Source organism: Shinella sp. NM-101 (assembly GCF_021401195.1).
GTDB lineage: Bacteria > Pseudomonadota > Alphaproteobacteria > Rhizobiales > Rhizobiaceae > Shinella.
Genome location: NZ_JACBFT010000022.1, coordinates 1 through 55,888, shown reverse-complemented (window position 1 = coordinate 55,888; position 55,888 = coordinate 1). Strand labels below are relative to the sequence as shown.

General features: G+C 66.5%; 52 protein-coding genes and 2 pseudogenes (1 of these 54 cut by a window edge). 23 read left to right on the top strand and 31 right to left on the bottom strand.

Annotated features, from left to right (window positions below; genetic code table 11):
- Positions 1-241, bottom strand: the 5' portion of a protein-coding gene (locus L0976_RS25810; protein WP_234189789.1) for an AAA family ATPase. It extends 293 nt beyond the left edge of the window; 241 of the gene's 534 nt are visible here — the first part of the coding sequence; the start codon lies at positions 239-241; the stop codon falls past the left edge of the window.
- 105 nt (positions 242-346) lie between these two features.
- Here L0976_RS25810 and galE point away from each other — a divergent pair, with 105 nt between their 5' ends.
- Positions 347-1,339: a UDP-glucose 4-epimerase GalE gene (gene galE / locus L0976_RS25805; RefSeq protein WP_234189788.1), complete on the top strand. Its 993-nt coding sequence runs from the start codon at positions 347-349 to the stop codon at positions 1,337-1,339.
- A 3-nt stretch (positions 1,340-1,342) separates the two neighbouring features.
- On the opposite strand, the gene L0976_RS25800 is transcribed toward galE, so the two are convergent.
- From L0976_RS25800 to L0976_RS25740, 13 genes are all read right to left on the bottom strand, one after another.
- The gene (locus tag L0976_RS25800; protein ID WP_234189787.1) at positions 1,343-1,642 is read right to left on the bottom strand and encodes a chorismate mutase family protein; all 300 of its coding nucleotides are present in this window, start codon (positions 1,640-1,642) and stop codon (positions 1,343-1,345) included.
- Positions 1,643-1,945: 303 nt separating this feature from the next.
- Positions 1,946-2,950, bottom strand: a complete 1,005-nt coding sequence (gene cydB / locus L0976_RS25795) for a cytochrome d ubiquinol oxidase subunit II (RefSeq protein WP_234189786.1) — start codon at positions 2,948-2,950, stop codon at positions 1,946-1,948.
- Positions 2,940-4,355, bottom strand: a complete 1,416-nt coding sequence (locus L0976_RS25790) for a cytochrome ubiquinol oxidase subunit I (protein ID WP_234189785.1) — start codon at positions 4,353-4,355, stop codon at positions 2,940-2,942. The genes cydB and L0976_RS25790 overlap by 11 nt, the downstream gene beginning before the upstream one ends.
- A 219-nt stretch (positions 4,356-4,574) precedes the next feature.
- Complete coding sequence (locus L0976_RS25785) at positions 4,575-4,826, bottom strand: hypothetical protein (protein ID WP_203317458.1); 252 nt, start codon at positions 4,824-4,826, stop codon at positions 4,575-4,577.
- 50 nt (positions 4,827-4,876) lie between these two features.
- Positions 4,877-5,128, bottom strand: a complete 252-nt coding sequence (locus L0976_RS25780) for a hypothetical protein (protein ID WP_234189784.1) — start codon at positions 5,126-5,128, stop codon at positions 4,877-4,879.
- Between the two features lie 52 nt (positions 5,129-5,180).
- Positions 5,181-5,429: a hypothetical protein gene (locus L0976_RS25775; protein WP_234189783.1), complete on the bottom strand. Its 249-nt coding sequence runs from the start codon at positions 5,427-5,429 to the stop codon at positions 5,181-5,183.
- A 60-nt stretch (positions 5,430-5,489) separates the two neighbouring features.
- On the bottom strand, positions 5,490-5,744 hold the full coding sequence (locus L0976_RS25770) for a hypothetical protein (RefSeq protein ID WP_203317455.1): 255 nt from the start codon (positions 5,742-5,744) through the stop codon (positions 5,490-5,492).
- Positions 5,745-5,803: 59 nt separating this feature from the next.
- The gene (locus L0976_RS25765; protein ID WP_234189782.1) at positions 5,804-6,061 is read right to left on the bottom strand and encodes a hypothetical protein; all 258 of its coding nucleotides are present in this window, start codon (positions 6,059-6,061) and stop codon (positions 5,804-5,806) included.
- Positions 6,062-6,698: 637 nt separating this feature from the next.
- Complete coding sequence (locus tag L0976_RS25760; RefSeq protein WP_234189781.1) at positions 6,699-7,868, bottom strand: M20 aminoacylase family protein; 1,170 nt, start codon at positions 7,866-7,868, stop codon at positions 6,699-6,701.
- A 16-nt stretch (positions 7,869-7,884) separates the two neighbouring features.
- The gene (locus L0976_RS25755; RefSeq protein WP_203319909.1) at positions 7,885-8,703 is read right to left on the bottom strand and encodes an ABC transporter permease; all 819 of its coding nucleotides are present in this window, start codon (positions 8,701-8,703) and stop codon (positions 7,885-7,887) included.
- Positions 8,703-9,431 carry an ABC transporter permease gene (locus L0976_RS25750; protein ID WP_203317452.1) on the bottom strand — a complete coding sequence of 243 codons (729 nt, stop codon included), beginning with the start codon at positions 9,429-9,431 and terminating at the stop codon, positions 8,703-8,705. Before L0976_RS25750 ends, L0976_RS25755 begins: the two co-directional genes overlap by 1 nt.
- A gap of 213 nt (positions 9,432-9,644) precedes the next feature.
- Positions 9,645-10,427: a transporter substrate-binding domain-containing protein gene (locus tag L0976_RS25745; protein WP_234189780.1), complete on the bottom strand. Its 783-nt coding sequence runs from the start codon at positions 10,425-10,427 to the stop codon at positions 9,645-9,647.
- A gap of 29 nt (positions 10,428-10,456) precedes the next feature.
- The gene (locus L0976_RS25740) at positions 10,457-11,230 is read right to left on the bottom strand and encodes an ABC transporter ATP-binding protein (protein WP_203317450.1); all 774 of its coding nucleotides are present in this window, start codon (positions 11,228-11,230) and stop codon (positions 10,457-10,459) included.
- A 212-nt stretch (positions 11,231-11,442) separates the two neighbouring features.
- Between L0976_RS25740 and L0976_RS25735 the strand changes: the two genes are divergently transcribed.
- From L0976_RS25735 to L0976_RS25720, 4 genes are all read left to right on the top strand, one after another.
- The gene (locus L0976_RS25735) at positions 11,443-12,321 is read left to right on the top strand and encodes a dimethylarginine dimethylaminohydrolase family protein (RefSeq protein ID WP_234189779.1); all 879 of its coding nucleotides are present in this window, start codon (positions 11,443-11,445) and stop codon (positions 12,319-12,321) included.
- Positions 12,322-12,332: 11 nt separating this feature from the next.
- Positions 12,333-12,956 carry a TetR family transcriptional regulator C-terminal domain-containing protein gene (locus L0976_RS25730; RefSeq protein ID WP_203317448.1) on the top strand — a complete coding sequence of 208 codons (624 nt, stop codon included), beginning with the start codon at positions 12,333-12,335 and terminating at the stop codon, positions 12,954-12,956.
- Between the two features lie 128 nt (positions 12,957-13,084).
- Positions 13,085-14,275: a pyridoxal phosphate-dependent aminotransferase gene (locus L0976_RS25725; protein ID WP_234189778.1), complete on the top strand. Its 1,191-nt coding sequence runs from the start codon at positions 13,085-13,087 to the stop codon at positions 14,273-14,275.
- Positions 14,272-15,879 (top strand): 5-guanidino-2-oxopentanoate decarboxylase, encoded by a 1,608-nt coding sequence (locus tag L0976_RS25720; RefSeq protein ID WP_370643851.1) that lies wholly within the window; start codon positions 14,272-14,274, stop codon positions 15,877-15,879. The genes L0976_RS25725 and L0976_RS25720 overlap by 4 nt, the downstream gene beginning before the upstream one ends.
- Positions 15,880-16,129: 250 nt before the next feature.
- Here L0976_RS25720 and mscL read toward each other — a convergent pair whose 3' ends face one another.
- Entirely contained in the window at positions 16,130-16,570 is a 441-nt protein-coding gene (gene mscL, locus L0976_RS25715; RefSeq protein ID WP_234189777.1) for a large conductance mechanosensitive channel protein MscL, read from the bottom strand.
- 187 nt (positions 16,571-16,757) lie between these two features.
- Here mscL and L0976_RS25710 point away from each other — a divergent pair, with 187 nt between their 5' ends.
- The gene (locus L0976_RS25710) at positions 16,758-20,261 is read left to right on the top strand and encodes a PAS domain-containing hybrid sensor histidine kinase/response regulator (RefSeq protein WP_234189776.1); all 3,504 of its coding nucleotides are present in this window, start codon (positions 16,758-16,760) and stop codon (positions 20,259-20,261) included.
- A gap of 3 nt (positions 20,262-20,264) precedes the next feature.
- Here the strand turns inward: L0976_RS25710 and L0976_RS25705 are convergent, their stop codons facing one another.
- Entirely contained in the window at positions 20,265-20,918 is a 654-nt protein-coding gene (locus L0976_RS25705) for a response regulator transcription factor (protein ID WP_203317444.1), read from the bottom strand.
- Between the two features lie 66 nt (positions 20,919-20,984).
- Positions 20,985-21,413 (bottom strand): hypothetical protein, encoded by a 429-nt coding sequence (locus L0976_RS25700; protein ID WP_203317443.1) that lies wholly within the window; start codon positions 21,411-21,413, stop codon positions 20,985-20,987.
- Positions 21,414-21,521: 108 nt separating this feature from the next.
- Between L0976_RS25700 and L0976_RS25695 the strand changes: the two genes are divergently transcribed.
- The 3 genes from L0976_RS25695 to L0976_RS25685 all read left to right on the top strand — a co-directional run bounded on the left by L0976_RS25695 (position 21,522) and on the right by L0976_RS25685 (position 23,296).
- Entirely contained in the window at positions 21,522-21,869 is a 348-nt protein-coding gene (locus L0976_RS25695) for a DUF952 domain-containing protein (protein ID WP_234189775.1), read from the top strand.
- Positions 21,869-22,954, top strand: coding sequence for a quinone-dependent dihydroorotate dehydrogenase (locus tag L0976_RS25690; protein WP_234189774.1), 1,086 nt, complete (start codon positions 21,869-21,871; stop codon positions 22,952-22,954). Before L0976_RS25695 ends, L0976_RS25690 begins: the two co-directional genes overlap by 1 nt.
- Before the next feature lie 138 nt (positions 22,955-23,092).
- Complete coding sequence (locus L0976_RS25685; protein ID WP_234189773.1) at positions 23,093-23,296, top strand: DUF2934 domain-containing protein; 204 nt, start codon at positions 23,093-23,095, stop codon at positions 23,294-23,296.
- Between the two features lie 30 nt (positions 23,297-23,326).
- On the opposite strand, the gene L0976_RS25680 is transcribed toward L0976_RS25685, so the two are convergent.
- From L0976_RS25680 to L0976_RS25670, 3 genes are all read right to left on the bottom strand, one after another.
- Positions 23,327-24,688 carry an MATE family efflux transporter gene (locus L0976_RS25680; RefSeq protein ID WP_234189772.1) on the bottom strand — a complete coding sequence of 454 codons (1,362 nt, stop codon included), beginning with the start codon at positions 24,686-24,688 and terminating at the stop codon, positions 23,327-23,329.
- Between the two features lie 122 nt (positions 24,689-24,810).
- Entirely contained in the window at positions 24,811-25,293 is a 483-nt protein-coding gene (locus L0976_RS25675) for a CAP domain-containing protein (protein WP_234189771.1), read from the bottom strand.
- Between the two features lie 2 nt (positions 25,294-25,295).
- Positions 25,296-25,562, bottom strand: a complete 267-nt coding sequence (locus L0976_RS25670) for a DUF6460 domain-containing protein (protein WP_234189770.1) — start codon at positions 25,560-25,562, stop codon at positions 25,296-25,298.
- Between the two features lie 143 nt (positions 25,563-25,705).
- On the opposite strand from L0976_RS25670, the gene L0976_RS25665 reads away from it, so the two are divergent.
- From L0976_RS25665 to pdeM, 3 genes are all read left to right on the top strand, one after another.
- Complete coding sequence (locus tag L0976_RS25665; protein WP_234189769.1) at positions 25,706-26,647, top strand: methyltransferase domain-containing protein; 942 nt, start codon at positions 25,706-25,708, stop codon at positions 26,645-26,647.
- A 91-nt stretch (positions 26,648-26,738) separates the two neighbouring features.
- Complete coding sequence (locus L0976_RS25660; protein ID WP_234189768.1) at positions 26,739-29,264, top strand: ligase-associated DNA damage response DEXH box helicase; 2,526 nt, start codon at positions 26,739-26,741, stop codon at positions 29,262-29,264.
- A gap of 16 nt (positions 29,265-29,280) precedes the next feature.
- Complete coding sequence (gene pdeM, locus L0976_RS25655) at positions 29,281-30,006, top strand: ligase-associated DNA damage response endonuclease PdeM (RefSeq protein WP_203317434.1); 726 nt, start codon at positions 29,281-29,283, stop codon at positions 30,004-30,006.
- Positions 30,007-30,195: 189 nt separating this feature from the next.
- On the opposite strand, the gene L0976_RS25650 is transcribed toward pdeM, so the two are convergent.
- Positions 30,196-31,422: a PQQ-dependent sugar dehydrogenase gene (locus L0976_RS25650; RefSeq protein WP_234189767.1), complete on the bottom strand. Its 1,227-nt coding sequence runs from the start codon at positions 31,420-31,422 to the stop codon at positions 30,196-30,198.
- Here L0976_RS25650 and L0976_RS25645 point away from each other — a divergent pair.
- From L0976_RS25645 to L0976_RS25635, 3 genes are all read left to right on the top strand, one after another.
- On the top strand, positions 31,415-31,591 hold the full coding sequence (locus L0976_RS25645) for a hypothetical protein (protein ID WP_234189766.1): 177 nt from the start codon (positions 31,415-31,417) through the stop codon (positions 31,589-31,591). The two genes, L0976_RS25650 and L0976_RS25645, sit on opposite strands and share 8 nt — an antisense overlap.
- 26 nt (positions 31,592-31,617) lie before the next feature.
- The gene (locus L0976_RS25640) at positions 31,618-32,121 is read left to right on the top strand and encodes a helix-turn-helix domain-containing protein (protein WP_234189765.1); all 504 of its coding nucleotides are present in this window, start codon (positions 31,618-31,620) and stop codon (positions 32,119-32,121) included.
- A 77-nt stretch (positions 32,122-32,198) separates the two neighbouring features.
- The gene (locus L0976_RS25635; protein ID WP_203317430.1) at positions 32,199-32,639 is read left to right on the top strand and encodes a universal stress protein; all 441 of its coding nucleotides are present in this window, start codon (positions 32,199-32,201) and stop codon (positions 32,637-32,639) included.
- Positions 32,640-32,643: 4 nt separating this feature from the next.
- Here the strand turns inward: L0976_RS25635 and L0976_RS25630 are convergent, their stop codons facing one another.
- The 3 genes from L0976_RS25630 to L0976_RS25620 form a co-directional block, all read right to left on the bottom strand.
- Positions 32,644-33,438: a TIGR02186 family protein gene (locus L0976_RS25630; protein WP_203317429.1), complete on the bottom strand. Its 795-nt coding sequence runs from the start codon at positions 33,436-33,438 to the stop codon at positions 32,644-32,646.
- Positions 33,435-34,361, bottom strand: coding sequence for a sulfite exporter TauE/SafE family protein (locus tag L0976_RS25625; RefSeq protein WP_234189764.1), 927 nt, complete (start codon positions 34,359-34,361; stop codon positions 33,435-33,437). Before L0976_RS25625 ends, L0976_RS25630 begins: the two co-directional genes overlap by 4 nt.
- Positions 34,362-34,804: 443 nt before the next feature.
- Positions 34,805-38,578: a peptidoglycan-binding protein gene (locus tag L0976_RS25620; protein WP_234189763.1), complete on the bottom strand. Its 3,774-nt coding sequence runs from the start codon at positions 38,576-38,578 to the stop codon at positions 34,805-34,807.
- 599 nt (positions 38,579-39,177) lie between these two features.
- Between L0976_RS25620 and L0976_RS25615 the strand changes: the two genes are divergently transcribed.
- From L0976_RS25615 to L0976_RS25600, 4 genes are all read left to right on the top strand, one after another.
- Positions 39,178-40,974: an acyl-CoA dehydrogenase C-terminal domain-containing protein gene (locus tag L0976_RS25615; RefSeq protein WP_234189762.1), complete on the top strand. Its 1,797-nt coding sequence runs from the start codon at positions 39,178-39,180 to the stop codon at positions 40,972-40,974.
- Between the two features lie 171 nt (positions 40,975-41,145).
- Positions 41,146-42,354, top strand: coding sequence for an acetyl-CoA C-acetyltransferase (locus L0976_RS25610; protein WP_234189761.1), 1,209 nt, complete (start codon positions 41,146-41,148; stop codon positions 42,352-42,354).
- 2 nt (positions 42,355-42,356) lie between these two features.
- Positions 42,357-42,755 carry a YbaY family lipoprotein gene (locus L0976_RS25605; RefSeq protein ID WP_234189760.1) on the top strand — a complete coding sequence of 133 codons (399 nt, stop codon included), beginning with the start codon at positions 42,357-42,359 and terminating at the stop codon, positions 42,753-42,755.
- A gap of 12 nt (positions 42,756-42,767) precedes the next feature.
- The gene (locus L0976_RS25600; RefSeq protein ID WP_234189759.1) at positions 42,768-44,978 is read left to right on the top strand and encodes an FAD-dependent oxidoreductase; all 2,211 of its coding nucleotides are present in this window, start codon (positions 42,768-42,770) and stop codon (positions 44,976-44,978) included.
- A 109-nt stretch (positions 44,979-45,087) separates the two neighbouring features.
- On the opposite strand, the gene L0976_RS25595 is transcribed toward L0976_RS25600, so the two are convergent.
- The 4 genes from L0976_RS25595 to L0976_RS25580 all read right to left on the bottom strand — a co-directional run bounded on the left by L0976_RS25595 (position 45,088) and on the right by L0976_RS25580 (position 49,103).
- Positions 45,088-46,143, bottom strand: a complete 1,056-nt coding sequence (locus L0976_RS25595) for a sensor histidine kinase (protein WP_203317422.1) — start codon at positions 46,141-46,143, stop codon at positions 45,088-45,090.
- Positions 46,144-46,590, bottom strand: a complete 447-nt coding sequence (locus L0976_RS25590) for a response regulator (protein WP_203317421.1) — start codon at positions 46,588-46,590, stop codon at positions 46,144-46,146.
- Positions 46,587-48,083: a CHASE3 domain-containing protein gene (locus L0976_RS25585; RefSeq protein ID WP_234189758.1), complete on the bottom strand. Its 1,497-nt coding sequence runs from the start codon at positions 48,081-48,083 to the stop codon at positions 46,587-46,589. Before L0976_RS25585 ends, L0976_RS25590 begins: the two co-directional genes overlap by 4 nt.
- Before the next feature lie 138 nt (positions 48,084-48,221).
- The gene (locus tag L0976_RS25580; RefSeq protein ID WP_234189757.1) at positions 48,222-49,103 is read right to left on the bottom strand and encodes a DMT family transporter; all 882 of its coding nucleotides are present in this window, start codon (positions 49,101-49,103) and stop codon (positions 48,222-48,224) included.
- A 193-nt stretch (positions 49,104-49,296) separates the two neighbouring features.
- Between L0976_RS25580 and L0976_RS25575 the strand changes: the two are divergent.
- A pseudogene (locus tag L0976_RS25575) lies at positions 49,297-50,198 on the top strand (DMT family transporter).
- 94 nt (positions 50,199-50,292) lie between these two features.
- Complete coding sequence (locus L0976_RS25570; RefSeq protein ID WP_203317417.1) at positions 50,293-50,955, top strand: helix-turn-helix transcriptional regulator; 663 nt, start codon at positions 50,293-50,295, stop codon at positions 50,953-50,955.
- A gap of 3 nt (positions 50,956-50,958) precedes the next feature.
- On the opposite strand, the gene L0976_RS25565 is transcribed toward L0976_RS25570, so the two are convergent.
- Entirely contained in the window at positions 50,959-51,840 is an 882-nt protein-coding gene (locus L0976_RS25565; RefSeq protein WP_234189756.1) for a transporter substrate-binding domain-containing protein, read from the bottom strand.
- Positions 51,841-51,897: 57 nt separating this feature from the next.
- Between L0976_RS25565 and L0976_RS25560 the strand changes: the two genes are divergently transcribed.
- Positions 51,898-53,865: a glycosyltransferase family 2 protein gene (locus tag L0976_RS25560; protein ID WP_234189755.1), complete on the top strand. Its 1,968-nt coding sequence runs from the start codon at positions 51,898-51,900 to the stop codon at positions 53,863-53,865.
- A 261-nt stretch (positions 53,866-54,126) separates the two neighbouring features.
- On the opposite strand, the gene L0976_RS25555 is transcribed toward L0976_RS25560, so the two are convergent.
- A complete protein-coding gene (locus L0976_RS25555; protein ID WP_234189754.1) occupies positions 54,127-54,672 on the bottom strand; it encodes a hypothetical protein in 546 nt (181 codons plus the stop codon).
- Positions 54,669-55,250 carry a hypothetical protein gene (locus L0976_RS25550; protein WP_234189753.1) on the bottom strand — a complete coding sequence of 194 codons (582 nt, stop codon included), beginning with the start codon at positions 55,248-55,250 and terminating at the stop codon, positions 54,669-54,671. Before L0976_RS25550 ends, L0976_RS25555 begins: the two co-directional genes overlap by 4 nt.
- A gap of 361 nt (positions 55,251-55,611) precedes the next feature.
- On the opposite strand from L0976_RS25550, the pseudogene L0976_RS25545 reads away from it, so the two are divergent.
- A pseudogene (locus L0976_RS25545) lies at positions 55,612-55,872 on the top strand (transposase); the annotation flags it as partial.
- Between the last annotated feature and the right edge of the window lie 16 nt (positions 55,873-55,888).

The window sequence follows — 55,888 nt, the reverse complement described above, 5'->3', positions numbered from 1 at the left end:
AGACGAGGCCGGGATGATCGGCCATGCGCTGCCGGTCGGCGAGCGCGACGGCGACGGCGCAGCGGGCGAAGGCGGCGAGGTCCAGCCAGGGCAGCGCGCTGCCGCCGGCGGCCAGTTCCTCCTGCACGATGCGTCGGCCGGGCTCCTCGACGACGGCATGGCCGCGCCGGGCGAGTTCTTCCAGCAGGGTGGACTTTCCGCCGCCGGAGCAGCCGGACAGCACGACGAAGCGATCGGACATAGTGTTACCTTTCTCGGACGGGAAAAGGGCCCGGCGCAATTGCGGTTGCGTCCCACGGGCAGGCAGGCTGATATGCCTCCCAATTCTTACGATTCGGAGGTTGGCATGGCGGTTCTGGTGACGGGCGGGGCGGGCTATATCGGCAGCCACATGGTGTGGGCACTAGTCGATGCCGGCGAGGAGGTCGTGGTGCTCGACCGGCTTTCCACCGGCTTCCGCTGGGCCGTGGCGCCAGAGGCCCGCTTCTACGAGGGCGACATCGCCGATGCCGCGCTGCTGGGACAAATCTTCGCCGAGAACCGCATCGAGGCGATCATCCACTTCGCCGGCTCGATCATCGTGCCGGAATCGGTCGCCGACCCCCTCGCCTATTACGAGAACAACACAGTCAAGTCACGCGCGCTCATCGCCGCCGCCGTCGCGGCGAAGGTGCCGCATTTCGTCTTCTCCTCCACCGCCGCCGTCTACGGCACGCCCGACGGTACGGAACCGGTGCTGGAGTCCGCCGCGCTCCGGCCCGAATCGCCCTACGGCTCCTCCAAGCTGATGACCGAGATCATGCTGCGCGACACCGCCGCCGCGCATGACTTCACCTATACGGCGCTGCGCTATTTCAACGTGGCCGGCGCCGATCCGCGCGGGCGCACCGGCCAGTCGACCAGGGGGGCCACCCATCTCATCAAGGTGGCGAGCGAGGCCGCGCTCGGCAAGCGGGCCGGCATGGACGTCTACGGCACGGACTACCCGACACCGGACGGCACCTGCATCCGCGACTATATCCACGTCTCCGACCTTGCCAATGCGCACCTGAAGGCCCTGCAGCGGATGCGGGCGGGCGGCGGCTCGATCGTCGCCAATTGCGGTTATGGCCGCGGCTTCTCGGTGCTGGAGGTGCTGGACGAGGTCAAGGCCGCCTCGGGCGTGGATTTCCCGGTGCGCTTTGCCGGTCGGCGGCCGGGCGACGCGGTGCTCATCGTCGCCAATCCCTCCGTCGCGATGAAGGAACTCGGCTGGACGCCCGAACACGACGACCTTGCCTTCATCGTACGCACCGCGCTCGACTGGGAGGACCATCTCGGCCGGCGCAACCAGCTCTGAGGATCAGGTCTCGCCGAGCTGCGCCTTCTCGTAGGCGATGGCGTGCCGGACGAGCTCGGCCCAGATTTTCTCATAGAAATCGCCGTCGAGGCCGTGCGCCTCGGCATTGCGGTGGGCGTTGTCGCGCACTTCCTTCACACGCTCCGGCACGTCGGCGGGAATGCCGATGCCGGCCTTGATCTCGGCGGCACGGCGGATGAAGGTCCAGCGTTCGGCGAAGAGCGCCATCAGCCCGTTGTCGACCCGGTCGATGTTTTCCCGGATTTCCGCCATCGTCGTGCAGTCTGCCGCAGTCTTCGCCATTCCGGTCTCCTGTTTTGCGGACCCGGATAGCAGAGGAATGGTGCGGGGAAAAGGCGGCTGCGTGTCGCAAGGCCACATGCAGGCCCGGGGGTTAGGCGGAAGGAGGGTGCGGTCCTGTCTTCTGCCTGCGGGCCTGCATGCTGGCCGAGGCGGAACCTAGGCAAGCAAGCTGGCGCGAGGCTGGATGCAATCACGCTACGTGAAGTCAGGCTCCGAGCGCCAGCTTGATGGCAAGGCCGACGAGGGCGACCGCCAGAACGCCGCCCGCCCAAAGGGCCGCGAACCACAGCAGTTTGCGCGCCATTAGTGATACCCTTCCTCCGGGTCCACCTTGCCGCGGAAGACCCAGTAGGCGTAGGCGGTGTAGCCGAGGATCATCGGCACGAGCACGACCGCGCCGACGATGAGGAAGGCAAGGCTCTCCTCAGGCGCGGCGGCCTCCCAGATCGTCAGCGAGGCCGGCACGATATAGGGATAGAAGCTGATGCCGATGCCGGCAAAGCCGAGCACGAAGAGGCCGAGCGCGGCGATGAACGGCCGCGAATCGTGCTCCGTCCTCAAGCCCTGGATCAGCATGGCGAAGCAGCCGAGCACCAGCAGCGGCACCAGCAGGCTGAAGACGATCGTCGGCCAGCCGAACCAGCGGTCGAAATAGAGCGGCTCCAGGAAGGGCGTCCACAGGCTGAAGACGCCCATGGCGGCCAGCGTGCCGATGCCGGCACGCAAGGCATGGCGGCGCGCGCGGGCGGCAAGCTCGCCGGTGGTCTTCATCACCAGCCAGGTGGCGCCAAGCAGCCCGTAGCCTATCAGCAGCGCGATGCCGGTCGCGACGGAGAAGGGCGTCAGCCAGTCCCACCAGCCGCCGGCATAGGCGCGGCCCGTGACGGGAATGCCCTGCACCAGCGCGCCGAGCGCCACGCCCTGCATGAAGGCCGCCACCATGGAGCCGCCGGCGAAGGCGATGTCCCAGAGGAACTCGCCACGCCGGGTGCGCCAGCGGTATTCGAAGGCGACGCCGCGGAAGATGAGGCCGAGCAACATGAGGATTAGCGGCATGTAGAGCGCCGGCAGGATGGTCGCATAGGCGAGCGGGAAGACGGCCATCAGCCCGCCGCCGCCCAGCACCAGCCAGGTCTCGTTGCCGTCCCAGACGGGCGCGACGGAATTCATCATCACGTCGCGGTCGTGCTTTTCCTTGAAGAAGGGAAAGAGGATGCCGACGCCGAGGTCGAAACCGTCGAGGATGACATAGGCGAGCACCGCGAAGGCGATGATGGCCGCCCAGAGGAAGGGAAGGTCAAACGCCATGATGCGGGCTCCCGGCTTTGCTGGCGACGGCGGCGGCGGGCGTGATGCCGGCCGTGCGGATCGGGCCTTCCAGCGCGGGCATGGGATCGCGCGGCAGGCGGCCCATCAGGCGCAGGATATAGAAGGTGCCCGCGCCGAAGACGAGGAAATACACGACGATGAAGGCGATCAGCGAGGTCGCGACGGCAGGCGCGTCGACGGGCGCGACGGAATCGGCCGTCAGCAGGTGGCCGTAGACCGTATAGGGCTGGCGGCCGACCTCCGTCGTCACCCAGCCGGCGAGCACGGCGAGGAAGCCGGCGGGGCCCATCAGCACGGCGGCGCGGTGCAGCCAGCGGTTCTCGCCGAGCGTGCCGCGCCAGCGACACCAGAGCGACCACAGGCCGAGGCCGAGCATGGCAAAGCCGATGGCGACCATGACGCGGAAGGACCAGAACACGACCGCGACCGGCGGCTGCAGTTCGCGCGGCACCGTATCGAGGCCCGCCAGCGGCGCATTCAGGTCGTGCTTGAGGATGAGGCTCGACAGCTTGGGGATCTCGACGGCGTAGTCGACGCGCTGCTCGGCGGCGTTCGGCAGGCCGAAGAGGATGAGCGGCGCGCCGTCCGGGTGGCTCCGGAAGTGGCCCTCCATCGCCATGACCTTGGCCGGCTGGTGCTCCAGCGTGTTGAGGCCGTGCATGTCGCCGGCGAATATCTGGATGGGCGCGACGAGCGCCGCCATCCACATCGCCATGGAGAACATCTTCCTCGCCCGCTTCGGCGCATCGCCGCGCAGGAGGTGGAAGGCCCCGACGCCGCCGACGACGAAGGCGGTGGTGAGATAGGCGGCGAGCACCATGTGCACGAGCCTGTAGGGGAAGGACGGGTTGAAGATCACCGCCCACCAGTCGGTGGGCACGAACTGGCCCGCCGCGTTGACGGAAAAGCCGGCCGGCGTCTGCATCCAGGAATTGGCGGCGAGGATCCAGGTGGCCGAGATCAGCGTTCCGACGGCCACCATCAGCGTGGCGAAGAAATGCAGCCGCGGGCCGACGCGATTGAGGCCGAACAGCATGACGCCGAGGAAGCCCGCCTCCAGGAAGAAGGCCGTCAGCACCTCGTAGCCCATCAGCGGGCCGATGACCGGCCCGGCCTTGTCGGAAAAGACGCTCCAGTTCGTGCCGAACTGGTAGGACATGACGATGCCTGACACGACGCCCATGCCGAAGGCGAGCGCGAAGATCGTCTTCCAGAAATTGAAGAGCGCGAAATAGACCTCGTCCTTCGTCCACAGCCACAGGCCCTCCAGCACGGCGAGATAGCTCGCAAGGCCGATGGAGAAGGCGGGAAAGACGATGTGGAAGGAGACGGTGAAGGCGAACTGGAACCGTGCGAGCAGCGTTGCATCCAGCGTTTCGAACATCGGCCACGTCCTTTCTGAGCCGCCGCGATTGACCCGGCTGCGTCAGGAAAGATTTGGGCCGAAACAGGCAAAGGTCAATTCCCGCCGCCTGCCCCACGTTGCCGCAGCGCGACAATCGCCCGCGTGCGGCATTTTGCTTGCAGGAGGCGGAAACGAACAAAGCTCCCGGCGTTGCCGCCGGGAGCTTCGAAAGACGCCGGGAGAGGCGGCGTCCGGGGATCAGTTGGCGTTGACCGGAGCAACCGAACGGTAGTCGCCGCGCGCCGCGCCCTGGCTGTCGGCAGCGTTGTCGCGGACGAGGACGCGCTTGTCGCCAATGCTGTGCGTGCGGACGCTGTCCACGCGCTCGGCCTGGACCGGCTGGCGGGTGCCACCCGGGAAATAGTCGCCGCCCGGGGCGGCGAGGGCAGCCGAGGCACCGAAGACGGAGGCGGCCAGAAGGGCGGCTGCGAAAGTGGTGTTGGAGGTCATTGTTCTTGTCCTTGCATAAAATCTATTCGGTCGTCCGGTAACGCCAGGGATCAGTTGGCGTTGCCCGGAGCCATCGTGCGGTAGTCGCCGCGGTCGGTCGGCTGGGAGTCGGCAGCGACGTCCTTGTAGACGATGTGCTTGCTGCCGATGCTGTGGGTGCGGAACGTGTCGACGTTCTGCGACTTCACGGCGTCCGGCGAACCGCCGACATAGTAGTTGCCGCCGGCGAGGGCTGCGGAGGCGCCGAAGACGGAGGCGGCGGCAAGGGCTGCCGCTAACGCGGTGTTGAGGGTCCTGGTCATTGTCGTATTCCTTGGTTCAGATCTTGGGAGGGGATTGGCGATGCGCCGGCGATCAGTGGTTGGCGTTCGGAGCCATCGAGCGATAGTCGCCGTTGTTGTAGGGCTGGGCTTCGGCCGACTGGCCCTTGACGATGTGCTTGCTGCCGATGCTGTTCGTGCGGACCGTGTCGACGTTCTGCGACTGGACCGGAGCCGGCGCGCCGCCGACATAGTAGTCGCCGCCGGCGAAGGCCGTGGAAGCGCCGAAGGCGGAAGCCGCGACGAGGGCGGCAGCGAAGGTGGTGGTGAGGGTCTTGGTCATTTCCGTATTCCTTGGTTCGGGTCGGCAGGCCCCGATCCCGGGGCCTGCGGGTACCGATGATCAGTTCTGATAGTTGCCGGCCGGGCGATAATCGCCGCGGTCGTAGGGCTGCGGCACGGAAGCCTGGCGCCTGATCACGACGTGGCCGTTGCTGTCGACGCTGTTCGTGCGGAAGGTGTCGACATGGGTCTCGGTCTTCACGGCGTCCGGCGAGCCGCCGACATAGTAGTTACCGCCGGCGAAGGCCGTGGAGGCACCGAAGACGGATGCAGCGACGAGGGCTGCGGCGAAGGTGGCGTTAAAGGTCTTGGTCATTGTCGTATTCCTGGTTGAATGTTTGGGGGCAAGTCCTGGGAGGATGCCGTTTTCGGTGATCAGTCCTGATAGTTGCCGGCCGGGCGATAGTCGCCGCGGTCATAGGGCTGCGGCACGGAAGCCTGGCGCTTGATCACGACATGCCCGTTGTCGATGCTGTTCGTCTGGAACCGGTCGAGGCGCTGGTGCTCGGCGGGCTTCACGGCGTCCGGCGAACCGCCGACATAGTAGTCGCCACCGGCGAAGGCGGCGGAGGCGCCGAAGAGAGAGGCAGCGGCGAGGGCTGCGGCGAAAGCGGTGTTGAGGGTCTTGGTCATTGTGGTCGTCCTTTCCTATATGTGTCTGTGGAAGCGGCGGTGCGGTCTTGCTCGGTAGCGGGGCGGGCCATTTCGGGGGCGCTCACTGCTCTCTTCGCGTCAACGGTTCCGGCATCGTCATTCCCTTGGTTGTCTTTCCGGAAGCGGGGTGTGCCGCTTTCGTGAATTAAAGATGGTCCCTCAATTTGTGGGACGCAAGGGTCTCATTTTGGAAACAACTGTCAACGTTTTTTGAACAGTGGAAATCGCCCTGACGGCGCACAACCACGCCCGGTGAAAAGCGTGCAAACCGTCTTGTCGGACGGTTTTTTCGAAGTAGAAATGCTAAGCTTAACTTACTGATTTGAAACCGGAAATTTTCGTGCCTCTGGGCGCCCCGGCGCAAACGCACGCGGAAAATGCAGGGCGAACGGTTCGCGTTAACCATTGCGGCGCTAACACGCAGCGCAACGATTTCAAGAGTTTCACGAATGTGTGACGGTAAAAAATAAGCGCCCCGAAGACCTTCGGGCGCATGTCCAATTGTGACAGGAATGTGTCAACCGGCGGGTTGCACGACCGGAAGGACAGAGGCGATTCTCACCTGCATCCTTCCCGGGCTACCCGTGCATCGCACCTGCGCGCCGCCGCGGCCGCCTCAGGCCGCCCGCAGATAGTGTTCGGCGAGCTCCGTCCAGAAGGCGGCGCCGACCGGCAGCAGGTCGTCGTTGAAATTGTAGCCGGGATGGTGGAGCGACCTGTCGTTTTGCCCGCTCCTGCCGCCGAGGAAGAAATAGGTGCCGGGCCGCTCCTTCAGCATATAGGCGAAATCCTCGCTGCCCATGAAGGGGCGGTCGAGACCGACGACCTTGTCGGCCCCGGCAAAACGCACGGCAAGGTCGCGCACGAGATCGGTCTCGGCCTTGTGGTTGATCGTCGCGTCGTAGAAGCGCTGGTAGTTCACCGTGGCGCTCATGCCGTAGCTCTCGGCCTGTCGCTCGGCGATCAGGCGGATGCGGCGCTCCAGTTCGTCGCGCACCGCCGGGTCGAAGGAGCGGATGCCGACGACGATCTCCGCCCGGCTGGGGATGATGTTGCTGGCCGAGCCCGCATGGAACGAACCGACCGTCACCACCGTCGGGTCGAGCGGGTGGATGTTGCGCGAGACAATGGTCTGCAGCGCCATGACGATGGAGGCGCCGCAGACGATGGGGTCCTGCGTCTCCTGGGGTTCGGCACCGTGGCCGCCGACGCCGTTCACCGTGATGCGCGCCTCGTCCACCGCCGCCATGATCGGGCCTTCCCGCAGCGCGAACTGGCCGAAGGGCAGGTTCGGCTCGTTATGGAGCGCGAAGACGGCGTCGCAGGGGAACCTGTCGAACAGCCCCTCCTCCACCATGATCTTCGCCCCGCCGAAATTTTCCTCCGCCGGCTGGAAGATGAGATGCACCGTGCCGTCGAAGTTGCGGCGCCCGGCAATCGCCTTCGCCGCGCCGAGCAGCATGGCCGTGTGCCCGTCATGGCCGCAGGCATGCATCTTGCCCGGCGTCTTGCTGGCATAGGCAAGGCCGGTCTCCTCGTGGATCGGCAGCGCGTCGATGTCGGCGCGGATGCCGATGGACCGGCGGCCCGTCCCGTTGGTCAGCGTCGCGACGAGGCCGGTCTTTGCAAGGCCGCGCGTCACCGTGTAGCCGTAGCTTTCGAGATGGCGCGCGATGACCTCGGAGGTGCGGACCTCCTCGAGGCCGAGTTCCGGATGCTCGTGCAGGTCGCGGCGGATCGCCACCATCTCCGGCATGGAATTGAGAAGGGTCGTGTGGATCGTCATGACATCGTCCGTTTCTTCAGGCGCCCCGCGTCGGGATCCTGCTCTCGAAATAGCGGAAGGCGACCACCAGGATGGCGGTGAGGCAGAGATAGATGAGCGCCAGCAGCAGCAGCGGCTCGTAGGTGATATAGGTCTCCTGCCGCACCTTGGAGATGACGGCGTAGACGTCGATCACCGTGATCGTCGCGACGAGCGGCGTCGACTTCAACTGGAGCACCGTCTCGCCGTTCAGCGTCGGCAGCGCGCGGTGCACGGCGCGTGGCAGCCAGATGCGGCGGAACATGGTGAAGCGGCCCATGCCATAGGCACGGGCGGCCTCCAGCTCGCCCGGCGGCACGCCGGCAAAGGCGCCGCGCATGACTTCGCCCTCGTAGGCGGCGAAGGATATGGTCAGCGCCGCCATGCCGTAGGGCCAGGCTTCGCGCAGATAGGGCCAGAGGAACGAGTTGCGGATCTCCGGAAACTGCGGGAAGAGCGAGCCGAGGCCATAGTAGAGCAGCCAGAGCTGCAGGAGCAGCGGCGTGCCGCGCACGACCGTGCAGAAGCCGCGCGCCAGCATCTTCAGCGGCCACGGCCCCGTCACCTGCACGAGGCCGATCGGCACGGCGAGGAGGAAACCGAGGATCGAGGTGCCGGCCAGCAGCAGCAGGGTGACGCCGACGCCATGCGCGAGGCGCCCGGAATATCTCGGCAACCAGTCCCAGCGCATGAACCACACGGCAGAGAAGACGAGTGCGGCGGCAATGGCCATCAGCACGATGCGGTGCGGCTTGAAGAAGCTCCGCTTCGTCGGGAGTTCGGTCAGCGCGAGGGCGGAAACGGTCTGGTCGCTCATCATGCCGGCTCCGCCATGCCGCGCCTGTAGCGGCGCTCGATGAAGCCGATCAGCACGTTCGAGACCAGCGTGAGGGTCAGGTACAGCACGCCGGCCGCGCAGAAGAAGAGAAGGTATGCCTTGGTGCTGCCCGCCGCCTGGCGCGTGACCAGTGTCAGCTCGCTGAAGCCGACGACGGCCAGCAAGGCCGTATCCTTGGTGGCGATCAGCCAGAGGTTGGAAAGGCCGGGGATGGCGTGCGGCAGCATGGCCGGCAGCGTGATGCGACGCATGATCCGGGTGGGCGACATGCCATAGGCGCGCGCCGCCTCGATCTGCCCCGCCGGCACCGCCTTGATCGCCCCGCGCAGCACTTCGGTCGAATAGGCGCCCTGCACGACGCCGATGACGAAGATGCCCGCCGCAAGGCCGCTGATGTCGACCGCACCCCAGCCGAGGGCGGCGGAGATCTGGTTCAACATGTCCGTCCCGGCATAATAGAGAATGAGGATCAGCACCAGTTCCGGCACCGCGCGCACCAGCGTCGTGTAGACCTCCAGCAGGTCCTTCGTGATCGGGCCGCCATAAAGCTTGCCCATGGCGCCGCCCGTGCCGAGCAGGAGGCCGAGCGCATATCCGCCGACCGCAATCTGGACGGAGTTCCAGAGCCCGGCGAGGAGAACCCCGCCCCAGCCGGGCGGTTCGAGGGCAAGCAGGCTCCAGTTGATCAGCGATCCGGCGTCGGCCATGGGGCTTCAGGTTCCTTCAGGTCAATCTCGCGGCGTTTCTTCAGGGAGAGGCTCGCCCCTCATCCGGCCTGCCGGCCACCTTTTCCTTGGCTGCAGGGCGAAGGGACTATGCCGCACCGGTTTCCCCGGACCCCGGCATTGCGTTGGGCACGTCCCCTCTCCCCGCCTGCGGGAAGAGGGTTTGGGTGAGGGGCAAGCGCCCCGCGGGCGAAATCAGCCGCCGTAGATGTCGAAGTCGAAGTACTTCTTGGAGAACGCGTCATAGGTGCCGTTCTCGCGGATCGCCTTGATGGCGGCGTTGATCTTGTCCTTCAGCTCCGTCTCGCCCTTGCGCAGGCCGACGCCGACGCCGGCACCGAGGATTTCGGGATCGTCCTTGACGTTGCCCTTCAGCTCGCAGCAGGCCGTGCCCTGTTCGGTCTTGAGGAAATCGTTGAGCGCGATCGAATCGGCCTGCACCGCATCGATGCGGCCGGCGGCGAGGTCGTTGTTCGCCTCGTCCTGGGTCTGGTATTCCTTCACCGTCGCGCCGTTCTCGCCGAAATACTTGTTGGCGTAGACCTGATGGATGGTGGCGACCTGCACGCCGATCGTCTTGCCCTTCAGGCCTTCCGGCGTGGCTTCGAAGGCGACGCCCTTCGGCCCGATCACGGCCGTCGGCGTGTTGTAGTACTTGTCGGAAAAGTCGATGGTCTGCAGGCGCTCGGGCGTGATCGACATGGAGCCGATGATCATGTCGATCTTGCCGGAGGTCAGCGCCGGGATGATGCCGTCCCAGGCGACCGGCGCGACGACGCAGTCGAGCTTGGCTTCGGCACAGATCGCCTTCATGAAGTCCACTTCCCAGCCTTCCCAGTTGCCCGAGGCATCCGGCGAGGTGAAGGGCGGATAGGGCTCGGCGGCGAAGCCGACGCGAACCTGCTGGGCCGCCGCGCCCGAAATGGCCGCAAGGCCGATGGCGGCGGCAAGGGCGATTGTCTTCAAGGCATTCTTCATGGTCTTCCCTCTGTTGGTTTTCTCGTTCTTCAGTGGATGGAGCTGATGAATTTCTTCAGCCGCTCGGATTTCGGCGCGCCGAATATCTCGTCGGGCGGTCCCTGTTCCTCGATGACGCCGCCCGCCAGGAACACGACATGGCTCGCCACGTTGCGCGCGAACTTCATCTCGTGGGTGACGAGGATCATCGTGCGCTTCTCCCTGGCGAGATCGCCGATGACGGAAAGCACCTCGCCGACCAGTTCGGGATCGAGCGCGGACGTCGGCTCGTCGAAGAGCATGACATGGGGCTGGATGGCGAGCGCCCTTGCGATGGCCGCGCGCTGCTGCTGGCCGCCGGAAAGGAAGGCCGGATAGGCGTCGCGCTTTTCGTAAAGCCCGACGCGGCGCAGAAGCGCCTCGGCCCGGTCGACCGCCTCGCCCTTCCTGACGCCCAGCACATGGACCGGCGCCTCGATGACGTTTTCGAGGATCGTCATGTGCTGCCACAGGTTGAAGCTCTGGAAGACCATGCCGAGGCGGGAGCGGATGCGCTGGACCTGCTTTCGATCCGAAGGCATCATGCCGCCGTGGCCGTCCTTCTTCATGGCGATGGTCTCGCCGTGGATCGTCACCGTGCCGGCGCTCGGCAGCTCCAGCATGTTGATGCAGCGAAGGAAGGTCGACTTGCCGGAACCCGAACCGCCGATGATGGCGATGACGTCGCCCTCATGCGCGGTCAGCGATACGCCCTTGAGAACCTCCAGCGGCCCGAAGCGCTTGTGCAGGTCCGTGACCGCGATTGCCTCGGCGCGTTCCGTCATCGCGGAGCTGCCCCCGGCGCACGGAAAATCGATGCATGAGCCATGCCAAATTCCCCTGTTTTTCAGCGTTCCCGCGGGCATCTTCGGCCCGTCGTTTCGTCTTGTTGATCCCATCGTGGCACTTGTTAAGAAATTATTCAAGCGTATAATAGCTGTACCGCTGACTTTTCCGGCAGCGCCCGTCCACGACCCATTTTCTTGAGGAGCATTGAATGACCGCCTACGGTTCGCAGGAAATGTCGGCCCCCCTGAAGCGCGTGCTGATGCGCCGTCCGGGCGCAAGCCTTGCGGCGGCCGATCCGGCCAAGTGGCATTACGGCCCGACCTTCGACGGCGCCCGCGCGGTCCACCAGTACAAGGCCTTCGCCGACCTCGTCGAAAAATCCGGCACCGAGATCATCTGGCTGGAGGATGACGGCGACGGGCTGGCCGATGCCATGTTCACGCACGACCCGTCGCTGATGTCCGACCACGGCGCGATCCTGCTGCGCATGGGCAAGCCGCTGCGCGTTTCCGAAACGGCCCTGCACGAAAAGGCCTATGCCGAGCGGCAGATCCCGATCCTCGGCCGCATCGAAGGCGACGGCACTGTCGAGGGTGGCGACTGCATCTGGCTCGACGAGAAGACCCTCGTCGTCGGTCGCGGCGTGCGCACCAACCAGGAAGGCATCGACCAGTTGACGAAAATGCTTGCGCCGCACGGCGTCGCCGTGCTCGCCTACGACCTGCCGCTCTGGCAGGGCGAGGAAGCGTGCCTCCACCTGATGAGCGTGATGAGCCCGCTCGCCGAGGACCTCGCGCTCGTCTTCGCGCCGCTGCTGCCGACCGCCTTCTACCAGCTCCTGAAGAAGCGCGGCGTGCGCCTCATCGAGGCACCGGCGGAAGAATTCCACGCCAGCAACGGCCTGTCGCTCAACGTGCTGCCGACCCGGCCCTACGAGGTCATCATGGTGGAAGGCTTCCCCGCCACCAGGGCGGCCATGGAAGCGGCCGGCTGCAAAGTCGAGACCTTCGAGGCCGATGCGCTGTGCATCGCCTGCGAGGGCGGCCCGACCTGCCTGACGCGGCCGGTGCTGCGCCGGGCGGCCTGACAGGAGGAAAAATGGCCCGCCGGACCTTTCATCGCGCTCCCGAAGCCGAACGCCGCCACGACCTGATCGAGGCGACGCTCGACTGCATCGCCGAATACGGCCTGCAAGGCGCGACGGTCCGGCAGATCGCCATCAAGGCGGGCGTGACGGCCGGCCTCATCCGGCATTACTTCCAGTCGAAGGAGCATATCCTCCAGGAGGCCTACCGCATCGTCATTGCCCGGCTCACCGAAAAGGCCGAGCGGGTGACGGGCGATCCGGAAACGCGGCTGCGCGACTTCATCGTCATCAACCTGACGGAGCCGGTCGCCAACAGCCGCAGCCTCTCGCTCTGGGCCTCGTTCATCAGCCGCGTCAGCGTCGATCCCGAGCTTGCCGCCATCCACCGCGAGGGCTATCTCGGCTTCCGCAACGCGCTGGAAGGTCTTTTGGCGGATTTCCTCACCGAGCGCGGCGTCGACGCCTCGCCGGAACGCTGCCGGCAGCTTGCCATCGCCATCAACGGCCTGCTCGACGGCCTGTGGCTGGAGGGCTGCCTTGCCGGCGAGCTGTTCGGCGAGAGCGAACTCGTCGGCATCGCGCTCGCCACCATCGAGACGCTTCTCGGCGTGCCTTTCAAGCCCGCCGCGAACTAGAGCATTTCCGGTGAACCCTGGTTCACCGGAAATGCTCCAGCTTTTTGTTTTACCGCATTATCCGACGCCGAAGCGATCCCGCTTCGGCTGGAAATGCTCTAGACATCATCCGCATACGGAGAACGGCCATGCGCTATGCATCCATCACAGACCGGCTTCAAAATCTCGGCTCGGAGAAGTGGGCCATCCATGCCGAGGCGCGGCGCATGAAGGCCGAGGGCAAGCCCGTCATCGAGCTGACCATCGGCGAGCCGGACGTAGCGCCCGACCCGACGCTTCTGGCCGAGGCCGTCCGCGCCATGCATGCCGGCCGCTACCGCTATTCCAACGGCCGGGGCGAGCCGGCCATCGTCAGCGCGCTGGTGCGCAAGTACCAGAAGCGCCGCAGCGACGTGACCGCGGAGAACGTCTTGTGCTTTCCCGGCACGCAGACCGCCCTCTTCGCCGTTATGCTCGGCCTCGTCGAGGCGGGCGACGCCGTCCTCGTCGGCGATCCGCTCTATGCCAGCTACGAGGGCGTCATCCGCTCCACCGGGGCGCAATGCGTGCCCGTGCCGCTGCGCCCGGAAAACGGCTTCCACATGAAGGCGGCCGACCTCGAGGCCGCCATCACGCCGGAATGCCGCGTGCTGCTGCTCAACACGCCGCACAACCCGACCGGCGCCGTGCTGACGGCGGAGGAGATCGCTGGGATCGGCGCCGTCTGCCGCAGGCACGACCTCTGGATCGTCTGCGACGAGGTCTACGAGCAGCTCGTCTTCCACGGCACCTTCGCCTCGCCCTTCGACAATCCCGACCTTGCCGAGCGCACCGTCGTCGTCTCCTCCATCTCCAAGTCCCACGCCGCGCCGGGCTTCCGCAGCGGCTGGGCGATCGGCCCGGCGGAATTCTGCACCCGGCTGCTCGCCGTCTCCGAGACCATGCTGTTCGGCGGCCAGCCCTTCATCGCCGACATGACGGCCTATGCGCTCGACAACCCGATCTCGACCGCCGCGACGATGCGGCAGAGCTACAAGGCGCGCGCCGCGCGCTTTGCCGAGGCGCTCTCCCGCGCGCCCGGCCTCGTGCCGCTGCCGCCGGAAGCCGGCATGTTCATCGTCGTCGACGTCTCGGATACCGGCATGAGCGGCGAGGACTTCGCCTGGGCGCTGCTGCGCGAGGAGTTCGTCGCCGTCATGCCCGGCTCGTCCTTCGGCGAGCAGGCGGAGGGCTTCATCCGCCTCAGTCTCACCGTACCCGACGGCGATATAGACGAAGCCTGCCGGCGCGTGAGCGCGCTCGCCACCCGATCCATGAGCCCCAAGGAGCGCTGCGCATGACCACGAAGACCGTCGGGGAAGTTCTCGTCGACCTCCTGGAGGCCAACGGCGTCGAGGTCGTGTTCGGCATTCCGGGCGTGCACACGGTGGAGCTCTACCGCGGCCTTGCCGCCTCGAAGATCAGCCACATCACGCCGCGCCACGAACAGGGCGCGGGCTTCATGGCAGACGGCTATGCGCGCGTTTCCGGCAAACCGGGCGTGGCGCTCGTCATCACCGGCCCGGGCCTGACCAACACCATCACGGCGATGGCGCAGGCGCGGCAGGATTCCGTGCCGATGCTGGTGATATCAGGCGTCAACAAGCGCGATTCGCTCGGCCACGGCCGCGGCCTGCTGCATGAACTGCCGGACCAGCACGGCATGATGAAGACGCTGGCGCTCTATTCGCACACGCTGCTCAATCCCGCCGACCTGCCGCTCGTCGTCGAGCGCGCCTTCGCCGTGCTGCTCTCCGGCCGCCCCGGCCCTGTCCATATCGAAATCCCCACGGACGTGATGGCCAAGCCCATCGAGACCAGCAGTTTCCCGGCCGCCGTCGCCACGCGCCCGCGCGCCGATGCGGAGACGCTGCAGCGCGCCGCGATCCTCTGCACCAACGCCTCGCGCCCGGTCATCCTCGCCGGCGGCGGCGCGGTGACGGCGGAAGAGGAGATCCGCGACCTTGCCGAGCGTATCGGCGCGCCTGTCATCACCACCGTCAACGCCCGCGGCATGCTCGCCGGCCACCCGCTGCGCGTGCCGGCCAGTCCCAGCCTCAAGGCGGTGCGCCCCCTTCTTGCCGATGCGGACCTCGTGGTCGCCTTCGGCACGGAATTCGGCCCGACGGACTACGACATCAATGCCGACGCCGGCTTCCCGCGGCTGAAGACGCTGATCCGCGTCGACATCGACGCGGCGCAGCTTGCCCGCACGCCGCAGTCAGGCCTTTCCATCTTCTCCAGCGCCAAGACGGCGGCCGCCGGCATGCTCGGCTTCCTCGAAGGCCACAAGGCGATCAGCGAGGGCGCGTTTCGCGCCGAGGCCGCCCGCAAGGCGGCCTGGAAGGAACTGACGCCCAAGATGCAGACGGAAATCGGCGTCATCGACGCGATCTGGCGCACGTTGCCGAAGGCGATCATCGTCGGCGACTCGACGCAGGCCGTCTATGCCGGCAACTACTATTGCGACGCGCCGCGCGCGCGAAGCTGGTTCAACGCCGCGACGGGCTACGGCGCGCTCGGCTATGCCCCGCCCGCCGCCGTCGGCGCGGCGCTGGCCGAACCCGATGCGCCGATCATCTGCCTCGTCGGCGACGGCGGGCTGCAATTCTCGCTGTCGGAGATCGGCTCGGCGGCGGATGCCGGGGCGCGCGTGATCTTCCTCGTCTGGAACAATGACGGCTACCAGGAGATCGAGAACTACATGGTCGAGGCTGGCATCACGCCCGAGGGCGTAAAACCCTCCGCCCCGGATTTCATCGCCATCGGCACCGCCTACGGCGTGCCTTCCGAGCGGCTCGCCGACGTGAAGGACCTGCCGGCGGCGCTGGAGCGGGCGGCGGAACGCGAGGGTCCCAGCCTCGTCGAGATCCACCAGACGAAGACGGCCGGCGCTACAGCGTAACGGCGAACGGAGCGTTGTGAAGCGCGGATCCTCGGGTCAGGCCCGAGGATGACGGAGGAGAGGTGAAGCATGCCCGCCCATTGAACGGTGCGGCATGCGGCGCCACCGTTCTTCTTCCGCAACGTCTCTTCTTGCGTCATTCTCGGGCCTGACCCGAGGATTCACGCGCCAAGCACGACGCCAACTCTTCAAGCTGCCAACAAAAAGGCCCGGTCGAAACCGGGCCTTTTCCAAACGCGATGCAAGACGCTCAGACCGCCGGGCGGGTCTTGAGCAGGTCGCGGATCTCCGTGAGGAGCAGCACGTCTTCCGGCGGCGGGGCCGGCTCGGCGGCGCCCTCGGCCTTTTCCTTCTCCAGCGAGGCGCGCATGCGGTTCACGGCCTTGATCATCAGGAAGATGATCCAGGCGAGGATGAGGAAGTTGATGAAGACGGTGATGAAATTGCCATAGGCGAAGACCGCGCCCTGTTCGCGTGCGGCGGCCAGCGAAGAGGCGGTCACGTTGCCCGACAGGGCGATGAAGTAGTTGGAAAAGTCGAAACCTCCCCCCGTCAAGGCGCCGACGATCGGCATGACAAGGTCGTTCACGACGGATTCGACGATCTTGTTGAAGGCTGCACCGATGATGACACCCACGGCGAGGTCCATGACATTGCCGCGGGCGATAAACGCCTTGAACTCATTGAGCATGAGGGTCTCCTTTTGCTGCGACGCAAAAGCAGACTAATTTAGTTTTTCATGGGTTGAAACTGCCAATTGCCAAACTTGCGGCGCTTTGCACAGGCGAACATTTCCAACCCCGACCTTCGGCGCAATTTCCTTCCCGCGCGCTTTGGCCTATTCTGGCCGGAAAGGCCGAAGGACTGCGGGAGGAAGCATGCCGGGCTCGCTGATATTCGCCTTGGCGCTCGCCTATCTGCTCCTGCTCTTCGCGGTCGCAAGTTACGGCGACCGCAAGGCCAAGCATTCCGGCCGCTCGACCAAGGGCCGGCCGCTCGTCTATGCGCTCAGCCTCGCCATCTACTGCACCTCCTGGACCTATTTCGGCGGCGTCGGGCTTGCCACCACCAACGGGCTGGAATTCGCCGGCATCTATATCGGCCCGATCCTGATGTTCACGCTCGGCATGCCGCTCATCCGCCGCATCGTGACGCTGGCGAAATCCGAACGCCTCACCTCCATCGCCGACTTCATCGCCGCCCGCTACGGCAAGAATCCGGGCGTCGCCGCCGTCGTCGCCCTCATCTCGCTGATCGCCTACATCCCCTACATCGCCCTCCAGTTGAAGGCGGTCTCCAGTTCCGTCGCCGCCATGGTCGACACGACCGGGTTCGGCATCGCCGCCTCGGGCGGGATCATCGACCTGCCGCTCGTCGTCACGCTCTCGCTCGCCTGCTTCGCCATCGTCTTCGGCACGCGCCACACGGACGCGACCGAGCACCAGGACGGCCTCATCCTCGCGATCTCGATGGAATCGCTGGTCAAGCTCGTCGCCATCGCCTCCGTCGGCATCTATGTCGTCTATTTCCTGTTCGACGGGCCGGGTGACCTGTGGCAGCGCGCCTCGGAGAACGAGCGCGTCATGCGGTCGCTGACCTACGAGACGCCGGTCGCCCGCTGGATCCTGCTCATCGTGCTTTCGGCCTTCGCCATCGTCATGCTGCCGCGCCAGTTCCACGTCACGGTCGTCGAGAACCGCACGGCGGGCGAATTGCGCATGGCGGGCATCCTCTTCCCGCTCTACCTCATCGCCATCAACCTTTTCGTCCTGCCCGTCGCCATCGGCGGCGTCATGACCTTCAACGGCCAGGGCGACGGCGACCTCTATGTGCTGACCCTGCCCTTCGCGCTCGACCAGCACGTCCTGACGCTCGTCGCCTTCATCGGCGGCTTTTCGGCCGCCACCGCCATGGTCATCGTCGCCTCGGTGGCGCTGTCCATCATGGTGTCAAACGACATCGTCATCCCGGTCGTGCTGCGCCGCAGCCTCATCGGCGGCGTCGAGCAGCAGGACGACCTCTCGCGCATGCTGCTGCGCATCCGGCGGCTCGCCATCTTCTTCGTGCTCCTGCTCGGCTATGCCTATTACCGCGCGGCGACGGCCAATGCGGGCCTTGCCTCGATGGGTCTCCTCGCCTTCGCCGCGGCGGCGCAGGTCGCCCCCGCGCTGCTCGGCGGCCTCTTCTGGCGCAACGCCAATGCCCGCGGTGCGATGGCGGGCATGATCTCGGGCCTCGTCGTCTGGGCCTACCTGCTCTTCCTGCCGAGCATCGGGGTCGCGGACAACGCCTATGTCGCCGAAACCGTGCTCGGCTTCCTCTTCCCCGGCTCCACCATCTTCACGGGCGCGGCCGCCGATCCGCTGGTCAACGCGACCCTCATCGCCATGATGGTCAATATCGGCGCCTATGTGGTCGGCTCGCTCACCCGCAACCCGACCTCGCTGGAACGCCTCCAGGCCGGCACCTTCATCCGCGCCAAGCCACGCCTCGAGCGCGCCTTCCGCGGCCGGCGCACGAAGGTGACGGTGAAGGACCTCAAGAGCACAATCGCCAAATATCTCGGCGAGGAGCGCATGCAGCGCTCCTTCCATACCTATGAGCGGCAGGTCGGGCGCTGGCTGGAGGACAATGCGCCGGCCGATGCGGCCATCGTGCATTTCTCCGAGCAGCTCCTCGGCAGCGCCATCGGCTCGTCCTCCGCCCGCCTCGTGCTCTCGCTCGTGCTCCAGCGCATCGACGACACGCCGACGGACACCGACTGGCTGCTCGACCAGGCCAGCGAGGCCCTGCAATACAACCAGGACATGCTGCAGACCGCGCTCGGCCAGATGGATCAGGGCATCGCAGTCTTCGACAGCGAGGGCAACCTCACCGTCTGGAACCGCCGATTCCGCCAGCTCCTCGACCTGCCGGAATATGTCGGCCAGGTCGGCTTTCCGCTGGCCGACATCGTGGACATCCTCGTCGAGCGCGGCGACATCGCGGAGGCGGACCGCCAGGCCGCGATCACCCGCACCATGACCTTCGACGAACCTTTCGCGCTGGTGCTCGGCGACGGCGCACGCATCCTGGAAATCCGCACCAACGCCATGCCGGAAAAGGGGTTCGTCTCCACCTATACGGATATCACCGACCGCGTCGCCTCCGACCGCGCGCTGAAACAGGTCAACGAGACGCTGGAGCAGCGCGTCGCCGAGCGCACCGTCGAGCTCACCCGCGTCAATACCGAGCTTGCCGAGGCCCGCGCCGCCGCGGAAGAAGCCAATATCAGCAAGACGCGCTTCTTCGCCGCCGCCGGCCATGACATCCTCCAGCCGCTCAACGCGGCGCGGCTTTACTCCTCATCGCTGGTCGAGCGACTGGGCGACACGGAGAACCGCGAGATGGTCCGCAACATCGATTCCTCGCTGGAATCGGTGGAAGCGATCCTCGGCGCCGTGCTCGACATCTCCCGCCTCGACACGGGGGCCATGAAGCCGCGCGTACAGACGGTGGCGCTGAAGGATCTCCTCAAGCGCATCGAGACCGATTTCGCCCCCATCGCGCGGGCGAAGAACCTCAAGTTCACCGTGCTCTCCTCCTCGCTCGCCATCCGCACCGACCCGAACCTGCTGCGCCGCGTGGTGCAGAACCTCGTCTCGAACGCGATCAAGTACACGAATTCGGGCAAGGTGCTCGTCGGCGTGCGGCGCAAGGGCGGGCACGCCTTCATCCAGGTGCTCGATTCGGGCATTGGCATCCCCTCCTCGAAATTCCGCACCGTCTTCAAGGAATTCGCCCGCCTCGACGAGGGCGCACGCACGGCGCCGGGCCTCGGGCTCGGCCTTTCCATCGTCGACCGCATCTCGCGGGTGCTGTCTCATCCCGTCGAGCTGCAATCGACGCCGGGACGCGGCACCAGCTTCAAGGTGCGCGTGCCGATCGACATGGCCGCCAGCCGCCACGTCGCCGACAAGCCCGCCGTCGTGCCTGTTGTCGACGAGCCGCTGAAAGGTCTGCGCGTGCTGTGCATCGACAACGAGCCGAAGATCCTCGACGGGATGCGGCTGCTTCTTTCCGGCTGGGGCTGCACGGTCGTGCTGGCGGAATCGGTCGCCGCGGTCGAAGCGCTGGCTGCCACAGACCCGTTGCCCGCCATCGACGCCGTGATCGCCGACTATCACCTCGACGACGGCACCGGCATCGCCGCGATCGGCAAGCTGCGCGCGGCGCTCGGCCGCGCGGTGCCGGCCCTCCTCGTCACTGCCGACCGCACGCCGGATGTCCGCGCCGAGGCCGAGCGCGACAAAATCCTCGTGCAGAACAAGCCCGTCCGCCCCGGCTCCATGCGGGCCTGGCTGACGCAGCTTTCGACGATGCAGCGGGAAGCGGCGGAGTGAGGTTCAGGCCGCCGCCTGCGCCGCGCCGATCTTGCCGAGCTGGATGACCGCCTGGGTGCGGCTGTCGACATTGAGCTTCAGGAGGATCGCGGAGACATGCGCCTTGATGGTCGCCTCGGAGACGCCGAGCTCGTAGGCGATCTGCTTGTTGAGCAGGCCTTCGGCCAGCATGGCGAGCACCCGCGACTGCTGCGGGGTGAGCGTGCGCAGCCGCGCGATGAGGTCGGCCACCTCGCTGTCCTGTTCCGCCCCGCGCACATAGCCGCCGGGCGTATAGATGTTGCCGTCGAGCACCGAGCCGATGCCTTCGCGGATGTCCTCGATGGAGGCAGACTTGGAGATGAAGCCCGAGGCGCCGAGATCGAGCGCGCGGCGGATGGTGGCCGGATCGTCGCTGGCGGAAACGATGACGACGGGAAGGCTCTGGAATTCCGCCCGGAGCGAGATCAGGCCGGAAAGGCCGCTGACGCCCGGCATGGCGAGGTCGAGCAGCAGGAGGTCGGCGTTCGGATGGTCGGAGGCGGCCTTGCGCGCCGCCTCGAAATCGCCGGCCTCGACGATGTCGGGATCCCCCGCCATTCCGGTCAGGGCCTGTTTCAGGGCGCCCCGGAACAGCGGATGGTCGTCCGCGATGATGATCGTGAGTGCCGATGCCATGCGCTCCCTCCCAAGAGTATGACCTTGCGACGGGCGCGGCACGGCATTTCCGGCAGCAGCGGCCCGTCAGGTCTTCTGCGGCGCCGCGTCCTTACCGGGGGCGGGTTCCTCCGCGCCGTCCTCCAGGTTTTTCACGATGCCCATGAACCTTTTCATCATCTTTTCCATGATGCTCATGGTCCGGTCAATCTCTTCATCCGTCGGTAGAGAAGGTTTTGCAGCCGTCTGGCCGGTTGTACCGCCCTTTTCGAGGGCTTCGATGCGTTTTGCCAGGAGGTCCAGCTCCTTCTCGAAGGCCGCGCGCTCGTCCGCGGCCATGCGGCAGACGATCTGGCCGTCCTGCTCGCGGCACAGCGAAATGTCGCCGGACACCGTGTCGAGCCTGACGAAGCCGGTCTCGGTCTTCTCCATGCGGTAGCGGCCTTCGCCCTCGGCATGGGCCGAGCCGGTCAGCAACAGGGCGAGGAAGGTGATGGGCAGAGCGTGAATTCGCATGCAAAATCCTCCAAGAGCCGGTTTGCGGGCCTGTCGCCGGTGGACATTCGCCGTTCTTTGCGGCAAGCGCTACCGTTGAACGCGGCAGCCTATGGAGAAACGGACGAGATGGCGAAGACAATCTACAAGATCGTTCCGGCAAGTCTGTGGCAAGATGCGAAGGACGCGGGGATTTTCAAGGGCGCCGCCATCGACCTTTCCGACGGCTACATCCACTTCTCCACCGCTCCGCAGACGCGGGAAACCGCCGCCCGCCATTTCGCCGGCCAGGGCGACCTCCTCCTCGTTGCCGTCAACGGCGAGGCGCTCGGCGAAAAGCTCGTCTTCGAGCCCTCGCGCGGCGGCGATCTCTTCCCGCACCTTTACGCCGACCTGCCGCTCTCCGCCGTCCTGTGGGAAAGGCCGCTGCCGCTCGGCCCCGACGGCGCCCACCAGTTCCCGGAGATGCTCCCCTGATGTCGTTCCTGTCCACTCTCGGCCGCAAGGGCCTCTTCCTTTTCGATCCGGAAACCGCCCACGGCCTGTCGATCGCCGCGCTGAAAGCCGGCATCGTGCCCGCCTGCCCCGCAAAGGCCGATCCGCGACTTGCCCAGACGGTCGCGGGCATCGCCTTCCCCAATCCGCTCGGCATCGCCGCCGGTTACGACAAGAATGCCGAAGTGCCGGAAGCGCTCCTGCGCCTCGGCTTCGGCTTTGCCGAAATCGGCACGGTGACGCCGCGCCCGCAGGAAGGCAATCCGAAGCCTCGCATCTTCCGCCTCACGGCGGACGATGCCGTCATCAACCGGCTCGGCTTCAACAACGAAGGCCACGCCGCCGCCCTCGCGCGCCTGAAGGGCTGCCGGCGCGATGCGCTGATCGGCGTCAATATCGGCGCCAACAAGGACAGCGAGGACCGTATCGGCGACTATGTGCAGGGCATCCGCACCTTCTACGATGTCGCCCGCTACTTCACCGCCAACATCTCCTCGCCCAACACGCCGGGCCTGCGCGATCTCCAGGCCAGGGAAAGCCTGCACGCGCTGCTTTCCGCCGTGCTCGCCGCCCGCGCCGAGGAACAGGCGCGCAGCGGCCGGCGGGTGCCCGTCTTCCTGAAGATCGCGCCCGACCTGACCGAGGAAGGCCTCGACGACATCGCCGAGGTGGCGCTCGCCCATCCGCTCGACGGCCTCATCGTCTCCAACACCACGCTGTCGCGCGCGGGCCTTCGCGACACGCGCCATGCGGGCGAGGCAGGCGGGCTCTCGGGCAAGCCGCTCTTCGAGAAGTCGACCGTCGTGCTCGCCAAGATGCGCCGACGCGTTGGCGGGAACCTGCCGATCATCGGCGTCGGCGGCGTCTCCTCGGCGGAGACGGCGGCGGAGAAGATCCGCGCGGGGGCGAACCTCGTGCAGCTCTATTCCTGCATGGTCTATGCCGGCCCGACGCTGCCGGGCGAAATCGTGAACGGCCTCTCGCGCATTTGTGATCGCGAGCAGATCGCCTCGATTTCCGCGCTTTGCGGCACCCGCACGGCCCATTGGGCCGACCGCACCCTCTGAATCGTCACAAGGGAACCAAAGTCCCCCGCTACGGGTTTCGTCCATGCGGGTGGAGTGTACGGCAGAAGCCGGTTCACATCGACGGTAGCCTGCGCCGATCCCGCCCAAACGGCCAAAAAGGCCAGGAAGGGACGAAATATGGACGATCACGACGAACGTATCCGGAAAAGGGCCCACGAAATCTGGGAAGAAGAAGGCCGTCCGGAAGGCCGTGAATATTCGCACTGGCTGCGCGCGAGGGCCGACATTCGCGCAGAAGACGGCGAAAGAGCGGGGCGGGGGGAAACCAATCCGCTCGATCTGCTCGGGCTCGGCATCGTCGGCCGCATCCAGCCGGCCTGAGCGCCGGACAAGCAGGAAAAGGGCCGGGGATCAGCTCCGGCCCGCCGCTGAAAACTGCCGCCCCGCCAGCGCCGGCAGCCGCAGCGCCAGGAAGATGCCCCGAAACGCCAGGAACAGATTGAGCGCGAGCCAGAGCCCGTGATTGCCGAGAAGCGGCACGAAGAGCGCGAGCGCCGCGATATAGCCGGCAAAGGCCAGCAGCATCATGTTTCGCATGGCCGACGACCATGTCGCGCCGATGAACACCCCGTCCATCTGAAAGGCCAGCGCGCCGGTCAGCGCCGTCAGCGCCGCCCAGGGCAGGTATTTCACCGCCTCCGCCCGCACGCTCTCCGTGGTCGTCAGGAGGCCGATCACATCCGCGCCGAAGACGAGGAAGAGCATGGTCGTCACGACGCCGAGGCCGAAGGACCAGAGCAGCGTGAGCTTGACGGCGCGGTCGAAGGCGGGGCGGAAGTTCGCGCCGAAGGCCCGGCCGACGAGCTGTTCGGCGGCATTGGCAAGGCCGTCGAGATAATAGCCGGCGACGAGGAAGATGTTCATCAGCACGGCATTGGCCGCCAGCGCCAGCGGTCCCATCGACGAGCCGATGCGCGTCATGACGGCGAAGGCGCCGATCAGCACGAAGGTGCGGATCATGATGTCGCGGTTGAGCGAGAACAGCGCCTTCATCCGCGAGCGAGCGAAGATCTCCGCCCGTGCCGGCCGGTGCGCGCGGTCGAAGCGCGTGACGACGATGAGGAGGCCGGCGAGCATGCCGACCGTCTCGCCCGTGAAGGTGCCCCAGGCGATGCCGGCGATGCCCCAGCCGAGACCGAGGCCGAGGGTGATCGACAGCACGATGTTGATGCCGTTGATGATCGCCTGCAGCATCAGCCCCGTCATGCCCTGCCCGCGTCCGAGCACGAAGCCGAGCAGCGCATAGTTGGCAAGCGCCATGGGCGCGGCGAGCACGCGGATGGTGAAATAGGTCGAGGTCACTTCGGCCACGGCGGGTGGGGGCGCCATAAGGAAGAGCCCGGCGGAGAGCAGAAGCGGGGAGAGCAGCGCGATCGCGAGGCCGCAACACAGCGCGATGGTCAGCGAGCGCCAGTAGACCGCCTGCTCCTCGCGACTATCGCCGCGCCCGAAGGCCTGCGCGACGAGCCCGGTGGTGGAGGCGCGCAGGAAGTTGAAGCTGCCGAGCAGGAGATCGAAGAGCACCGCCCCGACCGCCATGCCGGCGAGCGCATCGGCCGAGCCGAGCCGCCCGGCGACCGCCGTGTCGGTGAGGCCGAGCAGCGGCGTCGTCAGGAAGCCGAGCGTCATGGGAATGGCGATGGACAGCACCAGCCGGTGCGTCACCTCGAAGGGGCCGGCCCCGTCGTTTTCCTCTATCGTCGCTGCGCTCATGTTCCCGTCCCCCGCTGCCCTTGCAGCCCCTCATCCGCCTGCCGGCACCGTTTTCCTTAACCCGCAAACCTACGCATGACGTGCTCCCTCCCCCCGCTTGTGGGTGAGGCGCATTCTTCCGCTCAGCCCGAAAGCACCATTGCCCAGTAACGCCGGTTGCCGGAGGCCGGATTGGAGACGACCGCGACGCCGAGGCCGCGATAGTTGCCCAGCATGTTGGCGAGGTGCTTGGGCGAGCGATACCAGGCCTCGAAGGCGTCCGCCGCGCTCGCCTGCCCGGCGGCGATGTTCTCGGCGGCCGGCAGGGCGACGTCCATGCCCTTCATGCGTTTGCCGAAATTCGCGCCGAAGCCGATATTGTGCTCCATCCGGCCCGCGGCGGCCATGCGGCCTGCCTGGTCCATCGCCGCGCGCTGCGCCGCGCCGTCGACGGCAAGCGCCGGCAGGCCACGCGCGGCGCGCAGCTTGTTGACGAAGGCGAGCGAGGCGGCGGTCTGGTCGCTGCCGGTGCCGGCGGAAGGCGCCGGCGGGCGGGTGGTGCAGCCCGCGGCAAGGGCGGCGACGGCCGCCCCGGAGGCGGCGAGGAAGGTTCTGCGGGAAAACATGGTCAGCGACGGTAGCTCAGGAGACGGATGACGATGAAGACCGGAATGACGATGGCGGCGCCGAGCAGCAGGTAGTCGCCGATGCGCCCCAGCGTCTTGAAGCCGGTGTTCCAGAGGTCGATGACGAAATCGCGCGCGGCCATGAGGATGTCGTGCGGATAGAGCCCGAAGATCGACATCAGGAAGCCGACGGCCACCGAAAGGATCAGGAGCTTGACGATCACGCGGACCGGTGTGTCGCCGAGGAAGCCGTTCACGCCATTCGACATCGGTGATTCTCCAAAAATTCGTGCCCGTTCCAGATAAGCCGTCCCCGGCCCTGCCGCAAGCAAGCGGGCCTCACGAGAATTCGCTTGCCTTTTGCCGCGACCCTGCCATGTAGCTCCGCCAGTCTTGCCGTTTCCGAGAGCCCATGACGAGCCCGCATTTCTCCTCCGGCGATCTCATCGCCGATCGCCGCGCCGACTATGCCCGCATGTTCGCGGAATCGGGCGAGTTCGCGGAGGCTGCGGAACTCATGGAACAGGCGCTCGAACAGGTGCCCTCCTGGGCCGCCGGCTGGTTCCGGCTCGCCGAATATGCCGAGAAATCGGGCCGGAAGGAGGCGGCGGCGGCCGCGCTCGAAAAGGTCGTCGCGCTCGACCCTTCCGACATCTTCGGCGCGAGCCTGAAACTCGCCGTGCTCGGCGCCGCCGATGTTCCCGCCGCGCCCCCGACGCCCTATGTGGAGCGCCTGTTCGACGACTATGCCGACCGCTTCGACACCGCGCTCGTCGAAAAGCTGGACTACACGGTTCCCCAGACGCTCGCCCGGCTGGTGCGCCGGCATGCGGGCGAGGACACATCCTTCGGCCTCGTTTGCGATATCGGCTGCGGCACCGGCCTCTTCGGCGTCGCGTTCCGCGCCAATGCCGGCCGGCTGGAAGGCTTCGACCTTTCCGCCGGAATGCTCGCCAAGGCGCAGGAAAAGGCCGTCTACGACCACCTCGCCCAGGCGGACCTGTCGCTGCCGGCGGAAGCGAGCGGCCTCTTTGCCACCGCGCCGCAATCACGCGCCGACCTCGTCAGCGCCGCGGACGTGCTGATGTATCTCGGCGACCTCGCCGAGGTCTTCCCGAGCGCTGCGCGCCTTGCAAGGCCGGGCGGGCTCTTCGCCTTTTCCGTCGAGGACGGCGGCGAAGGCGATGCGCCGCTGCTGCGCCCGTCGCTGCGCTATGCCCATCCCGAAGCCTTCATCCGCCGGAAGCTTGCCGAGAGCGGCTTCGAGCTCCTCGCCGTGGAGAAAAGCGTGATCCGGCGCGATGCCGGCCAGCCCGTGCACGGCCTCGTCTTCCTCGCACGGCGGCTCGGATAGGACCCGCATCCATGGCGCCGGCCGGGGTATCGAAACCGGGATATTTCGCGGAGCCGCTTCACATTCGTCCCGCCGTCACTAGCTTAGGCGCGTGAGCATCATCGATTCCGCCGCCGGCCTCTCCCTTCTTCCCAAATCCTTCGCCGACTGGTTCGCGGCCAAGGGGTGGCAGCCGCGTGCCCACCAGATGGAGCTCCTGGCGCGCGCCACGGCGAGGGAAAGCCTGCTGCTGATCGCGCCCACCGGCGCGGGCAAGACGCTGGCCGGCTTCCTGCCGGCGCTGACGGACCTTGCGCAGCGCGGCAAAATCCCGCCCGGCTCCGCCTTCACCGGCATCCACACGCTCTATATCTCGCCGCTGAAGGCGCTCGCCGTCGATATCGAGCGCAACCTGATGAAGCCCATCTGCGAAATGGGCCTGCCCATCACCATCGAGACGCGCACCGGCGACACGCCGCAGGCAAAGCGCCAGCGCCAGCGCCTCAACCCGCCGGACATCCTGCTGACGACGCCGGAGCAGGTCGCCCTCCTCATCGCCAACGGCGAGGCCCCGCGCTTCTTCAAGGACCTGAAATACGTAATCTTCGACGAGCTGCATTCGCTCGTCACCTCCAAGCGCGGGCATCTGCTGTCACTCGGCCTCGCGCGCCTGCGCCGGCTTGCCCCGGGGCTCAGGACCATCGGCCTTTCGGCCACCGTCGCCGAGCCGATGGACCTTCGCCGCTGGCTGGTCGCGCAGTCGCCCGATGCGGAAAGCCATGCCGGGCTCGTCACCGCGCCGGGCGGGGCGAAGCCGATCATCACCATCCTGAAAAGCGAGGAGCGGGTGCCCTGGTCGGGCCATCAGGCGAAATATGCGATGCCCGAGGTCTATGCGGCGATCAAGGCGCACAGGACGTCGCTGCTCTTCGTCAACACGCGCAGCCAGGCGGAAATCCTCTTCCAGGAATTGTGGAACATCAACGAGGACACGCTGCCGATTGCCCTGCACCACGGCTCGCTCGATGTCGGCCAGCGGCGCAAGGTGGAGCAGGCCATGGCGGAGAACCGCCTCCGCGCCGTCGTCGCTACCTCGACGCTCGACCTCGGCATCGACTGGGGCGATGTCGATCTCGTCATCCATGTCGGCGCGCCGAAGGGCGCCTCGCGGCTCGCCCAGCGCATCGGCCGTGCCAACCACCGCATGGACGAGCCGAGCCGGGCCATCCTCGTGCCGGCCAACCGCTTCGAGGTGATGGAGTGCCAGGCGGCGCTCGACGCCAACTATCTCGGCGCGCAGGATACGCCCCCCGTCGGCGAGGGCACGCTCGACGTGCTCGCCCAGCACGTCCTCGGCATGGCCTGCGCCGCGCCCTTCAACGAGGACGCGCTGTTTTCCGAAGTCACCACCGCCTCGCCCTATACCGGCCTTGCGCGCGAAAAATTCGGGCGGATCGTGCAGTTCGTCGCGACCGGCGGCTATGCGCTGAAGACCTACGAGCGCTATGCCCGCATCCGCAAGACCGTCGACGGCCTCTGGCGCGTCTCCAATCCGGGGGTCGCCCAGCAATACCGCCTCAATCTCGGCACCATCGTCGAGATGCCGATGCTGAACGTGCGCATGGTCAAACGCGGCGCGAAGGGGGCGGTCGGTCGCGGCGGTGCCTCGCTCGGCAAGGTTGAGGAATATTTTCTCGAAATGCTCTCGCCCGGCGATACCTTCCTCTTCTCCGGCAAGGTGCTGCGCTTCGAGGGCATCCGCGAGAACGAATGTCTCGTCTCGCAGGCCTTCTCGCTCGATCCGAAGGTGCCGGCCTATGCGGGCGGCAAGTTCCCGCTCTCCACCTATCTCGCCGACCAGGTGCGCAGCATGCTGGACGATCCGCAGCGCTGGGGCGAACTGCCCGAGCAGGTGCGCGACTGGCTCGCGCTGCAACGCGACGTCTCCGCCCTGCCGAAGCGCGACGAACTCCTTATCGAGACCTTTCCGCGCGGCAGCCGGCATTACATGGTCGCCTATCCCTTCGAGGGACGGCTGGCGCACCAGACGCTCGGCATGCTGCTGACGCGCCGGCTGGAGCGCGCCGGCCGCCGGCCGCTCGGCTTCGTCGCCACCGACTATTCGCTGGCGATCTGGGCGCTGGACGACCTCGGCCATGCCTTCGCCGTCGAGCGGCCGTCGCTCCAAAACCTCTTCGACGAGGACATGCTGGGCGACGATCTGGAAGCCTGGCTCGACGAGAGCTTCATGCTGAAGCGCACCTTCCGCAATTGCGCCGTGATCGCGGGGCTGATCGAGCAGCGCCATCCGGGCAAGGAAAAGACCGGGCGGCAGGTCACCGTTTCCGCCGACCTCATCTATGACGTGCTCAGGAGCCACGAGCCGGATCATATCCTGCTGGAGGCCACGCGCGCCGATGCGGCGGCGGGGCTTTTGGATATTCAGCGATTGGGCGATATGCTGGCGCGAATCAAGGGCCACATCGCCCACCGGCGGCTCGACCGCATCTCGCCGCTCGCCGTGCCGATCATGCTGGAGATCGGCAGGGAGACGGTGGCGGGCGAGGCGCAGGATTCGCTTCTGGCGGAGGCCGCCGAGGATCTGATCGCCGAGGCGATGGGCGACGCGGGCATTTAAGGACTGAACGACGCGCATGCAGAGACTGGCACTGGCATCGGTGGAAATACAGGATTTCGGCGCGGTTTCCGCGCGCACCGTCGTCGCCGGCGTCGAGGCCGTGTGCGATCCGCTCGGCGCGCTTTACCTGCCGGAAACGCGCCTCCTCGTCGTCTCCGACCTGCATCTGGAAAAGGGTGCGGCCTTCGCCCGCCGCGGCATGATGCTGCCGCCCTACGATACGCTCGCGACGCTCAAGGTGCTGGAGGCCGTCATCGTCAGGCACGACCCCGCCATCGTCGTCAGCCTCGGCGACAATTTCCACGACCGCGTCGGCTCGGCCCATCTGCCGGACATCTTCCGCGCGAAGATCGCGGAGTTGGCGCGCGGGCGCGAATGGATCTGGATCAACGGCAACCACGATCCGGACGGCACGGTGGACCTGCCCGGCCAGTCGGCCGATGAGCTGCATTATGCCGGCCTTGCCTTCCGCCACGAACCGTCGCTTCTGGCGCCGGCCGGCGAGATCGCCGGGCACCTGCATCCGGCCGCCACCGTCATCCGCCGCGAGAAGGCGGTGCGCCGCCCGTGCTTCGCGACGGACGGCAGGCGCCTTTTGATGCCCGCCTTCGGCATCATGACCGGCGGGCTCGACCTGCGGCACAGGGCGATGACAGGCCTCTTCGACCGCCAAAGCCTCGTCGCCCACATGCTCGGCCGCGACCGCATCTATTCGGTGCGGTTTGCCAATCTGCGCGGCTGAACCGCATCCATCCGCCTGCCGGCCACCGTCTCCCCGCAAGCGGAGCGAAGGGGATGCTTCGCTTCCTCAAAACCAGCGGGTCGGCGAAGGAGGTTGCGGATAGCGGGATACGCGTGCCGCATCTCTCCTTCTCCCCGCTTGCGGGGAGACGGTGGCCGGCAGGCCGGATGCGGGGCCGCCGCCGTCGCCTCAGTCCCGCTTCACCAGCCGCAGGATCGTCGATTCCCCGCCGCCCTGCTGCTCCGTCACCGCAAACACCGTCCCGTCGGGCGCGACCTTGACGTCGCGGATGCGGGCGTCGAGCGGCACGCGCTCTTCGTGCGCAACCCTGTCGCCGTCCATATGCAGCACGACGAGCCCCTGGCTGACGAGGCCGCCGATGAGGAACGCGCCCTTCCATTCCGGAATGACGTCGCCCTGGTAATAGGCCATGCCCGAGGGGCCGATCACCGGATCCCAGTAATAGACCGGCTGCTCGGTACCTTCGAGCGCGGTGATGCCCTCGCCGACCGGGCCGCCGCTATATTCGACGCCGTAGGTCACCTTCGGCCAGCCGTAGTTCTTGCCGGCTTCCGGCCGGTTCAGCTCGTCGCCGCCTTTCGGCCCGTGCTCCACGGTCCAAAGCCGCCCCTGTCCGTCCAGCGTGGCGGCCTGCAGGTTGCGGTGGCCGTAGCTCCAGATTTCCGGCAGCGCGCCCTCCGTGCCCGCGAAGGGGTTGCCGTCAAAGGCCTTGCCCTCCGCATCGATGCGGAAGACCTTGCCGAAGCCGCTGCCGAGGTCCTGCGCCCCGACGCGGGTCTCGCGGTCGGAACGCTCGCCGACGGTCACGTAAAGCTGCCCTTCCGGCCCGAAGACGAGGCGCGAGCCGAAGTGCTTGTCGCCATCATAGGTCGGCATCTGCCGGAAGATCACCTTCACGTCCTGCAAGGCGAGCCTGCCCTCCTCCTCGGTCAGCCGCGCGGATGCCACGGACGTGCCGTTGCCGCCCTCGCGCGGTTCGGAGAAGGAGAAGTAGATGCGGCCGGAGCTTTCGAAATCGGGGGCGAGCGCCACGTCGAGCAGGCCGCCCTGCCCTTGCGACATCACGGCGGGAACGCCGTCGATCGGCGGGCTCGCCTCGCCGTTCTCCTGCGAGACGACATGCATGGCTCCGTCCTTGGTCGTCACCAGCATCCGGCCGTCCGGCAGGAATTCCATGGCCCACAGATGCGGCAGGCCCTCCGCCACGACATCGACTCCGATCTCGGGCACGGCATCAGGAAGCGCGGCGCGGGTCTGGTTCTCGAAGGCCGGCTTCTGGTCCGGCGCGTTCGCTTCCCGGGTTTCGGCGGTCCTGGCGGTCTGGGCGAAGGCCGGGACTGATAACAGCGAGGCGGCAAGCATGGTGCCGGCAAGAAGAGCTCTGGTCGTGCGCATGATGGTTCCTTGTCCTGTCGCGAAAGATGCGGATCGCATCCTGCCCGCCCAAGGAGACGGCATCATGATTTGTTTCAACACGCCTGTTCAAGAAATGTTTATCGCGCTCGAGGCCATGCCGGGCCGGTTGCGGGCTGCGCCCGTTGATGGATGGCCGAACCGCTTGTAACGTGCAAGCAGTTCTGGAGACCTTGAATGAAGGATACCCGCCGCTCAGGCTGCCCGATCAACCTGACCCTCGAGATCCTCGGGGACCGCTGGAGCCTGATCGTGCTGCGCGACATGATGTTCGGCAATCGCCGGCACTTCCGCGAGCTCTTGACCGGATCGGAGGAAGGCATCGCCTCGAACATCCTGGCGGACCGGCTGCGCCGGCTGCTCGCCGAAGGGCTGATCACCAGGGCGGACGACCCGAGCCACCGGCAGAAGGCCATCTACAGCCTCACCGAGATGGGCATCGCGCTCGTGCCCGTCTTTGCGGTGATGGGCGCCTGGGGCCGGCGCTTCCTGCCGGTGACGGAGGACCTGTCGATCCGTGCCGAACTGCTCGAAGACGGCGGGCCGGCGATGTGGGAGGCCTTCATGGAGGAACTGCGCGCCATCCACCTCGGCGGCCCGCCGCCGGCACGCTCCGTCTTCGGCGAGCTCAGGGCCGCCTACGAGGCGGTCGTCGCCCGCAGGGCCGCAACCGGCGCTTGACGAAAGCCCCGCAGTTGATTTCCATCATGGCAGCGCCCGGTGCCGGGCCTAGTGTGGGCAAAAAGGAGGCTGCAACCATGTACAGGCATATCCTCGTTCCGACGGACGGTTCCGAACTGTCCGCCGCCGCCGTCGATCAAACGCTGGAGCTCGCAAGGACGCTCGGCGCAAAGGTGACGGCGCTCACGGTGGCAGAGCCCCTGCATTTCCTGCCCGTGACGCCCGGCGCCACGGTCAACCTGCGCGCGGAATACGAAAAACAGCTCAGGGAGGACGGCGTCCGCATCCTCGGCGCGGTCGAGGCGAAGGCGGCGGCGGCCGGCATTCCGGTCGAGACCGTCCAGGTGGCTGCGGGCGATGCGTGGCAGGCGATCATCGACACGGCGGAAAAGCACGGCTGCGACCTCATCGCCATGGCCTCGCACGGCCGGCGCGGCGTCAGCGCCTTCCTGATGGGCAGCGTCACGACGAAGGTGCTCAGCCACGCGAAGGTGCCGGTGCTGGTCTACCGCTCCTGAACGGCTATTCCTTGCGGAACACCACGTTCGCCAGCCAGCCCGTCAGCACCGCCAGAAACACGGAGAAGGCGCCGTAGGCGAGCGAGTTGTTATAGGCGGCGTTGGAGATCATCTGCTCGATGCCGGTCTTCATCACGCGCAGCGGCAGGGCCTTTTCCGCGATGAACACGCCGTCGCGGAAAAGGTGGGCGCGCACGACATGGGTGCCGTTCGGCACGTTGGCGGGAAGCTTCACCGTCGCCTTGAAGAGGCTCGCGCTGATGAACTGCACGCCGCCCGGATCGCGCTGGTAGAAACCGCCGCTCTCCTTGAGCCGGCGGAAGGCCTCGCGGAACTCGGCAAGGTTGCTGCCGTCACCGACATAGCCGATGGGCGAGAGGCGGATATGCTGGATGCCGACGCCGACGCCGTTGAGCATGGCGGGCTCGGCGATGGTCTCGACGTCGCGCGTGCTCGACAGCGAATAGGATTCCGGCACGAGCTCGAAGGTCATCGAGCGGCGGTTGACCCAGATGCCGAAGACGCGCTCCTTGATGCGCACCGTGTTGTTGTCCTTCGGCCCTTCCAGCGCCACGACGATGTCGTACTTGCTCTGGGCCAGCAGGGCTGGATCGTAGCCCTCGATGGCGCCGAAGATCGTCAGGTCCGCGCCGCGGAAATCCGAGGATATGGCGATCTCGTCCGTCGAGATGCCGATCTCCAGCTTCTCGGGAAATTCCACCGGCTTGTCCTCCAGCACCTGCGCGCCGGCGGGAAGGGCAAGGCCAAGGACGAAGAGGAGCGTCGCGAGGGTTCTCATCGATAGACCCCCTCGCTGACGATGGAATAGATGTCGGCCGGCGTGACGACGAGGTCGACCGCAAGGCGGGCGCCGACGGCAAGGACGAGCAGCGCGAGCAGCGCGCGCAGCTGTTCGCCGCGCAGCTTCTGGCCGACGCGCACGCCGTATTGCGCGCCGATGACGCCGGCCACCATCAGGATGAAGGCGAGCACGATGTCGACGGAATAGTTGGTCGTCGCCTGCACGACGGTCGTATAGGCGGTGACGAAGATGATCTGGAACAGCGAGGTCCCGACGACGACATTGGTCGGGATGCGCAGCAGATAGATCATCGCCGGCACCATGATGAAGCCGCCGCCGACGCCCATGACCGAGGTGAGGATGCCGATGCCGAAGCCGAGCCCGATCACCGGGATGACCGACAGATAGATCTTCGACTTCTTGAAGCGCATCTTCAGCGGCAGGCGGTGCACCCAGCTATGCTGGCCGGGCCGGCGCATCGAGACGGGCTGGTTGTTGGCCGAGCGGCGCAGGGCGCGGATGCTTTCGAGCAGCATCAGCGTGCCGACGGTGCCGAGCAGCACGACATAGAGCAGCGAGATGACGAGATCGAGCTGGCCGACGCTGCGCAGCATCGCGAAGATCCAGATGCCGACCGTGGCGCCGGCAAGGCCGCCGACGAGCAGCACCGTGCCGAGCTTGACGTCCAGCGTGCCGCGCCGGAAATGCGACAGCGCGCCCGAGATCGACGAGGCGACGACCTGGTTGGCGCCCGTCGCCACCGCGACGACCGGGGGGATGTTGTAGAAGATGAGGAGCGGCGTGATGAGGAAGCCGCCACCGACGCCGAACATGCCGGAAAGGAAGCCGACGGCCGCGCCCATGCCGAGAATGATGAAGATATTCACCGAGAGCTCTGCGATGGGCAGATAGACAGTCACAACGATACCCCGATCGGCAATTCTTCCGCTCACGCGGAGGCTACATGTCCGGCAGCCGCTTTGTCCCCTTCGCCCCGCCGCGGCTCCCTCGTCGGCGTCGGCGAATGCAGGGAAGCGCCCCGCCGCGAAAAGGGATGCCCCTTTCTCGGCCGGTCGCGCCCTGCATCCTGCAAGGATCGGTCATGGAGCGCGGCCATCGCGGCGCGCCCTTGCGCCCTCATGGATGATGACGTTTGTCAAAGGCGTTATCATCTTGGAGGGACATGAATTTTCTATTGCATAATCCGCAAATCGGGGCCGATTTAAGGATGAAATCATGCAGCAGATCAAAATGCCCCGGCGCCCGTCGCACAACGTGAACGACGAGCGCCCGGATGAGCGTCATGCCCGGGGCTATGGACAAGTCGACCCGAGGTGCCCTGTCGACCCCTCCGGCCTGCCGGTCAGCCCGGTTGCTTGTTGCGCTTCAGAAGCTCGGTGACGAGCGCGTCGTCGATCTCGCCGGTCTCCTTCTGGCCGACGGACTTCTGGAAGGCCCTGATGGCGGCGACGGTCTTCTTGCCCATCTCGCCGTCCGGCGTGCCGGCATTGAAGCCGTTGTTGTTGAGGATGGCCTGGATGTTGCGGATGGCCTTCTTCATGTCGACGCTGGCGGTCTTGGTGGGCTTGCCGACCCATTCGTCGGGCAGGTCCGCCGAATTCGCCTTCTCGTCCAGCGCCTGCGGCTTCCAGAGATCGACCTTGGCCTTGGCGCCGGCCAGTTGCTCCGGCTGCATGGCGTTGGCCACCTCGTCACGCTTTTCCGCCGCGTCGCGGTCGCCGTCGCGGGCGGCGATGGCGAACCACTTGTAGGATTCTTCCAGGTCCTGCTTCACGCCGTTGCCGCGCGCATAGAGGATGGCGAGGTTGAACTGGCTGTCGCGCACGCCGAGCTCGGAGGCCTTCTGGAACCATTTGGCGGCGCCGTCGAAGTCCGGCGCGGCATCGCCGATACCGGTCGCCAGCAGGACGGCGAGGTTGTGCATGGCGCTCGCATTGCCCTTGCCGGCCGCGTCCTCGTAGAGCTTGCGCGCCCGGTTCAGGTCGCGCTCGACGCCCTGGCCCTTCTCGTAGAGGTTGGCGAGGCGGTATTCGGCCGGCGCGAAGCCGCGGGCGGCGGAAAGCTCGTACCAGCGGGCGGCTTCCTTGAGATCGGTGGCAACGCCGCGGCCGTCCGTATAGCGGGCGGCGACCTCGAACAGGGCCAGCGGATCGCCTTCCGTCGCGGCCTTGGACAGCGAGGCCGGGGTGATGGCGTCAGGCACGAGGATCGCCGCCGTCTGCGTTGCGGCGTCCGTCACGGCAGGCGCCATATCTTTGCCGGCTTCCGGCACCGTTATCGGCTCGAAGCCCGCGGTGGCGTTGTCGTCCACCGTCGCCGGCGCCGTCAGGGCGTTCGCGCCCTTGGCGGTGGTCTGGAGTTCGGGGCCGCTTTCGGCCGGCGCCGGATCGGCAACCGCCTGTTCCTCGACGGCGGGTGCTGCCGTGGTGTCGGCGACAACGGTTTCGCCCGCGCCGTCCGTCGTCGCGGCAGGCCGTGCCTCTTCGTTCGCGGCGGTCTGCTCGACGACCACCGGCGCGTCGTCGCCGCGGATCAGCGTGTTGACGAGCGGATAGGACATGATGGCGAGCAGCACGGCGCCGACGGCCAGAAGGATCGGTCGACGGTGACGCGCGAGGGCGGAGGCGGGCTTGTCGCCCTTGGCCGCCTTTTCCGGCTTCCTGGCCGGCGCGACGCGGGAGATCGTTTCGGCTTCCTCGGCGGCAAGCCGGGCGGCGCGGCGGGCGGCGGCGATGAAATCGGCCTTCTCGCCCTCGTTGCCGTTGCCTGCCCGGTTGCCCGATGCCTGGCCGGCGCGCACGCGCTCCAGGATGCGGCGGACGTCGGGCACGCCGGAGCCCGGCTCCAGAAGCTGGTTGGCCTCTTCCGGCTCCAGTTCGTCGGTGGGGTCGATGGACGGCGTCGGGTCGATCTGGCGGCGCTCGGCCGGGGGAGCGGCTTCCTTGCGGCCATGGGCGAAGCGGCGCTTCAGGCCGGCGAGCAGGCCGCCCTTCGGCCGGGCGCCGACGTCGCCGGCAACGGCAGCAATGCCTTCGGATGCGGCATCCAGCATTTCGGCGTGCTCGGGCGCGGGAATATGCTCCACCTCGATCTCGGCGAAGCGGCTTTCCTCCTGGGGCGCGACGGCTTCCGTCTTCAGGTCCGAAGCGCCGAAGCCGTCATCGTCAAAAGGGTAGTCGTTGCCGCCCAAGCCGGCGGCCGGTTCGCTGCGGCGGCCGAAATCCATCGCCGGCATTTCCGCCCGGGGCATTTCCGCTTCCCGGCGACCGAAGGTCTCGCGCGGGCTGTCGAGATGTTCGAGACGGCTGGCGATCTGCACCAGCGTGTCGTGCAGCGCGTCGAAGGTGCGCGCCGTGCGATCCTCGCTGGAGCGGGTGAGTTCCTCCAGTGCGCGCAGGTCCCCGGCAAGGCCGGCGATGGCGTCCATGTCCGTATTGGCGGCTGCGGTCGGGCCGGCATGGCGATAGGCTTCCATCACGGCTTCCGCCGCCTGGCGGGCGGCCTCGACGATATATTCGTCGTTGGTCGCCATGTAGTCCTCGATGGTCGCGAGCCGGTTCTCGACATCCGCGGGCAGCGCGGCGGCAGACGAGGACGGCGCGCTGATCAGCGTGGAGAGATGGGCGATCTGCGCCTCGAGGCCGCGCAGCGCCTCGTGCTCGCCGGCGGGAGCGGCGCTCGTGGCGTCGAGCCGGTCGGCGATGGCCGAAAGGCGGCCCTCGATATGCGAGAAGCGATCGTCCTGGAACGGGCTGCCGACGGGCGCATCGAGATCGTCGATGCGGCGGGCGAGCGCATCCAGCCGGTGGGTGAGCTCGTTGTTGAGGCTGCCCTGGTCGAGCGCGTCGATCTTGCGGGAGATGTCGGAAAGGTAGTGGGCAAGGTCATCCCCCGCGGCAAGCGCGGGTGCGGCCTGCTGGCTCTGCTCCAGCATCAGCGAAAGCTGCTCAAGACGCTCTTCCAGGCGCAGGGCCGCCCGCTCGTTCGACATTTCCTCGATGCGGCCCGCCAGCGCCTCGATGCGCGAGGACAGGCCCTGGTCGGCCGGCGCTGGGCGTCGGGCCATCAGGTCGAGCTGGCCGGCGAGATCGGCGATGCGGCTCTCCAGGCGCTGCATCATGCCATGGTCGACGGAGGAAGCCTGCTGCATGCGGCCGGCGGCGGCGATGGCGCGGCTGATCTCGTCGAGGCGCGCATCCAGGCCCTCGAACTGCGGGGCGACGGCGGAAACGAAGCGGCCGCTGTCGGGCTCGGCATGGCGGCCAAGCATGTCGACGGACTGGGCGATCGTCTCGATCTTGCTTTCCAGCGCCCGGATCGCGGGCGTCGCGCTCATCGCGTTGATCTGGTTCTTCAGCTCGTCGAGCCGGTAGGCGAGCGCCACCAGCTCGTCATCGCGCGTCTGGTCGAAGGCCGAGAGCTTCTGCTCGACGCCGTTCCAGCGATCCTCCATGCGGCGAACGGAATCCTCGCGGGCAAGGCCGTCGAGCACGGAGCGCAGCTCGTCGAACTCGACGCGCAGGCCATCCGTGTGCCCGGACTGGCGGCCGAGCTGGTTGATGCCGGTGGAGAGCCGGTGCAGCTCGTCGCGCAGGTCGTCGGCATTGCCACGGCCTTCGGCCATCTGGCGGATGCCACGGATTTCCGAGCGCAGCGACTGCATCTCGCGTTCGAGGCCGTCGGCGATGTCCTTCTTCAGGTCCTGGCGGAGCGAGACGAGCGCCTTGGCGATGTCCTCGACGGAATTGTCGGGGCTTGCGGGCGCCGCGGCCTGGTGGCCGCCATAGACGCTGTGGGCCTGCTGGGCGGCGGCATGATGATCAGCGGAAAGCGGGCGACGCTCCAGGCGCTGGGCGACGCGCTCGCGGCTGCCGTCGATGGCGCGCTGGCGCTGCATGATCTCCGAGACGGGATCCTCGCGCAGCGGGGCGGAGCGGACGTGCTCGTAGCGCGCCGGCTCGCCGCGCGGCGCAGGCCGCTCCTCGGCATGGCCGCGCACGCCGCGGCCGTTTGCCATCAGGCCCTCGATGCGGGCCTCGAGCCCCTCGATGGTGCGATTGAGCGCGTCGAGCGAAGACCGTTCGCCATGACGTTGCGGGTTTCGCGATCCGTTCATCTTTCGCCTCGCTTTGGCGGCCGTGCGGCCTGCCGGGAGATACCCTTGACGGCGCTGCCGCGGCTGCGCCCCTCTTCCATACCGGCGTGCGGTTCCCCGCCGCCGTCAATCACCGCATGCGCTGGGAAACAGTATCGTCCCTGCCCGCCCGGACCGTGCGCCCGGGCCCTGCAAAGGGAAGCCGAAATGATTCCCGATCCCACACCCTCAAGCGCCACAATTCATGAAACGTGGTAAACAAGGGGTTAACTCGCCCGGAAATTTTTTAACGTTTTGCTCATAGACTGCGGCCGGAGGCGAAAGATGAGCGGTTGCGGCACAGGATAGACTGCCTGCGGGGTTGCATATGAACGAGACGGTTCCGCCTTCTTGCCGCCTGCGGGGAGAGGGAGGGTGGGGCCTGCGTCTGCCCCGCGCATGAGCCTTCCTCGGCAAGCGCCGGCAAGCAACGCGCCTGCCTCACCATCCCGCCCTCCTCTCCTGCGACGAAAAATTCGACGCGCCTCTCGTCTTTTGACGTTTACGCAAACGTCAAAGTTTTATACACTCCCCTCCAAGGACCGGACTCCTGTCCGTGGCATAGGTGAGGAACGCGAGAAATGCCGATCTACAAGGCCCCCGTGAATGACACGCTTTTCATCCTGAACGACGTGCTCTCGCTCGAGCGCTACAACAATCTCCCCGGCTTTGCCGATGCGACGGGCGACATGCTGGAGGCTATTGCCGGCGAGGCGGCGAAGCTTGCCGAGGAGGTGCTGTTCCCTGTCAATCTTTCCGGCGACCAGGAAGGCTGCAGGCGCAATGACGACGCGAGCGTCGTGACGCCGAAGGGCTTCAAGGAGGCTTACGACCTCTACCGCCAGGGCGGCTGGATCGGCCTTGCCGTGCCTGAGGAATTCGGCGGCCAGGGCCTGCCCTACGTGCTGCACACCGCCGTCGGCGAATACATGTCCTCGGCCAACATGGCGCTCACCATGTATCCGGGCCTGACGCAGGGCGCGATCGCCGCGATCCTCGTGCACGGCTCCGACGAGCAGAAGGCCACCTACCTGCCGAAGATGGTGGAAGGCACCTGGACCGGCACGATGAACCTGACGGAACCGCATTGCGGCACCGACCTCGGGCTCCTGCGCACCAAGGCCTTGCCGCAGGCGGACGGCTCCTACAGGATTTCCGGCCAGAAGATATTCATCTCCGCCGGCGAGCACGACATGTCGGAGAACATCGTGCACCTCGTCCTCGCACGCATCGAGGGCGCGCCGGAGGGCACCAAGGGCATCTCGCTCTTCATCGTGCCGAAATACATGCTCAAGGACGACGGCACGCCGGGCGAGCGCAACAGCGTTTCCTGCGGCGCCATCGAACACAAGATGGGCATCCACGGCAACGCCACCTGCGTCATGAACTACGACGAGGCGAAGGGCTTCCTCATCGGCGCGGAGAACAAGGGCCTCAACGCCATGTTCGTGATGATGAACGAAGCGCGCCTCGGCGTCGGCCTGCAGGGCCTCTCCATTGCCGAGATCGCCTACCAGAACGCCGCCCACTACGCTCGCGAGCGCCTGCAAGGCCGTTCGCTCTCCGGCGTCAAGAACCCCGGCGGCAAGGCCGATCCGCTGATCGTGCACCCCGACATCCGCCGCGCGCTGATGACCATCAAGGCCTGGACGGAGGGCGGCCGCGCCTTCACGCTCTGGACGGCGCTGAAATCCGATATCGCCCACCGCGCCGCTGACGAGGCGGAACGCCAGGCCGCGGACGACATCCTCGGCCTGATGACGCCGATCCTCAAGGGCGTGCTCACCGACAAGGGCTTCGACCATGCGGTCATGGCCCAGCAGGTCTTCGGCGGCCACGGCTATATCGAAGAACACGGCATGAGCCAGTATGTGCGCGACGCGCGCATCGCCATGATCTACGAGGGGGCCAACGGCATCCAGGCGCTCGATCTCGTCGGCCGCAAGCTCGGCATGAACGGCGGCCGTGCCGTCATGGCCCTCTTCAAGGAGATCGGCGATTTCTGCGAGGAGAACCGCGGCGACGAGAAACTCGCCCCCTTCACCAAGGCCCTCAAGAAGGGCTTGAACGACCTTCAGGCCGGAACCATGTGGTTCATGCAGAACGCGATGGCCAAGCCCGACAATGCCGGCGCCGGCTCGACCGACTACATGCACCTCTTCGGCCTCGTCGTCGTCGGCTACATGTGGGCGAAGATCGCCAAGGCCGCCGAAGAGGGCCTTGCGAACGGCGCGGGCGGGCGCGAGGATTTCCTGAAGAACAAGCTCACCACGGCGAAGTTCTTCATGGAGCGCCTGATGCCGGAAACAGCGCTGCGCAAGACCCGCATCGAGGCCGGCGCGGACACGACGATGGAATTGGCCGCCGAGGCGTTCTGACGCTTTCCGCCCCTCTCCCCGCAAGCCGGGCGAGGGGCTACAGTCGCAAGCCAAGCAGTTCTTCTCCCCGCTTGCGGGGAGAAGGTGCCGGCAAGCGGATGAGGGGCATCCGCCGGGCCGGGCCGAGGAAATTCTAGGGCGCCTACGCGCCGCCAGGGAGAAGAGAGACCCATGACCGACGTCTTCATCTACGATCACGTGCGCACCCCGCGCGGGCGCGGCAAGAAGGACGGCGCGCTGCACGAAGTGCCGTCCGTGCGGCTTGCCGCCAAGGTGCTGGAGGCGGTGCGCGACCGCAACGGGCTCGACACCGCGAAAGTCGACGACATCGTCATGGGCTGCGTCGATCCCGTCATGGATGCGGGCTCGGTGATCCCCAAGGCCGCCGCCTTCGAGGCCGGCTATTCGACGAAGGCGCCGGGCGTGCAGCTTTCCCGCTTCTGCGCCTCCGGCCTCGACGCGGTGAACCTCGGCGCGGCGAAGATCGCGCAGGGCGCCGACGACATCGTCATTGCCGGCGGCGTGGAGAGCATGTCCCGCGTCGGCCTCGGCATGTCGGGCGGCGCCTGGTTCATGGATCCTTCCGTGAACTTCCCGGCCTATTTCATGCCGCAGGGCGTCTCGGCCGATCTCATCGCCACCAAGTACGGCTTTAGCCGCGACGATGTCGACGCCTATGCCGTCGAGAGCCAGAAGCGCGCGGCGCATGCCTGGGAAAAGGGCTACTTCAAGAATTCCGTGGTGCCGGTGAAGGACATCAACGGCCTCACCATCCTCGACCGTGACGAGCACATGCGCCCCGGCACCGACATGCAGGCGCTGGCCCAGCTCCAGCCCTCCTTCCAGATGCCCGGCGAGATGGGCGGCTTCGAGGCTGTCGCCATCCAGGCCCACCCGGAAATCGAGGGCATCACCTACGTCCACCATGCCGGCAATTCCTCGGGTATCGTCGACGGCGCGGCCGCCGTGCTGCTCGGTTCGAAGGAAGGCGGCGCAATCCTCGGCAGGAAGGCGCGCGGCCGCATCAAGGCCTTCGCCAATATCGGCTCGGACCCGGCGCTGATGCTGACCGGCCCCGTCGACGTCACGGAAAAGCTCCTCGCCCGCACCGGCATGCAGCTCTCCGACATCGACCTCTTCGAGCTCAACGAGGCCTTCGCCGCCGTGGTCCTGCGCTACATGCAGGCCTTCGACATCCCGCACGACAGGATGAACGTCAACGGCGGCGCCATCGCCATGGGCCACCCGCTCGGCGCGACCGGCGCGATGATCCTCGGCACCGTGCTCGACGAACTGGAACGCCGCGACCTCAACACCGCGCTCGTCACGCTCTGCATCGGCGCGGGCATGGGCACGGCGACCATCGTCGAACGGGTCTGACCATGACGAACCCGACCCGCCGCAGCTTCCTTGCCCTCATCGGGGCCGGTCTCATCGCCTCCTCCGCCGAGGCGAGCGACAGTTTCGTGCTTTCGGGCACCGTCACCTATGTGGCGAAGGGCGCCATTCCGCCCGGCCGGCTGACGATCCGGCTGGAGGAGCAGGGCATCATGGATGCGCCGGCGAGAGGCATCGCCGCGACAACCGTCACCAGCAAGGGCGACCGGCATTCCATCCGCTTCTCGATGCGGGTGAAGCGCTCGGCGCTCCGCAGGGCGGTCGATCCGGGCTTCACCATCCGGCTCGAACGGCACGGCCGCCTCATCGCCATCAACACGACGAAACAGGGATATGGCGGCCGGGGCAAGGCCTCGCTGCAGATCGAACCCATTCTCTACTGAGGGGGAGAAACCATGAGCGCATACAAGAACTTTTCCATCGAGACCGACGCCGACGGCATCGCGCTGGTCACCTGGGACATGCCCGACAAGTCGATGAACGTCTTCACCGTCGAGGTGATGGACGAACTCGACGCGATCATCGACCAGGTCGTGGCCGATGCCGCCGTCAAGGGCGTGGTCATCACGTCAGGCAAGTCCTCCTTCTCCGGCGGCGCGGACCTCTCCATGATCAAGGCGAGCTTCGACCTCCTGAAGGAGGCCGAGGCTGCCGATCCGGCGACCGCCGTGCAGAAGCTGTTCGACGCCACCGGCCGCATGACCTGGCTGTTCCGCAAGCTGGAAACCTGCGGCAAGCCGTGGGTTTCCGCCATCAACGGCACCTGCATGGGCGGCGCCTTCGAAATGTCGCTCGCCTGCCACGGCCGCGTCGCCTCGAACGCCAAGTCGGTCAAGATCGCGCTTCCCGAGGTCAAGGTCGGCATCTTCCCCGGCGCCGGCGGCACCCAGCGCGTGCCGCGCCTTGCCAATGCGCAGGACGCGCTCCAGATGATGACGACCGGATCCTCGCTGACGGCCGCGCGCGCCAAGGCGATGAACCTCGTCCATCAGGTCGTCGAGCCGGACCAGCTCATCCCGGCCGCAAGGCAGATGATCAAGGACGGCCTCAAGCCCGTCCAGCCCTGGGACGAGAAGGGCTTCAAGGCCCCCGGCGGCGGCATCTGGACGCCCGCTTCCGCCCAGCTCTGGCCGGCCGCCCCGGCGATCCTGCGCCGCGAGACCGCCGGCAACTATCCGGGCGCGCTCGCCATCCTCAAATGCGTCTATGAGGGCCTGCAGGTGCCCTTCGAGACGGGCCTGAGGATCGAGCAGCGCTACTTCACCCATATCCTCCAGACGACCGAAGCCTTCTCGATGATCCGGTCGCTGTTCATCTCCATGCAGGAGCTCGGCAAGGGCGCGCGCCGCCCGGCGGGCCAGCCGAAGGCGGAGTTGAAGAAGGTCGCCGTCGTCGGCGCCGGCTTCATGGGCGCCTCCATCGCCTATGTCACCGCCGCCGCCGGCATCCCGGTCGTGCTGATCGACCGCGACCAGGAAGCCGCCGACAAGGGCAAGGCGCATTCCGAGGGCCTGGTTACTGGCGCGATCGGCAAGGGCCGCATGTCGAAGGAGGACGGCGAGACGCTGCTGTCACTCATCACCCCGACGCCGGACTATGCGAGCCTGGCCGATGCCGACCTCGTCATCGAGGCGGTCTTCGAGGACCGCACGGTCAAGAAAGAGGTCACCGAGAAGATCGAGGCCGTGCTGCGCGAGGACGCCATCTTCGCCTCCAACACCTCGACGCTGCCGATCACCGGGCTTGCGAAGAACTCCAGGCGCCCGGGCCAGTTCATCGGCATCCACTTCTTCTCGCCGGTCGACAAGATGATGCTGGTGGAGGTGATCCTCGGCAAGGAGACGGGCGACAGGGCGCTCGCCACCGCGCTCGACTATGTCGCAGCCATCAGGAAGACGCCGATCGTCGTCAACGACACACGCGGCTTCTACGTCAACCGCTGCGTCTTCCGCTACATGGCCGAAGCCTATGACATGCTGATCGAGGGCGTGCCGGCGGCGATGATCGAGAATGCCGCCAAGATGGCGGGCATGCCGGTCGGGCCGCTCTCGCTCAACGACGAGGTCGCCGTCGACCTCTCCTACAAGATCTTCAAGGCCTCGATCGCCGATCTCGGGTCCCAGTCCGTCGATCCGCGCCACATGGAGCTGGTCACGAAGCTGGTGGAAGGCGAAGGCCGCCTCGGCCGCAAGGCCGGCAAGGGCTTCTACGACTACCCGCCGAAGCCGGCCAAGAAGAAGCTGTGGCCGGGCCTGAAGGACCTCTACCCGCAGCTCAAACCCGAGGACGTCGATATCAAGGTGATCAAGGAGCGCCTGCTCGTCACCATCGCGCTGGAAGCGGCCCGCACCATGGAAGAGGGCATCGTCACCGATCCGCGCGAGGCCGATGTCGGCTCCATCCTCGGCTTCGGCTTCGCGCCCTATACCGGCGGCACGCTCTCCTATATCGACGGCATGGGCGTGAAGACCTTCGTCGCGCTCTGCGAGAAGCTCGCCGCGAAATACGGCAGCCACTTCCAGCCGACGCCGCTCCTCAAGGACATGGCCGCCAAGGGCGAGACCTTCTACGCCCGCTTCGCGCCGGAGACGAAGAAGGCGGCCTGAGCCGCCCTTTGCCACGGTGCCATCGATGCCCCTTGCGGAAACGCGAGGGGCATTTTCCGTTCTGCCGGAAATCGCGGGCGGCAGGGCGATGTGCGGCCCTGCGGATCGTTCACGCCGGCCGCGGCGCCTCGACCATGCGCACCAGCATTTCGGCGCGCGTGCCGGCGGCGCGGGCGGCGTAGTCGAGCTTCGTGCCGAGGCTGCCGGCCATGGCGCCGATGATTTTCGTGCCGAGACCGGTGCCGCGCACGGGACCTTCGCCGCGCCAGCCGATGCCGTCGTCCTCCACGAAGAGCAGCGCGTTTTCCGCATCGAGCCGGGTGAAGCCGACTCGCACCTCGCCGCCCGCCTCGCCATAGGCATATTTGAAGGCGTTGGTGACGAGTTCCGTGACGATGACGCCGAGCGAGACGGCCCGGTCGGTCGGCACATGCAGCGCTTCCAGCGTGCGGTTGAGGCGCACGTTGCGGCCCTGGCCCTTCATCGACGTATCGAGCTCGGACAGGAGCGTCGACAGATAGGCGCCCATGTCGACATTGCGCACGTCCTCGGACGTGTAGAGGCGGCGGTGGATGCCGGCGATGGCGGTGATGCGGGCCTGCGTCTCGGAGAGCGCCTCCTTGACCGCTTCGTCCGACGCGCTCGACATCTGCAGGCGGATGAGGGCGGCGGCGAGCGCCAGCGAATTGCCGACGCGGTGGTTCACTTCCGCAAGCAGGATCTCGGCGCGCTCCTTGGCGAGCCGGATCTCCAGCTCGGCCCTGAGCTTGGCCCGCTTCAGCGCGGCGTTTTCCAGCGCCTGGCCGAGCGCATTGGCGAGCAGCGGCATGAAATCGTCGCCGACCGTCTTGATGACATAGTCGGCCGCCCCCGCCTTCAGCGCCTCGACGGCGACCTGCGCATCGTTCGAGCCCGTCACGTAGACGACCGGGACCGCGCCGGGCGTGTCGACGATTTCCTTCAGGAAGGAGAGCCCCGTGCCGGATTGCAGGAAGTGGTCGAGCACCACGGCATCGAAGCCGCCCCCGGCCAGCAGGTCACGGCCGCGCGCCACGTCCTCGGCATGCTGCATCTCGTAGCCGAGCCGGCCGAGCGCACGCTGGACGAGCCGCGCGAGGATCGGGTCGTCGTCGATATAGAGGATGCGGACCGGCCCTTCCTTCATTTATTGCGTCTCGGGTATCTGGATCACGGAAAAGAACAGGCCGAGCTGGCGGATCGCATGGGCGAAGCTCTCGTATTCCACCGGCTTGGTGATGTAGACATTCGCGCCGAGATCGTAGCAGCGCTGGATCTCGCGCTCGTCGTCGGTCGTGGTGAGGATGACGACCGGCAGGCGCTTGGTGTGGGTATTTGACTTGATCTTCTGCAGGATGTCGATGCCGGACATGTCGGGCAGGTTGAGATCGAGCAGGATCAGCAGGAACTTGCCGGCGCTGGCCAGGCCGGAACGGTCCTTGCCGAGCACGAAATCGAGCGCGTCCGTGCCGTTGGTGAAGGGCACGACCTCGTTGTGCACGCCGGCGCGGCGGATATTCTTCTCGATGAGGCGCGCATGGCCCTCGTCGTCCTCGACCATGACGATGGTGACTTCCTTGCCAAGTCCGTTCATGCCTGCATACTCCTGACTACCTTGCTGAGGTCGGGCGGCAGACGAAGCACGAAAGTCGCCCCCTGCCCGAGTTCGGATCTGACCACGATATCACCGCCAAGATTGCGCATCAGTGAACGCACATGCGCAAGGCCGATGCCCTCGCCCGGCTTGTCCTGGGTGCCGGAGCGGCGGAAGAGCTCGAAGATCCGCTCGTGGTCCTCCGGCGCGATGCCGCGGCCGTTGTCGGCAAACTCGATGACGAAGCCCGCCCGGCCGGCATTGCGCGCCGTGACGGAAATGCGGAGCGGCCGGCCCGGGGTCTGGTACTTGATGGCGTTGTCGAACAGGTTGCCGAAGACCTGCTCCAGCGACAGCCGGTCGGAGACGACGGTCGGCAGGGTATCGCCGATCGTGACCTCGCCGTCGGATTCGCCGACCTGGTGGTTGACGGAGGCCGCCCCCGCCTCCACGAGCGCCTTGAGGTCCACCCGCTCGATCTTCAGCTCCCGCCGCCCGTCGCGCGAGATCTTCAGGATGGCGTTGATGAGGCCGTCCATCTTCTTGGTGGAGGAGCGGATGAAGGCGATCGCCTCCGGCAGGTCCTCGGAAGCGGCGCGGCGTGCCTCCAGGATGTCGTTTTCGCTCGGGGTCGTGCCGTCGGCGAGCACGTAGGACTGGATGGCGGAAAGCGATGCCTGCAATTCGCTGGTGAAGCCCATGATGTTGACGAGCGGGGCACGCAGGTCGTGGGTGACGATATAGGCGAAGCGCTGGACTTCCTGGTTGGCGCGGATCAGTTCCTCGGTGCGCTCGTCCACCCGCCTTTCCAGCGTGGCGTTCAGCGTCTCGACCTCCCGGCGGGCGGCGATGATGTCACGGGTATACTGCGCGATGACGATGACCGCGCCGCCCAGAACGGCGATGATGGCGATGGCGCCGATGACGGTCGTCCATTGCAGCGCATCGGCCGAACGGAGCGTGTCGGCGACGCTTTCCTCCAGGCGCTCGTCTGCATCGCCCATGATTTCGCCGAGCTCGTCGCGAAGCCTGTCCATGATCCTGCGGCCGCGGTCGGTATCCACCTGGGCGACCGCCTCGGCGGCCCTGCCCTGTTCCACGGCCTCGACCGTTTCGGCCAGTTCCGCGAGCTTTTCCGAGACGAGGCGGTTTATCTCGGGGATGCGCCCGGCATATTGGGGAAAGCGCGCCGCCCTCTCACCAAGCGATTGCTGCCGCTCGCTGACGGCCTTCAGCGCGTTGTCGTACGGCTGGCGGAAGTTCGCCCGGCCCGTGATGACGAAGCCGCGCTGGCCCGTCTCCGCATCCTTGAGGGTCGACAGCAGGTCGCCCGCGGCGCTGCGCACCTCGCGCACCTCGACGAAGGTCGTGAAATAGGACTGCACCTTGCCGACGAGCCAGAGCGACGTGCCGACGATGCCGAGCAGCGCGATCATGCCCGCAGCGAGCAGGACGATCGTCGAGCGCACGAAGGCGGCGTTCGATATCGGCATTCCATCCCCCGGTTGAAATCATTACACGAGCGCGACAATATCGCTATGGCGCCTGCATGCAACCGACCGGAAAGATGAAAATCGGAATTCTTTTGGTCGTTTCGTCACTTAGGACCGATCGGCGCCCCGTCCCAAGGGTCAGGTCCGGACCCGGAAGCGCCCGCCGAGCCGCTCGCGGGCGATGATGATCATGCCCGCGGAGAAGATCAGCGCCGCGCCGGCAAAGACGTTCGAGCCCGGCACGTCGCTCCAGATGAGGTAGCCGAGCGCGAAGGCCCAGACGAGGGAGGTGTATTCGAACGGTGCGAGCACCGAGACCGGCGCGCGGCGCATGCCCTCGAAGAGCGCGAACTGGCCGATGCCCGCCAGCACGCCCGTTCCCGACATCAGGACGAGGCCGACCGGCGAGACGGGCTGCCAGACGAAGGGCAAGGCGAGCGCGGTGAAGAGGATGAAGAAGCCGCTGGAAATGGTCATCTGCACCTGCGTGCGCTCGTGCAGCGCCGTCTTGCGCAGCAGCACCGTCGCGATCGCCCAGAAGATCGCGGCCTGCAGGGCGAGGTAGACGGGCAGCGAGAGCGTGATGCCCCTGGCCGCGATGCCGCAGGCGACGACCACGCCGACGAAGCCGACCACGACGGCAAGCCAGCGATAGCCCGGCACCTTCTCGCCGAGGATCGGCACGGAGAGGATCGTCATGACGACGGGCGAGGCATAGTAGAGCGTCGTCAGCTCGGCAAGGCCGAGATCGCGCGCGGCGGTGTAGTAGGAGAGCCAGGCGGCAAGAAGCAGGAGATTGCGCAGGAAGAGCGGCTTGAGCACCGGCGACCGGCGCACGTCCCGCAGGATCGGGCGCCCGCCGAAGACGAGGCAGATCGAAAAGATCGTCACGCTGCGCACGAAGAGGATCTGCCAGACCGGCAGGGCCACGACGAGCCATTTGACCGACGCGTCCTGCAGGGAAAACATGAAATAGGCGAAGGACGTCAGCAGGATGCCGGAAGAGACGGTCTTGTGCACGGAAGGGTCCTCGGATGCGCGGGACAGGGCCGCGCGTTCCCTTGATAGCGCGCCGCGCGGCGCGGCGAAAGTGGCGGAAAATCGCGGTGCGTGAGGAAACTTTTCCTTCCTCGGCGGGCCATGGCCCGAAAAGCGCCCGGGAGAGTAAAAATTTGAACGTGCAAGCGCGGCGGGACGGGTATATGCGCGGACCATGGATTCCAAACGACTCGGCTATGCCTTCACCCTGCTCGCCATCCTGATCTTCAGCCTGCAGGACGCCATTTCCAAGCACCTCGGCAGCCTCTATCCGCCTGTCTTCATCGCCATGCTGCGCTTCTGGGCCTTCGGCGCCTTCGCGCTGGTTATGGGTGCGCGCGGCCACGGCGGGCTGAAGGCCGCGGTGGCGACGAAGCGGCCGTTCCTCCAGGTCCTGCGCGGCGTGCTGCTTGCCTTCCAAATCGTCGTCACCATCACCGCCTTCAGCACGGTGGGCCTTGCCCATTCGCAGGCGATCCTCTCTTCCGGGCCGATCTTCGTCGCGCTCCTGTCCATGCCGCTTCTCGGCGAACGGGTCGGCTGGCGGCGCTGGACGGCCATCGGCGTTGGCCTCTGCGGCGTGCTGATCGTCATCGATCCCGCCGACAGTTCCTTCGATGCCGGCGTCCTGCTGCCGCTTGCCGGCGCGCTGATGCGCTCTATGTGATCGCCACGCGGCTCGTCAGCCGAGACGATCCGGCCTCGACGAGCTTCTTCTATATCGGGGTCGCCGGCGCGGCCGCGCTTTCGCTGGTCGGCCCGTTCTTCTGGACCGGCCTTGCGCCGGCGGACTGGTTCTGGATGGGGCTTTTATGCATCACAGGCATGTCGAGCCACTATTTCCTGATCCGCGCCTATGACCTGCTCGACGCGGCGGCGGTGCAGCCACTCACCTATCTCCAGGTGGTGCTGGCGGCCGTCGTCGGCATCACCGTCTTCGGCGAAACGCTGAACCTCAACACGGCCATCGGCTCGGTGATCGTCGTCGGCGCCGGGATCTTCACGGTCTGGCGCGAGAGCATCGTGGCACGCCGGCGGGCCCGGGAAATCGCCGCCCGGAACCAGACAGGAAAATAATCCTTTTTCCTTTACTCGGAAACCGTCCTTCGATATGCTTCCGGTCAATCGGACCGGCACCGGCCGGTCCGTCGCCTCGGCAGGGTTTTGCAGCATGTTCTCCCACGACCGGATCTGGGCAGCGATCGACGCCCTCGCCGAGCGCCATCGGCTCTCCCCGTCCGGGCTTGCCCGCCGCGCCGGGCTCGACCCGACGTCCTTCAACAAGTCCAAGCGGCAGGGCACCGACGGGCGCCAGCGCTGGCCTTCGACGGAATCGATCGCCAAGGTGCTCGACGCGACGGGCGCCACCATCGACGAATTCTTCACGCTTTCCGATCCGGCCCGCGACTCCGCCCTGCCGCAGGGCGCCTTTCCGCCGCAGGCGGGCTCCATTCCCCTGCTCGGCTTCGCCCAGGCGGGCGCGGGGGGCTTCTTCGACGACGGCGGCTTTCCCGCCGGCCAGGGCTGGGACGTGGTGGAGTTCCCCGCCTCGCCCGACCGCAAGCCCGGCGTCTATGCGCTCGAAGTGCAGGGCGACAGCATGCTGCCGCTCTACCGCGACGGCGACGTGCTGATCGTCGAGCCGGGCGCCCAGGTCCGCCGCGGCGACAGGGTGGTCGTGAAGACCCGGGAAGGCGAGGTCATGGCCAAGGTGCTGCACCGCCAGAGCCCGCGCACGATCGAGCTCGTCTCGCTCAATCCCGAGCATCCCAACCGCAATTTCGACATGGACGAGGTCGACTGGATCGCCCGCATCATCTGGGCGAGCCAGTAGCCGTCAGCCGCCGTAGAGATTGACCGGGAAGTAGCGCAGGTAGATCTCCTGCAGGCGGCCATTGCGCGACAGCGCCAGGAGCGCATGATCGATCGCGCCGGCAAGCGCCGCATCCTCCTTGCGCAGCATGATCGTCATGCCCTCGCCGAGAAACCGTTCAGAGACATAGGGGCCGTCGAAAAGGCGGCAGCAGCCGGCGGCATCCGCGCCGCTCATCCAGAAGGCGAGTTGCATGCCGTCACCGAAGACGGCGTCCACCCTGCCCTCCTTCAGGGCGGCGAGCAGAGCCGCCCGGTCGGGGAACGCCTGCGCCTCGACCTTCGGGAAGAAGGCCTTCAGCATCGCCTCATGGGCGCTTGCCGCCACGACGCCGACCTTCCGGCCCGCGAGCGCCGTCCTCGCCTCGCCGGCGAACGGCGCCTTCCTTGCGACGGCGAAGCGGGCCGGAAGGCGCATGAAGGGGCGCGAGAAGGCAAAGCGCCGGCGCAGGTCCGCGGTAACAGCGATACCGGCGGCGACCGCCTCGCCATTGCCGTCGAGCAGCGCCTTTTCCAGCTCGGGGAAGGTCACGGCCTGGATCTGGCACTTTTCCGTCAGCGCCAGCTCGCGGCAGACCTCGCGCACGAGATCGACATGGAAACCGGAAAGCTTGCCGGTCTGGTCGATGAAATTGAACGGCGGAAAGTCCACCGTCGTCAGGAAGCGCAGGCGGACGATACCGGAAAGATCGGGCCGGGCGATGCGCTCGCGGGTGTCGAAGAGGATCGGAAGATCGACCGAGGCGCGCTCCCCGGCGGCGGCAGGCAACGGAACCACCGCCGCGATCAACAGGCAAAGTGCGAAAAGCCCGTGTGATTTAAGGGATGAAATTCTGTCTTGCCACATTACAATCAACTTGGGGTTTAAGAGGGACGCAGCCGTCGACGCGGCAGCGATGGTTGCATGCGACTGGCAGAATATCCCGACGACATCGCTTTCGCCACAGCAATCGGCATACGGCCGATGGAACGCCCGCCGCTTCCCGCGGACCAACAGATACCGCAGCGTCTCATGGCGGAGGCGCGGCTCTTCCGGCGGCTCGGCCTCTCCAAGCCGCTGATCTCCGCCATGCTGGTGCGGGCCGGGCGCAACGGCACCACGCTGGAGGCGGAGATGCTCGCCAGCGGCGCGATCTCGCATGACGTCTATTACGAAGCGCTGGCCGACATTCTCGGCCTGCCCTTCCGGCCCGTGCTGGATCCGGCGGAAGTCGAGGACCTGCCGGGCGCCGACAGCCAGCTCGTCGAGCCGACCATGCTGCGGCTCCGCCAGCGCGCCAGCGCACCGATAACGGCGATCGTGCCGAGCGCGGCCCGGCTGGACGAGCTTTGCCAGAAGCTGCGCGCCTCTCCGCCGCTCGGCGCCATGATGATCGCGACCACGCCCGCGGCGCTGCGGGCGGCGCTGTGGCAGGCAGGCCGCGACCGCAGGCTCCGCGAGACGGTCGACCGGCTATTCGGCGCCGTACCGGAAGCCAGCGCCCGCATCACGCTTTGGGGGCGGCAGGGCTTCTATATCGGCACGACGCTGACGCTTCTCGTGATGCTGCTCCTCATCCAGCCGGAGAACGTGCTGTTGCTGCTGCATATCGTGCTCGGCCTCTTCTTCTCCGCCACGGTCGTCGTGCGCGGCACCGCGCTCCTGGCCAAGTGGCGGGAGAAATACCGCCCGCGCCCCATCCCTCCGACGGGCCGGCGGCCGGTCTATTCCGTCTTCGTCGCGCTCTACCGGGAGGCCGCGGTGGTGCCGCAACTCGTCGAGACGCTGGGCAGCCTGCAATGGCCGGCGGCCTGCCTCGACATCAAGCTGATCTGCGAGGCGGACGACCGGGAAACGCTCGATGCGCTGGCGGCAGCCTCGCTCGGCCCGCAATTCGAGGTGGTGGAGGTTCCGCCCGGCCACCCCCGCACCAAGCCGAAGGCCCTCGCCTATGCGCTCGGCGCGGCGCGCGGCGACTATCTCGTGATCTACGACGCCGAGGACAGGGTCGATCCCATGCAGCTCGAGGAGGCCTGGCGGACCTTCGAGGCCGGGCCGGCCGAGATCGCCTGCCTGCAGGCGCCGCTCATCATCACCAATGCCCGCGAAAGCTGGATCAGCGCCCTCTTCGCGGTGGAATATGCCGGCCTCTTCCGCGTCCTGCTGCCGCGACTTGCGGCCGCCCGCCTGCCGATGCCGCTCGGCGGCACCTCAAACCACTTCCGCACGCGCATCCTGCAGGAGGCCGGCGGCTGGGATCCCTACAACGTCACCGAGGATGCCGATCTCGGCCTCAGGCTCTACCGGCTCGGCTACCGCTGCGGCGTGATCAGCCGGCCGACCTACGAGGAGGCACCGACGCAGATCCACGCCTGGCTCGGCCAGCGGACACGCTGGTTCAAGGGCTGGCTGCAGACGTGGCTGGTGCTCATGCGCCAGCCATCGCGGCTGGTGCGGGAGATGGGCCTCGGGCCGAGCCTCGTCTTCCAGGTGCTGGTGGGCGGGCTCATACTCTCCTCGCTCGCGCATCCGCTGATCCTCGGATATATCGGCCTTATCGCCTGGCGCCTTGCCGCGGCGGAGATGGCGGCCGTCGGACCGCTCGACCTTACCCTCTTCGCCCTCGACATCGCCAACATCGCCGGCAGCTATGCGGTCTTCATCGCGCTCGGCCGCACCGGCATGCGCCTGGAGGAACGGCTGGCCGTGGGCCCACGATGGCTGCTCACGCCGCTCTACTGGCTGCTCATTTCACGGGCCGCCTGGCGCGCCGTGCGCGAACTGCACAGCAACCCCTTCTTCTGGAACAAGACGGCCCACCGCCCGGCACGAACGAAAACCCGGCCGGACCTTGCGCCGACGATCGACCAGTCCCTGCCGGCCGGCGAGTAGACCCTTTGGAAAGGGGCAGCGCGAAGTCGTGAAAGCCGGGGTGGAGCGGGTAGCGAACTTCACATCGAGCCCGTAACTCATGTCTGTCAAAGCATTTCCTGCCGCCACTCGACAAGAACGGACTTGATTCTGGACTTGTTTCTTCCCACTGACAAGCGTTTCAATAACATTTTTGTCCACCTTGTTCTGCTAACATCCGTCAAAATCTCCGACCATAAGCAAGGCATGAACATCGGAACGATCTTGGATCATTCTTCCTCGTCATTCCTCATCAGACCATTCAATCTCTACATCACCACCAAGAATACTGGCTGCGCGGACAATGAACCGTAAATTCGGCCTTCGGCATGACTTCTGAAAGAAGCGCCCTGTCCGCGCACGACGATCCAGCTCGACAAGTGACATGTCCTCATCTTGTGCCCGCGAGCGAATAGCGTCCAAGGCAGGAACACCGAATGGCACCAATCGCGCCTTGCGCCTGGCGGCCTTCACGTGACCGGCCTTACTTTTGATCTGGCACAGGCTCAGGCCGGGAAACAGATCCAGCAGTGCCGCACCGGGCAGATTGGCTTCGAACGCAGCATGGAGGCGACGCACTTCCGGATTGGTCCAAACATGGCGTCGCCGCACAATACCCAGAGTACGGACCCGATGCTTCAAAGCCGAAAGGCTGCGGTCCGGCAAAGCTTTTCTCAAGATGTCGTACGAAGGATAACCCGCTCGCAATTCAGCGTCTTCCGCCGGTGTCCATGGCCGAGTTGCGATCGCCGTACCGTGCGCATTATTGCACGTTTTTCCGCTTTTCATCTCTCACGCCAGCGGACCACAGGCCTGCCACCCAGGAATTCCATGGCGAGCTGCAACGCGCGCCAGTCAACGTAGCGGGGATAGACAAAGTACCGTGCCTTCCCGACAATGGCACCAAGTTCTGTCATGTTGATACGAAGCTCAAAGGCACGGCGGCGAACATTATCCACCAAAGGCATTCCGGTGGCCTTCGGAGCCCGACGAGGACGGCGATACCCCATGCTGTTCGCCTTGCTCCATATCTGCCGTTTGCTCTTCCCCGGGAAAATCTCCGCCAGGGTGCCTATCGGTACGCCGGCAACATACGGCTTCCGTAGTTTCCGCGCATCGCCGTCTGACCAGATGCGCAATGGCGGAACCAGTCCGATTTGCCGTGCCTTGTGGGAGATGGCCGCCGGCGTGCGCCGCGGCAATGCCCGGGTAATCGCATCCAGATCGGGGTAGAGACGCTGCAAAACTTCCAGTTCTGCCGTCGTCCATACCGGCACACCGGCAATCGTGAAGCCCGTCCACTCGATGTGCAGGAGGATTGTATCCTTGCCGTCAAGACCACGGCGTTGGGCCAAGGAAAGCAGCATACCATTTGTCCTGCACAGAGATCTCGTCACCATAGCGACGATTTATGCAGGCAGATGACATTGCCGCTGAATTTGAACATTTCCTCAGGAGCCTGGGACGTATGCAGCGGCTCCTCGTTTGCGCGCTCCCCTCAATAAAACCAACCCGCCACTCCCGGCCTGTAGCTTGTAAACCCTTCGAGATTCTCGCCGATCGATACCAAGGGCTTGCTTCAATGTCGTTTCGGTCGTTGCGCGCTGCTTGTCCGGCATCAAATCGAGACCTTTTTCAATTGTCCCTCGCCAGTGCGGGTAATCCCCCCGCCGAATAACGGACTTCAAAAGTAGAATTTTCTCGGGCTTTATGATCGAGGAGATTTTGATGAAGACGAGCAGATTCAGCGAACCGCAAATCCTTGCAATCCTGCGCCCGGCTGAGGGCGGCGTTCCCGTGCCTGATCTATGCCGGGAGCATGGGATGAGCACGGCGTCGTTTTATAAATGGCGGGCCAAGTACGGCGGCATGGACGCGTCGATGATCAGCCAGATGAAGGCTCTTGAAGACGAGAACCGTCGGCTGAAGAAGATGTATGCGGAGATGAGCATGCAGGCGGAACTGCTCAAAGAGGCTCTTGGAAAAAAGTGACGCGGCCATCTCA

Excerpts from the sequence above, each read along its gene's own strand:
- L0976_RS25760 (WP_234189781.1), bottom strand. The coding sequence starts at position 7,868 with ATGACGATCCACACGACCCTTCTCAATTCCATGCCGGAGATGGTGGCG.
- L0976_RS25635 (WP_203317430.1), top strand. The coding sequence starts at position 32,199 with ATGTACAGGCATATCCTCGTTCCGACGGACGGTTCCGAACTGTCCGCC.
- L0976_RS25585 (WP_234189758.1), bottom strand. The coding sequence starts at position 48,083 with ATGCCGATATCGAACGCCGCCTTCGTGCGCTCGACGATCGTCCTGCTC.
- galE (WP_234189788.1), top strand. The coding sequence starts at position 347 with ATGGCGGTTCTGGTGACGGGCGGGGCGGGCTATATCGGCAGCCACATG.
- L0976_RS25600 (WP_234189759.1), top strand. The coding sequence starts at position 42,768 with ATGAGCGCATACAAGAACTTTTCCATCGAGACCGACGCCGACGGCATC.
- L0976_RS25800 (WP_234189787.1), bottom strand. The coding sequence starts at position 1,642 with ATGGCGAAGACTGCGGCAGACTGCACGACGATGGCGGAAATCCGGGAA.
- L0976_RS25675 (WP_234189771.1), bottom strand. The coding sequence starts at position 25,293 with ATGTTTTCCCGCAGAACCTTCCTCGCCGCCTCCGGGGCGGCCGTCGCC.
- L0976_RS25690 (WP_234189774.1), top strand. The coding sequence starts at position 21,869 with ATGTCGTTCCTGTCCACTCTCGGCCGCAAGGGCCTCTTCCTTTTCGAT.
- pdeM (WP_203317434.1), top strand. The coding sequence starts at position 29,281 with ATGCAGAGACTGGCACTGGCATCGGTGGAAATACAGGATTTCGGCGCG.
- L0976_RS25560 (WP_234189755.1), top strand. The coding sequence starts at position 51,898 with ATGCGACTGGCAGAATATCCCGACGACATCGCTTTCGCCACAGCAATC.
- L0976_RS25590 (WP_203317421.1), bottom strand. The coding sequence starts at position 46,590 with ATGAACGGACTTGGCAAGGAAGTCACCATCGTCATGGTCGAGGACGAC.
- L0976_RS25720 (WP_370643851.1), top strand. The coding sequence starts at position 14,272 with ATGACCACGAAGACCGTCGGGGAAGTTCTCGTCGACCTCCTGGAGGCC.
- L0976_RS25685 (WP_234189773.1), top strand. The coding sequence starts at position 23,093 with ATGGACGATCACGACGAACGTATCCGGAAAAGGGCCCACGAAATCTGG.
- L0976_RS25700 (WP_203317443.1), bottom strand. The coding sequence starts at position 21,413 with ATGCGAATTCACGCTCTGCCCATCACCTTCCTCGCCCTGTTGCTGACC.
- L0976_RS25705 (WP_203317444.1), bottom strand. The coding sequence starts at position 20,918 with ATGGCATCGGCACTCACGATCATCATCGCGGACGACCATCCGCTGTTC.
- L0976_RS25735 (WP_234189779.1), top strand. The coding sequence starts at position 11,443 with ATGACCGCCTACGGTTCGCAGGAAATGTCGGCCCCCCTGAAGCGCGTG.
- L0976_RS25695 (WP_234189775.1), top strand. The coding sequence starts at position 21,522 with ATGGCGAAGACAATCTACAAGATCGTTCCGGCAAGTCTGTGGCAAGAT.
- mscL (WP_234189777.1), bottom strand. The coding sequence starts at position 16,570 with ATGCTCAATGAGTTCAAGGCGTTTATCGCCCGCGGCAATGTCATGGAC.
- L0976_RS25650 (WP_234189767.1), bottom strand. The coding sequence starts at position 31,422 with ATGCGCACGACCAGAGCTCTTCTTGCCGGCACCATGCTTGCCGCCTCG.
- L0976_RS25755 (WP_203319909.1), bottom strand. The coding sequence starts at position 8,703 with ATGAGCGACCAGACCGTTTCCGCCCTCGCGCTGACCGAACTCCCGACG.
- L0976_RS25565 (WP_234189756.1), bottom strand. The coding sequence starts at position 51,840 with ATGTGGCAAGACAGAATTTCATCCCTTAAATCACACGGGCTTTTCGCA.
- L0976_RS25570 (WP_203317417.1), top strand. The coding sequence starts at position 50,293 with ATGTTCTCCCACGACCGGATCTGGGCAGCGATCGACGCCCTCGCCGAG.
- L0976_RS25670 (WP_234189770.1), bottom strand. The coding sequence starts at position 25,562 with ATGTCGAATGGCGTGAACGGCTTCCTCGGCGACACACCGGTCCGCGTG.
- L0976_RS25615 (WP_234189762.1), top strand. The coding sequence starts at position 39,178 with ATGCCGATCTACAAGGCCCCCGTGAATGACACGCTTTTCATCCTGAAC.
- L0976_RS25745 (WP_234189780.1), bottom strand. The coding sequence starts at position 10,427 with ATGAAGAATGCCTTGAAGACAATCGCCCTTGCCGCCGCCATCGGCCTT.
- L0976_RS25550 (WP_234189753.1), bottom strand. The coding sequence starts at position 55,250 with ATGCTGCTTTCCTTGGCCCAACGCCGTGGTCTTGACGGCAAGGATACA.
- L0976_RS25605 (WP_234189760.1), top strand. The coding sequence starts at position 42,357 with ATGACGAACCCGACCCGCCGCAGCTTCCTTGCCCTCATCGGGGCCGGT.
- L0976_RS25710 (WP_234189776.1), top strand. The coding sequence starts at position 16,758 with ATGCCGGGCTCGCTGATATTCGCCTTGGCGCTCGCCTATCTGCTCCTG.
- L0976_RS25640 (WP_234189765.1), top strand. The coding sequence starts at position 31,618 with ATGAAGGATACCCGCCGCTCAGGCTGCCCGATCAACCTGACCCTCGAG.
- L0976_RS25785 (WP_203317458.1), bottom strand. The coding sequence starts at position 4,826 with ATGACCTCCAACACCACTTTCGCAGCCGCCCTTCTGGCCGCCTCCGTC.
- L0976_RS25780 (WP_234189784.1), bottom strand. The coding sequence starts at position 5,128 with ATGACCAGGACCCTCAACACCGCGTTAGCGGCAGCCCTTGCCGCCGCC.
- L0976_RS25775 (WP_234189783.1), bottom strand. The coding sequence starts at position 5,429 with ATGACCAAGACCCTCACCACCACCTTCGCTGCCGCCCTCGTCGCGGCT.
- L0976_RS25555 (WP_234189754.1), bottom strand. The coding sequence starts at position 54,672 with ATGAAAAGCGGAAAAACGTGCAATAATGCGCACGGTACGGCGATCGCA.
- L0976_RS25765 (WP_234189782.1), bottom strand. The coding sequence starts at position 6,061 with ATGACCAAGACCCTCAACACCGCTTTCGCCGCAGCCCTCGCCGCTGCC.
- L0976_RS25665 (WP_234189769.1), top strand. The coding sequence starts at position 25,706 with ATGACGAGCCCGCATTTCTCCTCCGGCGATCTCATCGCCGATCGCCGC.
- L0976_RS25725 (WP_234189778.1), top strand. The coding sequence starts at position 13,085 with ATGCGCTATGCATCCATCACAGACCGGCTTCAAAATCTCGGCTCGGAG.
- L0976_RS25770 (WP_203317455.1), bottom strand. The coding sequence starts at position 5,744 with ATGACCAAGACCTTTAACGCCACCTTCGCCGCAGCCCTCGTCGCTGCA.
- L0976_RS25630 (WP_203317429.1), bottom strand. The coding sequence starts at position 33,438 with ATGAGAACCCTCGCGACGCTCCTCTTCGTCCTTGGCCTTGCCCTTCCC.
- L0976_RS25740 (WP_203317450.1), bottom strand. The coding sequence starts at position 11,230 with ATGACGGAACGCGCCGAGGCAATCGCGGTCACGGACCTGCACAAGCGC.
- L0976_RS25790 (WP_234189785.1), bottom strand. The coding sequence starts at position 4,355 with ATGTTCGAAACGCTGGATGCAACGCTGCTCGCACGGTTCCAGTTCGCC.
- L0976_RS25680 (WP_234189772.1), bottom strand. The coding sequence starts at position 24,688 with ATGAGCGCAGCGACGATAGAGGAAAACGACGGGGCCGGCCCCTTCGAG.
- L0976_RS25750 (WP_203317452.1), bottom strand. The coding sequence starts at position 9,431 with ATGGCCGACGCCGGATCGCTGATCAACTGGAGCCTGCTTGCCCTCGAA.
- L0976_RS25730 (WP_203317448.1), top strand. The coding sequence starts at position 12,333 with ATGGCCCGCCGGACCTTTCATCGCGCTCCCGAAGCCGAACGCCGCCAC.
- L0976_RS25610 (WP_234189761.1), top strand. The coding sequence starts at position 41,146 with ATGACCGACGTCTTCATCTACGATCACGTGCGCACCCCGCGCGGGCGC.
- L0976_RS25620 (WP_234189763.1), bottom strand. The coding sequence starts at position 38,578 with ATGAACGGATCGCGAAACCCGCAACGTCATGGCGAACGGTCTTCGCTC.
- L0976_RS25595 (WP_203317422.1), bottom strand. The coding sequence starts at position 46,143 with ATGAAGGAAGGGCCGGTCCGCATCCTCTATATCGACGACGACCCGATC.
- cydB (WP_234189786.1), bottom strand. The coding sequence starts at position 2,950 with ATGGCGTTTGACCTTCCCTTCCTCTGGGCGGCCATCATCGCCTTCGCG.